We start from the raw sequence: 46,811 nt of genomic DNA, 5'->3' as shown, positions 1-46,811 counted from the left end.
TTATTTCGTTTCACTACATAAAAACACTCGAAGTGACGGCGATACATTTTTATTTCGTTTCACTACATAAAAACACTCGAAGTGACGGCGATACAGTTTTATTTCGTTTCACCACATAAAAACACTCGAAGTGACGGCGATAAATTTTTATTTCGTTTCATTACATAAAAACCCTTTAAGTGATGCATATTTTGACTCATCTGCGCTTGTTGGCATTCTAAATCCCACATTTAAAGATTCCACAATTGATTATCCTTCTTGTCATTACTTATCGTCCAGAAGAATCCAACAAAGAAAAAACGATCTGCGGTAGGAATAATTTCTTTTCTGTTATAGACGCCTGCATCATTTAACTTGTTCGCGTATTCATAACCAAATACATTTTGAGTTGCTAAAACATTGGAAATAGAGAAATACATAATCTTTTGCTGCGACAATAAATACGCCCAATTAAAACTTAAATTATTGAATGCTTTGGTTTTTCCATTCATAAACTGTGTTTCATTTGGATTATTATACGGTCTGCCTGTGCTAAACGAATGTGTGAAACCTACTTGTGATTTTAAATCGTTGATCCAATATTTAGTTACAATAGACAAAGTGTGATCAGCAACAAAATTTGGAGTTACTTGTGCTGGAAAGTTTCTGTAATCTCTTTCGGTATTTATGTAAGAATACGAAATCCAATATTCTAAATTCTTAATTGTATTTCCATCTCTCCAAAAAAAATCCAAACCTTTAGCGTATCCGGACCCATTATTGCTGTAATCCGAATTAAATACAGCTGTTTCTGTATCGAATTTTACTAGTTTCCGATAGCCCTTAAAGTACGTTTCCGCTCTAAAGATTTTTCCGTTTTTATTGTATTGATAATTCAAAATATAGTGAGAAGCTTTTTCGCTTTCAAATTGATGGTATTTTGAATATTTAACATAATCCGCATTTGGCGTTTGAGTAAAATCGCCATAAGCGAAAGAGAATTGACTGTTTTTGGCCATTTTATAGGCAAATGAAATTCGGGGTGAGATAGCAATTTCATTTAAAAAAGCATTATTTGCTACTCTCACTCCTACTTTTGCAGCCCAATTTTTAGAAAAGAAAATATCGGCTTCGCTGTAAACGGCCGCAATGTTAGCTTGATAACCATTCGTAAAAATCAAACCTGAAGTTGGACTAAAATCTTCATTAAATTTAGTAATAAAATAATCAGCACCGAAAGATAACTTTAACCGATCTGAAAAACTTTTTCGCAGTTTTAGTTTTAAATGAGCAGCATTTTCATCATTCGACACCGTATCTAAATTCAAGTTGATTTTGTTGTTGCTGTACCCGTAACTCAATCCAGAAGTAATTTGCCAATTGTTCCCGACAACACCCTTATAAGAGGAATTCATATAAAAATTATTATTGTTTAAATCGACTCTTACTTTATCAGGAGAATTAATGTTTTCTTGATTAATGTCAAATTTTGACGAATCAAAAGCAGCGTATACTTTCAAAATTCCATGATTAAAGTTATAGCGATATACCGTCTCTCCTGACAACGATTGAAACGGACTGTTCCAATCTACGTTTTGAGGGATTAAGGCTTGATAGGGCGCTAAATTGATATAATTTGCATTAACACTCAGTGAACTTTTTTTCCATTTTTGGGTATTTCCAATTCCTAAACCAACGGTCATCAAAGAGATTTCGGTTTTATTTTGGTCCGGCTCATCTTGAGTATTCAATAGCAAAACACTTGACAACGCTTCGCCATATTCGACTGAATAACCTCCTGTTGAAAAAGATATACCGCTAAAAAGGAAAGGAGAAAACCGACCACGAGCGGGAATGTTAAGCGTACTTGCGCCGTAGGGTTGTGCTACTCTTATTCCATCCACAAAGGTTTGTGTCTCATTGGCCTCGCCACCACGTACAAATAACCTTCCGTCCTCGCCTACGGTTTGTGTTCCTGGCAAGGTTTGCAAAGCGGCAATAATATTCCCCGCAGACCCAGCTGTAGTAACGATATCCAATGGTTTTAGAACAGAAACTCTGGCTTTGTCTCCCGCTTCTAATATTCCTGCTGTGATGACAACACTATCAAGTGAAATTATACTTTCACGCAGTTTGACAGTTAAATTTTTAGCATTTGCAACATCGATGACTATTTTTGAAGATTCGTAAATAAGTGAACTAACCACCAAGGTTTGATTACCTTTTGTATTAGTTTCAAAAGTAAATTCGCCAACTTCAGAACTCGAAGTTCCATCAAAAGTCCCTTCGATAAAAATATTAGCGCCTGCAACAGGCTTTCCTTTTTCGTCTATTATTTTACCTGCAATTGTTGTTTGAGAGAAAAGTATTGTCGTTAGTAAAAAAATGGAAATCGTAAAAATGGTTTTCATCGTATTTGGTTTTTGTTGAGGTAAATGTATTTTAGAAATAAGACAAGAAAAACTTTACTGTTCCGAACTGTTGAAATCAAGAGATGAATTGTAAAGAATTTATTTTTCTGTTATATTTACAAAAAGTCTAATGAAAACGGAAGCGATTTGCATGAGGGATAGTAGTGGAAATCCTTTATTTTCTCGTTGTCAAAACGAGAAAATAAAGATTGAAACGGATAGCCCGACCGCAGCTTTTGCGGAGGGCATGCCCAAAAAATAAAAAAATTACCAATGGAACCGATGACCGAAAAAGAGAAAATGATAGCAGGTGATTATTATTTGGCAGGAGATTCTGTTTTAGTCAAGGACAGACGAAAATCTAAAAATTTACTACATCGGTTAAATGTAACGGAGTATAGAATTACGAAAAAAGCACGGGAAATAATCAAAGAACTGATTCCAAATGCTGGAGCAAACTTATATATAGAGCCGCCCTTTTTTTGCGATTATGGATACAATATTATTTGCGGAGAAAACGTTTACTTTAATGTAAATTGTGTTGTTTTAGATTGTACCAAAGTGACTATTGGCTCTAATGTTTTTTTTGCGCCAGGAGTTCAATTATATACAGCAACACATCCACTTGATGCAGAATTACGTAAAACACTTGAAAATGCCTTGCCTATCACTATTGGTGATAACTGTTGGATAGGAGGAAATTCGGTAATTTGTCCGGGTGTGATCATTGGAAGTGGTTGTGTGATTGGCGCCGGGTCAGTAGTTACAAAAAATATTCCTGACAATTCATTAGCCGTTGGAAATCCTGCAAAGGTAATTAGAAAATTAAATCAAGAATTATAGTTATATTTAGCAGTATTATAAATCATTAAAAACAGCAAGATGAAACATCTAAAATTATTTACAGTGCTTGCACTAATTTTTGTGGCAAATAGCGTTTTGGCTCAATCGACTTTTGATAAATGGCCAGCAGTCAAAGAACTTCATGGGGTAATGTCAGAGACTTTTCATCCTGCTGAAGAGGGAAATCTAGCTCCTATCAAGGCACGTTCGGAGGAAATGATGGCTAAATCAGCGCAATTATTGAAATCAGACATTCCAACTGAATTTAGAACCAATGCGATTTTGGCTTCGGCGGAGAGATTACAATTGAAGAGTAAAGCATTAAATAAATTAGTAAAGGCTAATGCTGCAGATACGGATTTGGTAAAATCGATAACTGATTTGCACGACACTTTTCATGAAATTGTAGGACTTTGTTCCGAACCAAAAAAATAGATAAAGAGCCCAATCAATTGATTGGGCTTTTTTTGTAAAAAACTTATCAATAGCAACTAGTTTTATAAAAAATAGTTGCTAATTATTTTATTACACGCTAATAAAATACAATAATAATAAAATAGTGCAGCATCAGCATTTTTTGGATTCTATTGTGATATTGTTTTTTTAAATTTGTACTGTAGAATTATTTTATTTAATTGTACAATTTCCTGTTTTATAAAAACAAAATTTAGCAATTTGATATGATGAACACAAATACAGAAATTAAAAAAAATTACCGATTCATAAAGTTTAAAAAATTAGTAATAGTTTCAGTATTGATTGGATTTCTCTCCGCTTTTTTAGGTATAGTTTTAAAAAATGCAACTGAATATTACGAATCAATATTTTTTCACCGTGCGACTATCAATCCAATATTTTTTGTAGTTTTACCCGTTTTTGGATTATCAATTATCTTTTTTTTGAGACAATATTTGTTTAAGAAAAAGGAGAACAAAGGCATTAAAGAAATTTTTGAAAGCGTAGATTCTAAAACCAAGAATTTACCCAGTTATAAAATACCTTCTCATTTTATAAATGGTTTACTAACGGTCGTTTCTGGTGGATCTACGGGAATTGAAGTTTCTACAGTTGTCGCTACTGCCACTATAGGAGCTGTTGCACAACGAAAACACAATATGTTTAGACAATATAAAACCGAGTTGATTTGTGCCGGAATAGCTGCAGGAATTACTGTTTTATTTAGTAGTCCTATAGCAGGAATTTTATTTTCGCTTGAAGTAATTTCAAAAAAATTGACTAGAGCTTTTATTCTTACTACTGGTATAGCAGTTGTAATCGCTTCCACACTTAGTTTTCTTTTACATGAAGAACCATTATTCACTGTAAACATCACAACTTGGCATTTAAAAGCAACCCCATATTTTATTTTATTAGGAGTATTGGCTGCTCTTTATTCTGTGTATCTGACGCGTTGCGTTTTATTTTTTAAATCATACTTTTTAAAGATAAATGAACCTTATTACAAAATTATTTTAGGATCAATACTTTTAAGTACTTCATTTTTTATATTTCCTCAATTGTATGGAGAAGGCTACCATGCGATTAAAACTATGTTATTTGAATCAAATGATACAATTCTAACTGTTTCTTTAGCGCTAACTTTCTTTGGATTAACATTAGTAAAACCCATCGCTACATCTGCTACGCTAGCAGCAGGGGGTGACGGAGGTGTTTTTGCACCAAGTTTATTTATTGGAGCTTTTTTAGGATTATTGCTTGCGTTACTACTCAATCGATACACGAACGCCGATGTTATTCCTATCAATTTTATGATCATAGGTATGGCTGCAGTTTTAAGTGCAAGTATTCATGCTCCTTTTACCGCTTTGTTTTTAGTTTGTGGTTTAACTAATGATTACACCCTATTTTTCCCAATTTTAATCGTTTGTTTGATTTCTAAATATACCGCCAAGATGATCTATCCGTTTACTGTTTACACTTATTCTCCAAGTCTAGCAAAATAATTAGTATGTCATCAATTCATAAAATTAAAAGAAATTATCGAAAAACTAAATACATACTTTATAAGGAAACGCTCGTTGATTTTAAGGAACATTTTTGGGCATTCGTTGGAGGATTTCTTGGTATCGGCATAATTGCTTATTTGCAATCGCACACATTGCCACAATCTGATATGGTTTACTTAATTGGTTCTTTTGGTGCATCAAGTGTTCTGGTTTACGGCGTTATTCAAAGCCCATTGGCACAGCCTAGAAATTTAATAGGCGGTCATGTGATTTCGGCTATTATTGGTGTTACGGTTTATAAATTTGTGCCTGACATTCTTTGGCTAACCGCTCCACTTGCCGTTGCATCCTCTATCGTATTGATGCAAATTACAAAAACTTTACATCCGCCAGGTGGCGCTACTGCTTTGATTGCAATTGCTGGTTCTGAAAAAATTAAAAATTTAGGCTATTGGTATGTCCTTTCTCCAGTTCTTAGCGGAGCATTAATTTTATTGGCTGTAGCTTTGATTACTAATAATATGGCTCATAATAGATTATATCCCAATCATAAAAAGTACCATAAATTTAGAAAAAGAATTACCAGTTTGCTAAAAAGTAAAAGTAAGTTTTGATGTTAAGATATTATATTATTTAAAGTAGGTAATCGATAAAATGAAACAAGCAACATATACTAATCGTGATTTTTATTATAAATTTAAACTTTCAAAATTAGTAACTGCTACTCTAATATTTATTAACAAACGAAAAATCTGTTATAAATCTTGACGATAATATCTAAAATTATATTTTACCTTTGACCTTCAAAAAAAAAGCAACGATTATGGTTTATAAATTTAGAGTAATTCTAGACGCAGAAGAGGATATTTTTAGAGATATAGCAATTCTTGCTGATGATACATTGGAAGATTTACACAATGCTATATTCAATTCTTTTGGATTTGACGGTATGGACGTTGCCTCTTTTTACACATGTGATGAAACTTGGAATCAAGAAGAAGAGATTTCACTTTTTGATACCGGAGATGTTATTGGTGAACAAAAAATAATGAGTGATTATCCATTATCTGAAATATTAGATAAAGAAAATACTAAAATTATTTATGTTTATGACTTCATTAATATGTGGACTTTTCTAGTCGAACTAGCATCTATTGAAGAACCTGTTACTGGCAACAGCTATCCTGAAACCATATTTTCGCATGGTGAAATACCAGACGAAGCTATGGAAAAAAACTTCGAATCAGATGATGCAGATAGTTATAATGATGAATACGAAGATGGTTTAGATGAAGATGATCTAGACATGTTTGAGGGAGACGACAGTTTTGAAGATTATGGTAATGACGAAAGCTGGAATTAAACCTCTCCTTAACCTTCTCCACAGTAGAAGGCACTAAATCAAAAAATAAAAACATATTTCTATATTGATGAAAGAGTTTTTTGTTTGCACAAAATAATTTCCCGCAACACTTCTATTTATTAGTGTAAACAAAACAAATTTCAAAACATACCTTTAACACTTTCAGCACAATGATTAATTTATATAATACACATATCGAAAATTTATCAATTCATAGAGTTGGTAATAAAAGTAGAAATGAAGCAATCTTTTTATCAGAGCAACCTTTTAGTTTGAATGATGAAATAGTTCCTTTAATGAAAGAATTTTTCTTCAAACCCTTCAGAGAAAAAGAAGAAAACTATTATCAATTTGCACATGAAATCGATTTAGATTATAATGATATGTTCAAGTTTGCTACTGAAGTTTTTGATAATCCATCAATTGTTCACGAGGTTTCAAAAAAAATAACACAGCACTTATTTGAGCAGTCCAATCATCCACATATTAAAAATGGGGAAGTATACGTTACTTATTTATCTAACGTAAGCATCGATAATAATGTAGTAGATGCTATCGGAATATTTAAAAGTGAAATCCAAGCTGACTTTTTACAATTTGAAGAAAAATCTACACATCTTGAAATGATTTTGCAACAAGGTGTAAGTCTTAATAAACTTGATAAAGGGTGTTTAATTTTTAATTATAAAAAAGAAGAAGGATATAAAATACTCACTGTTGACAGTAACCGTTATGATGCGAGATACTGGCTAGAGCATTTCCTTTCTGTAGATGCATTTGAAGATGAAAATTTCATTACAAAAAAATATTTGAAATTTTGTCAAAATTTCGCAAAAGATGTTGTTTTCCCAGCTGAAGACAAAAAGGAAGAGGTAATGTTTATGAATCGCTCGGTGAATTATTTTGCCAAAAATGACGAGTTTGAAGAAACCGAATTTTTAAATGAAGTATTAGACAATCCTGATCTTATTCCTGAATTTAAAAATTACAAAATCGACAAAGGCGAAAAATACAGTATAGAAGATGTAACTTCTTTTCCCATAGCAAATGCGGCTGTTTCTGATGCTAGAAAATCAATTAAAAACGTGATTAATTTAGATACGCACATCCAAATAAAGATGGATTTTATCAATCCTGAAAGTGCTGAGAAGTATGTAGAAAAAGGTTGGGATGAGGAAAAACAAATGTACTATTACTTAGTTTATTTCAATAAAGAACAAAAATCTTAAATTTTAGAATTTAGAATTTAGAATTTATATTGATTTATAATGAATCCTCAATTGTGAAAGTAATTGAGGATTTTTTTTTATTTTTACAAAAATCAAAATTATGAAAATTAGCATCATTAATGGACCGAACTTAAATTTACTAGGAAAACGAGAACCAGAAGTTTATGGAAATCTAACCTTCGAGGAGTATTTTACAACTTTACAAATAAAATTTCCTGCAATTGAATTCTCTTATTTTCAAAGTAATATAGAAGGTCAATTAATTGATAAAATTCAAGAATTTGGTTTCTCATTTGATGGAATAATTTTAAATGCTGGTGCGTACACACATACTTCGATAGGTATAGGCGACGCAGTTAAAGCCATAACAACGCCAGTGATTGAAGTTCATATTTCAAATACGTTTTCTAGAGAAGAATTTAGACATCAGTCCTATATTTCTGGAAATGCAAAAGGAGTTGTTCTAGGATTTGGCTTGAAAAGTTATGAATTAGCAGTACATTCATTTTTATAGTTTTTCGCTTTTATTAAACTATGTTTTAAATGTTTAACATTTAATTAATATCCTCTTTTGAAACTTCTTTTATTTTTGTGAGAGAAAAAACTTTCATGAAAAAATTTTACTCTTTGTTAATGTTTTTAGCTTTTTTTACAATCCACGCGCAAATTAAAGGAACCATTACTGATGATAAAGGGAATCCCCTTCCTTTTGTTACTATTATTCAGCAAGATACTTATAACGGTACCACCTCGAACGAGCAAGGCTACTACGAATTCACTTTAAGAAGCAAAGATAAACCCAGTGTTGTATTTCAATTTTTAGGCTTTAAAACGCAAAAGGTTTCTATCGATCTTAATAAACTTCCGTATGCCTTAAATATAAAGATGGAAGAGGAGAGTTTCTCGCTGAATGAAGTAATTATTAATAAAAAGATCAATCCAGCCATTGCCATTATAAAAAATGCAATGGCAAGCAGAAAAGAAAATACCGAAAAGACCAATAAATTCAATGCCGACTTTTATTCTCGTGGTATTTTTAAATTAAAAAACGCCCCTAAGAAATTTCTAGGCCAAAAAATTAGTGATTTGAATGGCGCTTTAGACTCCACAGGTACGGGTATTATTTCATTATCAGAAACCTTTTCTAAAATATCATTTGAAAAACCTGATAATCTAAAAGAAGTTGTGACTGCCTCAAAAGTGAGCGGTAGAGACAACGGCTATAGTTACAATACAGCGCGTTCCTCATTTTATGATTTTTATGATAACACAGTCGATTTTGGCATCAAAATGATTTCGCCTATTGCTAGTAATGCATTCGCTTATTATGATTATAGGCTAGAAAGCACCTTTTTTGACGAAAATAAAAAAATGATTAATAAAATAAAAGTCAAGGCAAAGCGAGATAGCGAACCTGTATTTGAAGGTTATATCTATATTGTTGAGGATTCTTGGGCAATTTATGCAGTTGAATTAGATATTAAAGGTTATCGTATAAAAGAAGAGTTTTTAGAGGTAATGAGCCTAAAACAAAATTTTAGTTACAATAATAACAATAAAATTTGGGCAAAAAATACGCAAAGTTTGGAGATTGCAGCTGGTGCATTTGGAATTTCCTTTACAGGAAAGTATAATTATGTGTACAGCAATTATGACTTTATAAATTCTTTTGCTCCAAAAACATTTACAAATGAAATTACTAGAATTGAAATAAATTCAAATAAAAAAGATTCTCTTTTTTGGAATAGTAACAGACCGATTCCCCTGACAATAGAGGAATCTATTGATTATGTGAGAAAAGATAGTATCTATAAGGTTCGAAACTCGGAAAAATATCTTGATTCAATTGATGCAAAAGGGAATAAATTCAAAATAACAAAATTACTAACAGGATATAGTTTCAACAATAGCTTAGAAAAATACATTTTTAAATATGATGGTCTATTAAACATTGGATCTATTAGTTTTAATACTGTTCAAGGTTATAATTTTGATTCTGGATTTAGTTTTACAACTCGCAAAAAACAAGAGGCAAAAGGACAATATACATCAGTTAGTTCAAAATTTAATTATGGCTTTGCAGAAGATCGCATGCGGGTAACTGGTCAATTCATCCACCGATTTAACAATCAAAATTATGCAACTTTATATATGACTGGCGGAAGTTCAGTAAAGCAATTCAATTCCAGTGAACCTATTAGTAAAACAATAAATACAATAAGTTCATTAGCGTTTAAGAATAACTTTATGAAATTGTATAATTTAGAAGCAGTAGGAATTGGCTTTAGCCAAGATATTACTAATGGTGTTAACTTAAATAGTAGAATTGAATACCAGCAGCGCAAACCTTTATTTAACAATACCGATTACTCTTTTTTTAGCAAAAATGATTTTTATACTTCAAATAATCCACTGGCTCCAAATGATTTTATATATACACCTTTTACAGAACATCATTTAACAAAAATAAATGTGCTTGCTAGAATCAATTTTGGCAATAAATACTCTTCACGCCCTGATGGAAAATTTAATATTCGCAATGAAAAGTATCCAACACTTTATATAGCATACGAGAGAGCAATTGCTGCAAGCGAAAAGAAATACGAATTTGATCAAATAAGCACTCGATTAACCTACGATTTAACTTTAGGAAATAAAGGAATTGTTGGTATAAATCTTCGAGCTGGTAAATTTTTAAATGCTAATAACATTGCTTTTATAGATTACAAACATTTCAATGGAAATCAAACACATATTGGGCAAACAAATCGTTACTTAAATGTTTTCAACCTATTACCCTACTATTCAAATAGCACAAATAAAAGTTATTTTGAATGGCATAGTGAATATAATGATAAGGGATTTATTATGAATAAAATTCCGTTGTTGAACAAACTGAAATCGACATTAAACCTTGGATTTCATACTTTATCAACATCTAACAATAAACCTTATACCGAATTTACAGCCGGTTTAGACAATATAGGATTTGGTAAATTTAAGCTGCTGCGTATTGATTATATTCGATCTTATCAAAATGGTGTTCAAGGCGACGGAGTTATTTTTGGACTTAAGTTTTTAAATATTTTAGAGTAATAAAACTTGAAGTTGGTAATTGAAATCAAGAGATTAATTAAAAAAATGGCTTTTACTAAATTAACAAACCTTTTTCTTTGAGGTATTTAAAAATCAATTTATCAACAGCTGAGACTTTGTCTTTATCTGAATAAGTTAGCCACTTAAACTCTTCAATTTCTGAACATGCCTTTAGTTCTCCTAGGTACGTAGCAGAGTAACAACTCATTTTTACAATAACATCTTCTGAATGTCCGTGCGCTTGAGCCTCAAAAACACCAATATAATTCAATGAATTTTTGTCTAGAAATACATCTAGCTCTTCGTTAATTTCTCTAATTAAAGCTTGTTCATCAGTTTCATTATTTTCCCTTTTACCGCCTGGAATATAAAATTTATCCTTTCCAAAACTTTTTGTAGAAAGTATAGTTTTATCTTTTAATTCTATCCAAGCTAATTTATCAATTACTTTCATCAGAAGACACAATTAAAATTTTACTACCATTATATTTTAGCTATTCTTCATTTGGCTCAATGTGAATCAATACATTTCCAAGTGCAGGAATTTTCTCAAGCAAACGATCTTTTAGTTTATGAGCTAAGTCATGTCCTTCTTTTACAGTAATAGTAGAATTAACAGTTGCATGTAAATCAACATGAAATTGCATACCTACTTTTCTAATCAAGCATTTCTCAGTATTTAAAATTCCGTTTACTTGAACTGAAACTACTCTAATTTGAGCAATTAAATCGTCATATAAATGTTCATCCATTATTTCGCCTAAAGCGGGTCGGAAGATTTTATAACTATTATAAACGATAAAACCTGAGGCGAAAAGTGCAGCCCAATCATCAGCTGCTTCATAACCATTACCTAAAAATAAGGCTATCGAGATTCCAATAAAAGCAGCCACAGATGTTATTGCATCACTGCGATGGTGCCACGCATCGGCTTTTAAGGACGAACTATTCGTTTGAATACTTCTTTTCATTACAACTCTATATGAATATTCTTTCCAAATAATTATAGCTCCTAGAACAATTAACGTCCATGGTTTTGGTAATAAATGCGGGGTCAATATATTTAAAACACTATTATAAGCGATGACTATTGCCGACGTAATAAGAAAACCTACAACAAGAAAAGTTATCAGTGGCTCCGCCCTTCCATGTCCATAAGGGTGGTTTTCATCAGGTGGCCTATTGGAATATTTTATCCCAAATAACACTAAAAATGATGCAAAGATATCAGATGTCGATTCAATTGCATCTGCGATTAGCGCATAAGAATTTCCAAAAAATCCAGCTAGACCTTTTATGATAGCCAGAACTGTATTTCCAATGATACTAAAATAAGTAGCGTTAATTGCTGTTTTTTCGCTTGACATTTATTTTATTTATAGAGTATTAAAAATAAAAACGTTTAAATAAACCTGAAATGATTTTTAAACTAAATCAATTTTGGTTTATTTAAACGAAATTTTAAATGATTGCTGCTAATTATTCCCGCACAATATGAGCGCCAATAGCTCTTAAACGTTCATCTATCCGCTCATATCCACGATCAATTTGTTCGATATTTTGAATTGTACTTGTACCTTTTGCGGAAAGCGCTGCAATTAATAATGAGATACCCGCACGAATATCTGGCGATGACATAGTTGTAGCTTTTAACTGTGATTCGAAGTTATGTCCCATTACAACGGCTCGATGCGGATCACATAATAATATTTTGGCACCCATATCAATCAATTTATCTACAAAAAATAATCTGCTTTCAAACATTTTTTGATGAATGAGCACATCACCTTTAGCTTGTGATGCAACAACAAGAACGATACTTAATAAATCTGGCGTAAAGCCTGGCCATGGTGCATCAGCAATGGTAAGAATAGAACCATCAATATCAGTTTTTACTTGGTACCCGTCAACGTGAGCAGGAATATATATATCATCTCCTTTTCGTTCTAACGTAATTCCTAATTTTCTAAAGGTATTAGGGATCAAACCAAGATTATCCCAACTTACATTTTTAATAGTTATCTCTGATTTTGTCATAGCAGCTAGACCAATCCAGCTTCCTATTTCGATCATATCAGGAAGAATTCGGTGTACACATCCACCTAAATTTTGGACGCCTTCAATTGTCAATAAGTTTGAACCAACACCTAAAATTTTGGCGCCCATAGCATTTAGCATCTTACACAATTGTTGTAAATACGGTTCGCATGCTGCATTATAAACGGTAGTGATTCCTTTAGCCAATACTGCTGCCATAACAATATTAGCTGTTCCAGTAACTGATGCTTCGTCTAATAACATATTAGCGCCAGTTAATCCTTTAGGTGCTTCTACACCGTAAAAATGATCTTCTTTATTGTACCTGAATTTAGCACCTAGATTGATAAATCCTTCAAAGTGAGTATCTAATCTTCTACGACCTATTTTGTCGCCACCTGGTTTTGGAATATAACCTTTTCCAAAACGCGCTAGTAATGGACCAACAATCATTATTGAACCTCTTAAAGAACCACCTTCTTTCTTGAAAGCTTCGGTTTCTAAATAGTTCATATTTACTTCATCAGCTTGAAAAGTATAAGAACCATGACCCGTTTTTTCAATTTTAACGCCCAAATTTCCTAAAAGAGTAATCAATTTATTAACATCAATAATATCAGGAATATTAGTAATAATCACTTTTTTAGGCGTCAAAAGTACAGCACATACTATTTGTAAAGCTTCGTTTTTAGCTCCTTGAGGCGTGATTTCTCCTTTAAGGCTGATGCCTCCTTCTATTTTAAAAACTCCCATTCTGTTTTAAGTTATAGTTTACAGGGATAGAATTACAAAATAATTCCTTACCAATAACAATTTTATAAAGATTTTCTATTTTGATTTTTGTGAACTGGATTTGCTTTACCTGGCTTTATATTTTTATTACTTAAAATTTTAGGTTGACCAGCAGGTATTATTTTATTAGAAACTCGTTTATTGGTCCTTAATAAATCAGTGGTATTAAGTAACTCTTCCTCGCTTTGAATTAAATTTAATTTTCCATCTGATAATTCGTATAAATGTTCAAAAATCACATCGTCTTTTACAGTGTCTTTATTCCAACTCAAATAGGACTTTTTCATGTGATTTGCGATCACTTTTACTAAAGCGTTTTTCATCTCACCATCATCCCATTTATTGGCCACATCAATCATATATTTGATGTTGTTGCCATAAAATCGATATTTAGGAAAATTTTGTGGATATTGCAGTACATCTGGTTTAAGTTGCAAAACCTCGCGTGAAGGAATAGGATATGGAGAATCAGCAATTAATTTAAAATCAGACATAATAAAGAGTTGATCCCATAATTTATGTTGAAAATCAGGAACGTCTCTTAAATGAGGATTTAAACTTCCCATTACTTGAATGATATATTTTGCAGCCTTATTGCGTTCTATATCATCTTCAATTTGAGTAGCCTGGTCAATTAATTTCTGTAAATGACGACCATATTCTGGAATAATCAGATGTGAACGCTCGGCATTGTATTCTAAGTGATGAACAACATCATTTGAGTTTTCTTTTATGTATTTAGAATTCATATTGCAATATATGTTTTTAAAATTTTAATGATAAGAGTCTCAACATTAGTATTCAATCGAGAACATCATTAAAAATTATCTTTTATAGTTTAAAGGGAAATAATTCCTTCAATAGTAGAAACTTCTAAGTATTTATCCACTATTTCTTGTGAGCCTTTCATTGTAACATCCACGGATATACTAGTGTATTTTCCTGTTTTAGATTTTTTAGTATTGATAACTGCACCCATACAATCAAAAGCGTTTTCAATTTGTGCCACATTATTATTTACTGTAGGTACGATAAATTTAAATAAATAAATCGTTGGCCAAGTGTTACTCATGTCCAACTCTACTTTTAATCTCTCGTAGAATTCTTTCGTCTTTTGATCCATCGTTAATTTAAAATAAAGACAAAGATACAGTTTCAAAAGCAAAATATGAATTTTGATTTTTTTTTTTTGGCTGAACTGATTTAGAAGGATTGATTTTTCGGTTTACCAATAAATTAAAGTAAATTTGCGCCTTATTTTCCAAATAGTGCAAAAACAAATTATAGTTATCATTGGCGGTCCAGGAACAGGTAAAACCACAATCATAGATGGGCTAATCGAGAAAGGACATTGTTGTTACCCTGAAATATCGAGAGAAGTAACACTAGAAGCTAAGAAACAAGGGATTGAACAATTATTTCTTGAAAAACCATTATTGTTTAGTGAATTACTACTTGAAGGAAGGAAAAAGCAGTATCAAAATGCGACAGTTGAAGCACATGAAATAGTCTTTATTGACCGTGGAATTCCCGATGTTTTAGCCTATATGCACTACATTGGCGATAGTTATCCTTCCACTTTTGATAATGCTTGCCGAGAACACACCTATTCAAAAATTTTTATACTTCCTCCTTGGGAAGAAATTTATATTAGCGACGATGCGCGTTATGAAAATTTTGAACAAGCTAAATTAATCTATTCGCATCTTGTGGAAACGTATCAAAATTATGGCTATAATTTAATAGAAGTGCCAAAAGACACGATGGATAACAGAATTCTTTTTATCTTAGATGAAATTTCTAAATAAGTTGCTATTACTATTTTTAATTGAAACTCTTTTTATGGAATTGAAAACTGGAATCTATGCCACAAGCGTTAGCACTACTTCAAAAATATTGGAAACACAATAAATTTAGATCACTCCAAAGCGAAATAATTAGTTCGGTTTTAAGCGGTCAGGACACTTTTGCTTTGATGCCAACTGGAGGTGGAAAATCTGTTTGCTTCCAAATTCCTGCCTTAATCAATGATGGGATTTGCTTGGTGATTTCACCCTTAGTTGCATTGATGAAAGATCAAGTAGCTAATTTGCAACAGCGAAATATAAAAGCAATTGCACTTACTGGAGGAATTCGGTCCGAGGAAATTATTGATTTACTGGATAATTGCCAATTTGGAAATTATAAATTTCTTTATCTATCACCAGAACGGTTACAGTCTGATTGGATTTTGGATCGAATAAAATCGTTGCCCATCAACTTAATAACCATTGATGAAGCGCATTGCGTTTCGCAATGGGGACATGATTTTAGGCCTGCTTATTTAAAAATCTCCACACTTAAAGAACATTTTCCAAAAACCCCTTTTCTTGCTTTGACTGCCACAGCTACTGAAAGAGTAAAAATGGATATCATAAAAGAATTAGGATTACATCAACCTAAAATATTTGAGAAATCCTTTGCAAGAGAAAATATCGCTTATATGGTTTTTGAAATCGAAGATAAAATTTTTAGAATAGAACAAATTTTGAAGAAAAATCCTGAACCTTCTATTATTTATGTTCGTAACAGAAAGTCGTGCCTAGATCTTTCATCACAATTACAAGCATTAGGATTTAAAGCAACCTACTATCACGGCGGACTTTCGTCCAAAGAGAAAGATAAAAACATGCAATCCTGGATGAATGAAGAAGTTCAAGTTATTGTAGCTACTAATGCTTTTGGAATGGGAATTGACAAACCCAATGTTAGAACAGTAATTCATATTCAATTACCAGAAAACATGGAGAATTACTACCAAGAAGCTGGTAGAGCAGGTCGAAATGGTGAAAGAGCTTTTGCAATACTTTTAAGTAGTCCATCAGATATTATACAAGCTAAAAATCAGTTCATAACGGTTTTACCAGATAAAAAGTTTTTGAATTTGATGTATATAAAGCTCAATAATTATTTCCAGATCGCTTATGGTGAAGGAATTAATGAACAGTTTACTTTTAATTTACATCATTTTTGTTTGCGGTATGAATTTCCAACTCTAAAAACGTATCACGCTTTACAATTTTTAGATCGGCAAGGAATTATCACTTTATCTCAGGAGTTTTCAGAGAAAATAACGATCCAGTTTTTAATACCCTCAAAAGAAGTAATTAGATATATAAGTTTGAATCCAAATGATCAAGAAATCATACTTGCTATTTTACGTACTTATCCTGGAATTTACGAAATGCAAACTGCGTTTAATATACAGTTGATTTCAAAAAAATCACATCATAGGGAATCAGAAGTTGTAACTATATTAGAAAAATTAAAAGATAAAGGAATTATCGATTATCATTCAAAAAATAACGATGCAACAATAATTTTTAACGAAGTACGAGAAGATGAGCGAACTATTAACCGGGTTTCCAAACATTTAGAAAATCAAAATCAGCTAAAAAAAGATCATTTACAAGCCGTTGTAGCGTATGTGGATGAAAAGTCAATTTGCAAAAATAAATTAATTTTGAAATATTTTGGTGAAATAGTAACTACTGATTGCGGTATTTGTTCGTTTTGTATAACTAAAAAAATTAAGAAAAAAGATGTATCTCTACTTTCCAATGAAATCATCAAATTACTCGAAAATGAAGATTTAAACTCAAGAGATATTCAAAACAAGACCAAAAACAATCCAGAGGAAGTTATCTTTGTACTACAAGAACTGTTAGAAAATAATTTTATTTTGGTTAAACCAAATAATAAATACACCCTCAAGATATAATGGAAAAATTACGAATTGTTTTTATGGGAACCCCAGAATTTGCGGTAGGAATTATAGAAACTATAATTAAAAATAACTATCAAGTCGTTGGCGTCATTACTGCAGCAGACAAACCAGCTGGTCGTGGCCAAAAAATCAAGTTCTCCGCGGTAAAAGAATTTGCAATAGCAAATCAGTTAACTTTATTACAGCCAACAAATTTAAAAGACGAAAGTTTTTTAGAGGAATTAAAAGCGTTGAATGCTAATTTACAAATAGTAGTAGCTTTTAGAATGTTACCAAAAGTAGTGTGGGAGATGCCATCGTTAGGAACTTTTAACCTCCATGCATCGCTGCTTCCTAATTATCGCGGCGCAGCTCCTATTAATTGGGCGATTATCAATGGAGAAACAAAAACTGGTGTTACCACCTTTTTTATTGATGATAAAATCGACACTGGTGCAATGATTTTGAGTTCAGAATTAGCAATAGATCAGACTGAAAATGCAGGACATTTACACGACCGATTAATGAATTTAGGAAGTGAAACTGTTATTGAAACTTTAAAATTAATTGAAAAAGGTTCAGTTAATACCTCTATCCAACAGGATCACAGTAAAATTAAGACTGCTTATAAACTGAATAGAGAGAATTGCAAAATTGATTGGACAAAATCAGCTGTTGAAATCCACAACTTAATACGGGGACTGTCTCCATATCCAGCAGCATGGTGTTACTTTGAGGATAAAGACGAAAAATGGAATGTGAAAATATATGATTCTACAATAAATTTAGAAGAACATAATACAATGATTGGAAGTTTAATTTGCACCAAAAAAGAATTGAAAATTGCTGTGAGAGATGGATTTATTGCAATTCATCATTTGCAATTTCCAGGGAAAAAGAAAATGAATACTGCTGAATTATTAAATGGAATTAAATTTTCTGATCAGTCAATTGCATCTTAAAGTCAATAAAACCGTATCGATTATACTTAATTGTAAATTAATCTACGTTTTATCAACAAATAAAATAAGTTATTAACAAAATAAATTAAATTAACATAAAACATTTGCAAGGAACGTAATTCCTACTAAATTTGTGTAGGACAATATTGTATAACCAACAATTAATAACTATATATTATGAACAAATCAGAATTAATCGATGCTATGGCTGCTGATGCAGGTATAACCAAGGCTGCAGCAAAACTAGCTTTAGAGTCAGTTTTAGGAAACATAGGTGAGACTTTGAAAAAAGGTGGAAGAGTATCTTTAGTAGGTTTCGGATCTTGGTCTGTATCTGCTAGAGCGGCTAGAGATGGTAGAAATCCTCAAACAGGAGACACGATAAAAATTGCTGCTAAAAATGTAGTGAAATTTAAAGCAGGTGCAGATTTAGAGGGTACTGTGAATTAATACAAGTAGTACATCTAATATAATTAAAACCTTCCATTTGGAAGGTTTTTTTGTACGTTTTATCGATTATATTTGGTAATGCAATAATAAAAAACTTAAATTTATTAAAAATTAAAGTGATGATTAAAGATAAATTACAAAAAGGATACTTATTAATTTCAGAGCCTACAATAATAGGTGATATTTCTTTCAATAGGTCAGTTATACTACTTGCAGATTATAATGAAGAAGGGTCTGTGGGTTTTATAATTAATAAACCTTTAAAATATACTATTCATGACTTGATTCCTGAAATTGATGCTCGATTTAAAATTTACAATGGTGGACCCGTTGAGCAAGACAATCTTTATTTTATTCACAATATTCCCGAACTTATACCAAACAGCATTGAAATCTCTAATGGGATCTACTGGGGAGGCGATTTTGAATCAACTAAACAACTTATCAATAAAGGCGAAATAAATAATGATAATATTCGCTTTTTTTTAGGATATACAGGATGGCACGAGAAACAATTAGAAAGTGAAATGGATAGCCATTCTTGGATTATCAACTCCAATAGGCATAAAAATAAAATAATTGGTAAATCAGCGACTCACTTTTGGAAAGAGCAAATTAAAGAATTAGGTGGTGATTACCTTATTTGGCTAAATGCGCCAGAAAACCCTTACCTGAATTAGATGGCAGCAATTATATCATTTAATTTTGCTAATAATGCTACTGATGTTTTAGTTACAAAACTTTTTTTGCGATATTGTGTTATTGGTTGTATCCCTTTTATAACGTTAGTAATAAATAATTCGTCTGCTTTTTGAAGATCAAATGGAGAAATTATAGCTTCTACTACCTCTAAATTTTCATTTTTTTTTGCTAAAAGAATTATTTGCTTTCTCATTATTCCATTGAGACAACCTTCAGACACTGGTGGCGTTATTAATTTATTGTCCATTAGCATAAAAATATTTCCTTGCAATGCTTCTACTACATTTTTACTTTCATTTAATAAAAGACAATTGTCTAAACCATTTTCTGAAGCATAGATACTTGCAGTGATATTGATGATTTTGTTAGTCGTTTTGATTGATGATAGCAGCTGTTTTGTAATATAAAAATCTTTATACAGATCGACCTCATAACTATTATTTTCAATTAAATAGTCCTTGCTATCCAATCCAACTGCATTAATTAAAAAAGAGATCGAATTATTATGAGGTAGATAATAACCTCCACCGTTCCTATAAACAGTAATACGAGCACGAGCAGACTCGGAAATCTTATTTGCACTAACTAAAAGAAGAACTTGCTCTTCAAGAAATTCCATTGTGAAATTCATTGGGATTTCCATTCGCACTACTCGCATAGAGGACATTAATCTAAAATAATGGTCTTCTAGGAAAAGAATTTTATTATTTATTATTTTTAAAGTTTCAAAAACTCCATCACCGTATAAGAAAGCTCGGTTATTTGATAGTCCAGCAACGTCTTGAGACGTAATAATTCCATTATAATTAATCATATAAAAAGCCCTAAATAATATTTAGAGCAAATATAGGTATAATATCGAAATTTATTATACTGATCCTATTAGATGTTTTAAATCTGAAATTTGATTTTCCCATAATAGTGTAGCTTCTTCAATTTCATCTTGCTCGGCAAAATCTACAACCATCAAAGAAACATCTTTGGTTAATTCGTCTACTAAAATATGTAATTCAAAAAAATATTCGGTGTCCTTCCCTTTATCGTCAACCCATTTGAATTTCACCTTTTCGCCTGCCTTTTTTGAAGCTAACCTGGCCTTCTCTTCAGAATCATCCCAAATAAAGGTATAAAATTCACCACGTGAATTTACATTATCAGCAAACCATTCAGACAAGCCCGATGGAGTTGATATGTATTGATACAATAATTGAGGCGAAGAATTTATAGGAAACTCGATTTCGTAACGTACTTTCTGATCCATGAGCTGCGTTTAATTTTTCCGAAATATATAGAATATAACTACAAGAAAAAAGCATTTGTAAAAATATTTTTTTTTCTTTCAAATATGTTTGCACGCATTAATATAAGTTCTATATTTGCACCCGCATTCAGGGCCTTATTCCTGGAAGTTTGGCGAGGTAGCTCAGTCGGTTAGAGCGCAGGATTCATAACCCTGAGGTCACGGGTTCAACTCCCGTCTTCGCTACAAGATTTTTATCAATAGAACAGCGGTTTCGTGTACACGAAACCGCTTTTTTTATGCAATCAATTTCACTACTTTTACGTGCCGTACACGTTTCCGTACACGATTTGCCTATGAAACCTAACTATTCTGATCCAAAGATCTACACTGGAGGAATCCAAATTTCACAGTGGAATAAGCTCTCAAAAGTTGAGCAAAATCAAGCTCTTTCAAAAGAGTGGTACGTGTATTATTCGTTTAGAGATCCCAAAACAAATAAAAAGGTTCGACAGCCTAATATAAAAGGAGGAGCAAACTATCATAAATCTAAAAATGAAAGATTACTTTTCTTAGAATCCCTACAAAGAAACTTACTTAATTTATTAAAAAAAGGTTTTAATCCTTTTCAAGATAATACAGAACTTAAAAATGAACTTTTTGGAATTATTGAGAGTGATCAAGTAAAAAATATAAGTAAAGAAGCTGAAATATTTATAACACCTACTAAAATTATTGTTGAAACTCCTTTACTCGAAACAACTCCTGAGATGAGTATTCGAGAAGCCTTCGAGTTTGGATTAAAGATTAAAGCCAAAGTCATAAACAAAACTTCCTACAGTGGGTTGCAAGGAAGGGTCAACCGATTTTTGAAATGGCTAGATTTAAACAATAGCTCTACAAATGGAATTTCAACGCTAGACAAAAAAACTATTATCGAATATTTGAATTTAGTTTTAGAGAATACAAGTGCCCGAAATAGAAATAATACTCGTATCGATTTAAGCTCAGTGACACAAGTGTTAGTTGATAATGAAATCATTAAAGACAATATTGTAAAAACAATCAACACATTAAAATCTACTCCTGAAAGAAATAAAACCTATTCTAATACTCAAGAAGTTGACATAATAAATTATTTAGAAGCTAATGATAAAATATTGCTTCTATTTATCCAATTTATTTCATATAATTATTTACGACCAGTTGAAGTGTGTAGACTAAAAATTGGGGATTTAGATATAGTTGGAAAAAAGTTATTTGTAAAAGCAAAAAACAAAGCTGTCAAAGTAAAAATTATACCGCAAAAAATTATTGATTTATTGCCTGATTTATCAAAAATGAATACTGAACATTTCTTATTTACACCAAATCGAATTGGAGGTGAATGGGATGCGGAAGAAAACAACAGAAGAAATTATTTTTCAAAGCGCTTCAAAGAGGTGAAAACTCATTTTAAATTAGGGGAAGATTATGGACTTTATAGTTTTAGACATACTTCAATCACAAATCTCTATAAGGAATTAAACAAAACTTTGACTCCCTTTGAAACCAAAAGTACTTTAATGCAAATTACTGGCCATCAAACTATGGAGTCGCTTGAAAAATACCTACGAGATATTGATGCTGCTTTACCTGCAGATTATTCTCATTTGTTGAAATAATTCGAATTATAATACAATAAACCTTTATCTTAGCTACACAACGAAATAATACTAAATTATTATGACAACAATTAATATTGGCGCTGATGAATTGATTCTATGGCTACGTAAAAACAATAAGGCAGTTGGTAAAAACACTCCAGACTTGGGAGCAAAAATACTTGTTCTTATAGAAAGTTTAGGTGGCACAAAATTATCTGAAATCCAATGCAGATGGGAACGTTCTGCGTATGCAGATGGAGTTGATAAATTAGACCTTCCTAAAACTGCAACTCAGTACTCAATTAAAAGCAATCAAATTGGTCTACTTTATGAAACATTAAACAATTGGTAAAGTTGATTTTAACCAAACCCCTCCAACTTCTTTTTCCAACGCTCCCACAACGGGTTTTCTTTGGCCTGTAAATCAAAAAACTTTTGTGTATGGTTGTGGTGTACCAAATGGCAAAGTTCATGGATAATAACATACTCAATACAGCCTTTTGGTGTTTTGATTAATTCAGGGTTTAAGATAATCTTACCTTCTGGAGTACAACTTCCCCAACGGGTTTTCATTTCTTGAATATAGATTCCAGTTGGTTCTACATTGTATTTTTTGAACTTTTCGATAATCGGTTCTGCAATGAGTTGAAATTTTTCTTTGGCTTTGATGCGATACCAATCATTTAGCAACTCTTTGGCTTTGTTTTTATTTTTGGTATTGATCTGAATGTAGCGTCCTTTGTAATGCACTTCATTCTTTTTGTCTTCAATGATTTCAATTCGGTATTGCTTTCCTAGATAAAAATGAGATTCGCCTGTTGCATATTTTTTGTCGTTGGGTTTGGGATGAAAGGTCAAAAAGAAGTTAAGCTGCTTGATAATCCAAGGTGCTCGCTTTCTAACTTTAGCTTCTATTAACTCTAAAGTGGCTTCTTCGGGTGCTTTTACCACAATTTCCATATCGGGATTGACTGTAATACCTAACGTCTTACGTTTTGTATACAATATTGTATACGTTATTTCCTTAGAGCCAAAATTGATTGTATACCACATATTTATTTATAAATTGATCTAGCAATTTCAAGACATTTCTCAGCCATTTCATCAGCCTCCTCTATTGAAATATGTAATTCATCAATTAGATACTCCCCAATGTAGAAAGTCATTTTTCTAATAATATCAGGTTTTGTACTCCAATCTACTATCAAGTATTGTTTTATAATCTGATCTACCTCCATTGCAAACGGAATGGTATAATCATCTGAAATAAAATCATTCGTTTTTGCTAAACGATAAAACGGAATTACTTTTTCGTTTTGCAAAATAGCTTCTGGAATATCGTCTGATTTTTTACTGATCGCCTGTTCTCTTAACTCCTTCAATCTATTGATCGCTACAACATCTGAAATACGTAATGCACGCAAGTCAGAAATAGTTTCTCGAATTAATTCTGAAAGTTTTTTATAAAAAACGGGGTCTTCATCCATCCTTTCTGAAATATGCTTTGCGGTTCTACTGGCAATAGTTTCTGCTTTAGCACGTGTACCAACAACTTTTTCCAGCTCCTTTTCGAATGCTTTTGCATCCAAAATAGAAACTTGCTCCGTTAATCGAATTACCTCTTCGGTGGTTACATGTTGATCTAACAGTTTTTGTAATTGCTTTTCATATTTCTTAAAATCGATTTTATCCGAATAGGTATTTATAATCGAAATTCTCAACTGCGCATAAAACTTAAAATGAGTTTTATATAGCTCTTTTGTTTTATCAGGAGTATTGTTTTCAAAATCTATAGAAGAAAAAGCTAATTTTAAAATTTTAGCAAACTCTAAAAACTTCTGATAAAAATCTACTCGAATTGCTTCATCATTCAGCAAGGCAGCATAACTACTGATGTCCCATTTATTAGCCACTTGCTTAAAAATAGCGTTCAATTCTGCATGTAACTGTGGTAATTTTGCAATCTCTGTTTTAATATCGGTAAAAGTCCCTGCTAAATCATCATCATCAAACTCGTTGAAATCAGAATACGCATTCATAGCTTCATCTAACTCTCCAATGATTCCTTCATAATCTACAATAAAACCATATTCTTTTCCCTGTGCAACACGATTTACCCTCGCAATAGCCTGCAACAAGGTATGATCACGCAATTTTCGACAAACGTACATGACTACTACTCTCGGTTCATCAAAACCAGTTAATAGCTTATCGATTACTATTAATAATTCTGGATAATCAGTTTTTTTAAACTGACTGATTAAGGATTTATCAAAATCTTTTCCGTGTTTGACTTCCATTTGTCTCCAAAAAGCAACTACTTCATTGCTAGGTTCTCCATGAATATCGTCATTGCCTTCCCGGGTATCTGGAGCAGACATAATCACTTCACTGGTTACTTTGCCAATCAAGTCAAACGCTTTCTTGTATTTGACTGCAGTAGCTTTATCAGGTGTCACTACCATTCCTTTAAAACCACTACGCTCGCCTGTTTTATCTAATCCCCAATTCTGAGTATAGTGATCTGAAATATCTCTGGCAATTTCGTCAATGCGTTGTTCCGTCTTTGAAACCAAATTGGCTCTACTAAATTTCTTTTTCAAATCGACTTTTTCATAATCGCTCAACGGTTCAGAAACGCTATCAAAACCTCGGTCCAATGCTTTTTGATTGACATCTTGTATTGCATGACGGCCTTCATAAATAATGGGCACAATAGCACCATCTTCTACCGCTTCCAAAATAGTATACGCATCAATGATTCCTCCAAATTTTTGAGCGGTACTCTTTTCTTTTTTCATTAACGGTGTACCTGTAAAAGCCAAAAAACAGGCATTAGGCAACACCTTTTGCATCTTTACATTGAAGGTTCCGTATTGTGTTCTATGGCCTTCGTCTATCAATACAAAAATGTTTTCACTCTCTAATGGAGTTGAACCCAATTGATTTACGGCAGCTTCAAATTTATTTACTATAGTAGTTACCACGGCATCACTTTTACTTTGTAAGAGTTCGACCAATTGATTTCCTGTTTTAGCATTGTGTACAGGCACATCTACACTCCTAAAAGTATCTGTAATTTGAGTGTCTAAATCTACACGATCTGTCACTAATATTATTTTTGGATTCCTGATAGTTAAGTATATCTTTCTAGCCAACATTGCCATCGTAAGTGACTTTCCACTTCCTTGAGTGTGCCAAACCACTCCACCGTTTCTTTTTCCTCCCTCGGTAATCTGAATTCTTTTGATGATTTTATTAATAGCAAAAAACTGCTGGTATCGAGCAATTTTCTTGCGGTTACCGCCTTCAAATAAAACAAAATCTTGAATTAAAGCCATCATTCGTTCCGGACGACAAAGAAAATACAAATAGCGATCTTGTTCGCTTACGGCTATTGACTCTTTTTCTTTTAATTCAATAATACGTTGCTCCCACTCTTTTCTGTTTTGGAATAATTTTGTCTTTTGAACAGTACTTAACGGTTGGTTTACTAGATCAGAAATTACTTTTTCATTGGCATCACTTTTCTCCTTCCATGAAGCCCAAAACTCTTCTTTGGTATCGGTAGTTGCATATTTAGCTTGTAATGTTGAAATACTCAGTAACAACTGACTGTAAATATACAAGTGCCTGATCCCGTCTTCCTGTTGGTTGCGGGTATGTTGCGAAATGGCTTCGGTAATGGGTTCTTTTATATCGGGACGTTTGCACTCGATAATAGAAAGCGGAATTCCATTGATAAACAAAACTATATCTGGACGATAATGATCTTTGCTTCCAGTACGCATGACACTAAATTCCTCGGTCACATGAAATACATTGTTCTCCAAGTTTTTCCAGTCAATGTATTGCATGGTAAAACTCTTTTTGTCGCCATCAATACTTTGCTCCAAAGCTTTACCCAGCGTAATCATTTCGTAGATTTTCTTACTGGCAGCAATATAGCCTTCGTTCATCGGAATGTCTTTGAGTGCCTGAATACCGTTTTCGATATTGCCATCACTAAACAAAGCCATTTTAGTTGAACTTACCTGAATACTATTGATTTCATACAATTGTTTTCTTAAAATTGGCTCAAGTAGAACCTGACCTGTTTTATTGCCACGAAGCTCATCTGCTTCTTCGGGTGATAAATAAGTATAACCCAACTTTTGCAGTAACTGCAAGGCTGGTATTTGTGATACTTGGTCTTCTTTGAAGGATGGTGTCATAATTAGTGGCTAAATTTTTAATTTTTTTTCTTCAAAGTTTCAGGTAAAAATTTATCAATTTCCACGTCTGAAATTGTAAATTCCTCATTTTTCTGTAAAGCTATCGAAGCAACTTTATATGCTTTATTTATCGTTTTCGGAGCACCTCTATACGTGTTTACCAATCGTTCATTAATCTTATTTCTTTCTAACTGAAATTCATCCAAATTTTTATTACCAATTCTAATATCAACCAATAATGATAATAACTTCTCTCTAATTTCCAGTATATCTAAAGCTGCTTGTTTATGTCTTTCAGCAAGTGCCAATAAATTATTGTCTTTGAAATATAATGTTAAACATAGCAATAATGTTGAAAACAAAGCCGCAAGAACCTGAAAAACAAACCCTTCATCAAATATTACAACCAATATACTGGTTGTTGTAAATGCTGAAAGTAATATCTCTGTTATTTTTAAACAATCATTTCTCTCTTTTAAAACATCCGCACATTTTTCATGTGTTTTATGAGTATAAACTACTCTTCCGTAGATTTCTCTAATTTGAGATTCTAATAATATTTCTTTTTCACTCATATTTAAATTCTTAATTTATCCAGAAATGGGAACATCTATTGCATCTTTAGCAACTACTTCATTATTTTTTATTATGTAACACTCAACATAATGACCTCCTCTAAATCCAGTTGTTTCATTTTTCTCGCCTTTTCCTGCATCTTTAACAATTTGACCTCTTATACAGTTTCGTTTTATAGCTTCGTTTCCTCTATTAGTTATCTTCCATTTTACCTCGTATGGAAATGGAACATCTATATTTTTTATAAAAAACCTTAATGATTTATTTATCAATAAAGGAAACCTTTTTTGCAAAAACTCTCTTAAATACCCATCTCTGAACCCTTTTTGATTTATTTCACAGTCAATTTCTAAATCATATCTGATATTTACCAAATATGTATTTTCTATTAATTCTTCTGTATTTTCATAATTAAAATTAAGTGCTTTTGCTTCATTAATTTCATTAACATATTTTGGAAAATCGTTTCCATAAATATCTCTCAATTTGTTATGTTTTGTTTGGTCAGATGTAGATTCAATTGCTTCACATGCCAAATCATAAGCTTTTTTAGATTTTCGCCTAAATGATTTTTTTACTTTCACCCTTTGTTTGCTACCTAAAGCGCCATATTCTTTCTGTTCTTTGGGTTGATCATATAAATATTTAAAAAAATCTCTACTCATTTCATCATAGTAAGCAAAGCTTTTGCTGTCAAAATAAGTAGTAGAGTTTAGAAAATTATATGCTAATGTATCAATTAACAAACCTCCCAAACAAACACCATTTTTATTCTTCCATGATCTCGCCATTTTACAAAGTCTTCTAAGGTTTTTGTTTTCATTTGGCTCTGCTTCTAACATTGCATCCATTTCTTTTCTCGGCTTTGTAATTTTCCAAGAACCATTACCATAGGTATCGGGATATTTATAGTCTTGCTCTTCTACTTCAAAAACAGGCTGAACATCTATATGAGTTCCATCAGAAAAATTTACGGTTACAACACACCTATCTATTTTGATATTAGAATCTGAATATGTCTTTGCAATTGCTTTTTTAGTATCTTGTAGTAATTTGGTTTGTCCACCACTTTTATTATAATCATCCCATTTTGATTGAGGAATAAAATATAACATGTCTAAATCTGAAATCCCTTTAATACCACTATATCTGCCATAAGAACCAACCTGCAAACTGTTTGCTATTGTTGATGCTGTATCACGAAAATATTGATTTAAAGATTTGGTTATCCTTCCGTATCTATAAGTTATGGTGTTTGCTGTACTATCAGTAATTTTAATATTACCCAGAAAGTCTTGAAAGGTTTCAGATATTTTCATGTTTTATTTTTGGTTAGCTAATTTAATGTTTCAACCTCTTTTTCCCAGTCAACAAAACCTGCATTAACCCTTTTTTCTGGTCTTTTAGTTGTTGCAATTTATTTTTTAATAATTGTATTTCTTGATCTGCACATTGTAAAATATTAGCGATGGCGGTTTGTTCTTCATATTCTGGAACATCTAGTTTTAAACCAAAAAAATCGCTTGGAGTAACATTCAATAAACCATGTGCTCTTCCTCCTTCATGTGCTATTTTAGTCAAACCTTTATCTAATGAATTTTCTTCGAAAAAATGTTCGAAAAACTCACCTGAGTCAGCAGCTACATCCTTAAGTCTAAAACATATGTAAAGTGTTGTCACAACAGCCTTTTCAAAATCCTTTAATCTTTTCGTAGCTCCCCAAGGATAACCATTTGAATAACTTTTGTTATAACAGAAATCTCCTTTTTTTACTAAAAAATAATTATCTAAAACATCACTAGCCACAATTTTATTAAAATAATCTCCTTGTTTTATAAACCCTCTTTGGGCAGAAATTGTAACAACATTAGTGTTTACTTCAACGTTTTTGGTGACAACTCTATCGAATATATCTTTCAACCTCACTTCCTTCCATTCCCCACTAAACCCTTTTAATCTTTTTTTACCCGAAAGCAATTGTTGCATCAGGGCTTTTTTACGCAATTCTTTTTGGGCAATGATTTGGGTTTGGGTTGCAATGGCTTTGTCCCAAGTAGAAAGACAATTAGCTATGGCGGTTTGTTCTGGGAGTAGTGGTAAAGCAATTGAAATTGAATTTATTATATTTAAATTTAAACCTCCTCTTCCTCCATCACCAGTTGAAAGTTGTCGCAATTCTAAATATCTAAAGTCTAAATTATAATATAGATAATCTTCATAAAACTCTTTTGAAGGCAATATAGCAGCAACAGATTGATTTGTACACAATTCAACCATATTCATTGCTACTGTTCCTCTGGTTTTTCCTTGTCCTGCTAAACCAATTAATATACATTTCTCTGGAATTATCTTTGTACTCGAGTTTTTTAATCCAATATCGGTAATTCTTCCTTCGACATCGTAAATCCTTTTTAAATTTAAATCTCCCGAACTCATCCATTTTATATTACCATTCCAATATTCTAATTTGTGAGTTGACGGAGTTCCTCCAGCAGTTGTTTTGGTGATTTTTCCTATTTTCTTCACTTCCCAATCCTCAGGAATCAAACCTAAAGGAGAGTTTTTGAAGTTGGTTTTATGTTGTGTTGTGTTCATTTGCTTTTATTAATTTAATATGTACAGAAAACTGTTGTTTTCTATACACGTTTTTTTAATAGGTACATAAAAGAGTCTTTTAACGCACACGTTTTTAATTACATGCACACAAAAACGTATTTTTATCTACATATTTATTCTTCTTTCTTTTTGGGAGTTGCAATTTTCTTTTTTTCGCTATTCTCAATTTTCTTAATACTGCCTTCAACTGGCAAATTTTCGGGCATAGTACCTCCTAATTCTTGAATGGTTTTTCGAACTTTTTTACCCACTTCAAAATGGGTTTTATTGGCAGTGGTTTTCTCCTTAACTTTATCACGTAGTAACTTCTCTTCTGTCTGCGTAGCTCGAAAGAGATTGGCTGCCAGTTCTGTACTACCCATGTGATCCAGAATTTGTTGACTTTTCTTCAAGCCTTTTTTGGCATGAATTTCTTTGGCTCCTAATCCACCGTACAATCCCATATAGCCATGATTCTGAAAAATGGCATAATCAAGAGGTTTAATTACTCCTGCATTTTTAGCAGCTTCGGCTAATTGTAAATTGTGCTTTTTTAATTCATCACGCAAAAACAAACGTTTTTCATCTTCGGTAGAGAGACGATTGTAATCGTCCATTTGCTTGATTTCCTGCAAACGAGTTTGAATAGCAAAATAGGTTTGACCTTGTGCAACTACTTCTTTAGATGGATCGGCATTTTGAACAATGAGGTAACAGGCAAAACGGGAAAGTTTTACACTTTTCATTTTTCTCTCTGCACCAGAACCAATAGCAACCATCTCGAGGTAATCCTCGAAATGGTCTACTATATTATATTGACTATTTTTACAAGCTTCTTTAGCACGGTCAATTACAGGAATAAAATGTCTAAACTCAGAGTATTCAAGGATTTTAGATAATTTCCTTGCTCCCCAAAACTCATTTCCATTTTCATCAATTTCTTTTATTTGCTCAAAAATGGTGTCATTTGTGTTTTTTAGCTCTTTTTTCATAATAAACTATACTTTAATCGATTAACACTTTCAAATAATCTTGCATCTGTAATTGCACCTCTTTCAACTCTTCTTCTAGTCTCCCTATTTCAATTTGTACAGCATGAATATCAATCGCTTCCTCTTCTTCAAACGTATCTACATAACGAGGAATATTCAAGTTATAATCATTTTCTATAATAGCATCTACTGTGGCTACAAAACTGTATTTGTCTTCTGCAATTCCGCTTTTTAATTTTCCGTTATGAAAATCATCGTAGGTCGCTACGATTTTGGCTATATCGCTATCTCGTAGTTTGTTTTGGTTTTTACCACTTTCAAAATGTTTACTGGCATCTACAAACAGCACATCAGTATTTTTTCCTTTGTCTTTATTGAAAACCAAAATCGCCGCTGGAATCCCTGTTCCAAAAAACAAATTGGCAGGCAAACCAATGACGGCTTCCAACAAATTATCTTCAATAGTTTTTTGACGAATTTTACCTTCGCTACTTCCTCTAAACAAAACACCGTGAGGAACAACCACACCTGCTTTTCCTGTTTCGTTCAAGGTTTCGATCATGTGACTGATAAAAGCCCAATCACCTTTGCTTTTAGAAGGCACACCACGCCAAAAACGGTTATAGACATCGCTCACCGCCATATCTGCTCCCCATTTATCTAATGAGAAAGGAGGATTAGCGACTACGGTATCAAATTTCATTAACGCATCACCTTCTTTCAATTTTGGGTTTCTAATGGTATCGCCCCAACGAATGGTTGCATTATCAAAACCATGCAGAAACATGTTCATTACCGCCAAAGCCCAAGTACTTCCGTTGGCTTCTTGACCATAAAGTGAAAAATTATTACTTCCAACTTCTCTTCCTGCTTTAATCAATAACGAACCCGATCCACAAGTTGGATCGCAAATTCTCGCACCTGCTTTAGATTTGGTTAACTTCGCTAATAAAGTAGAAACTTCACTTGGCGTGAAAAATTCACCCGCTTTTTTACCTGCATCACCAGCAAAATTAGCAATCAAATATTCATAAGCGTTTCCAATCACATCTTCACGCTCCAAATGGGACGGACTTAAATCGAGTTCGGCAAAATCACCCAATAAATGTTTCAATCGGGTATTTTTATCTTTTACATCACCCAGATTACTACTATTGAAATCAATATTTCTAAATATTCCACTACCATCCTCGCTGCTTAGTTTCTCTCTATTGGCTTCTTCAAGGTCAGCCAATGCAATATTTATTAATTCGCCCACATTCGCTTCACTTCTATGTTCGTACAAATAATCAAAGCTACAATGTTCAGGCACTTGAAAACGCTCCATTTTTAAAGCCCTATCTGTACGTGACTCATCGCCATTATACTTTTGCAAATAATCTGCACGTTTCTCTTTGTTTACATCACTAATGTATTTCAAAAACAACATGGTTAAAATGTAATCTTTGTATTGTGACGGATCAATAATACCTCTAAAGGTATCACAGGCTTTCCAAACGGTTTGGTTAATCTCTTTTTGATTTATTTTGGCACTCATTGTTGTATTGATTTGTATGTTAGTTCGTTTAAATACTCTTGTTTCAGTTTCATTATTTGCAGTTGCAATTGCTTTTCCTTCTCCTGTAAATTTGAGAAGTCTAAAATAGAATTTTGTTTTGACAATGATGGTATTGATATTTCTATTTGTTCCAAAGTGACTTTATTGATAGAAGTAATGGCAGTTCCTGTTGCCAAACTCCAAAGCAGCTTTTGAGTCGTTGAATGATTGAGATACCAAGCTATATATTCTGGAAGTACATTCCGCTCTTGAACCTGCAAAACCAAGAAGGTTGATGAAGCTACAGCTGGTGAATAATAACCATCATAAACCACTGCAAAAAATTCTCGCCCTTTAGCAGCAAAAAGAATATCGCCTTTAGTTAGATAATGTCGCATTAATTTTGGCGACTTACTCAATATAGGATTAAGGTTTTCTACCCATTCTTTGTCAGCATCAAAATCGGTTGACTGGATATAATAGAGGTCTGGATTCGTATCGCCTTTCGCAAATAAACCTGATTTCATCCTTACTATATCGATTAGTTTGTATTTCATAAATTGTTTTAGTACATCTTGTACTTAATTATTTTTTTGTAAATTTAATGAAATTTAATTAAGTTTGACAAAGAAACTAGAGTAAGTTTCGTACTATGCTATTAAAAATAAAGAATTATGAAATATTTTGGAATTTTGGACAGGGAAGAGTTAAAACTAGGATTAAAAATTCTTGAAATTGAGTCTAGCAAAGAAAGTTGTAAAGATTTTGAATTAGAGTTTTCACAGGAGATAATTGACATGTGCCGACAAGTAGATATAGAGCACTTACTAGTAGAGAAAGAAATTTTCAAATATACTTTCTTGAGTGATAAAATGATTGATTATGAGAATGATCCAACAAATTTTGAGGGAGAGTTCACTTTTGAAGATTTTGATGCTTTCTTAGATATCCCTATACTTATTTCATACAAGGTCTATGACCTTATCTATGAACTATACATTTTTAAAGTAGAGAAACTAAAACTAGATTTTTTTGACCTCTTTGAAGAGAACATATATGGGATGACCTATCAAGAAGCACGAAAAATGGCTCTAATTCATTTTAAAGAATTATACAACACGATCACATTATCTAATCCAGAACAATCTTTTACAATGAGAAATTCAATATATGAAAAAATCATTCATACACCTAGTTTACTTTATAAATTAGATCGAGAAAAAAAGCACATAATTAATAATATAAATATATATACTTATTTACCTTATCTGTATGGAGATATAAGTCTGTTCAATGTATCGCCATATTATAACGAGGATTTAATACACGAAATCACCTCTTTTCAAATAAAAGTTGATATTTTACTTGAATTAAACAATAGATTTAATTTTGAAACTGACATTTACTTTAATAATATTTTCTACTATCAAATAGAATCTATCGTATATCTTGACAGTTTTTTAAATTCAGGTGCTTACGCATTTACAATGTATACCATCAGTAACCTTGATAACATCAAAAGGTCTACGCTAGAGAGTTTATTACAATTTTTAAAAGTTAGCAAACTATTTAATAGTACAGCTGAAAAATTTATGGAAATAGTCAATTTGAAATTTGATGAAAACATAAAAACTTTAAAAAAACATCCTGAAATGAGAGGAGAAACAACTCATAAAATCAGAATGAATAACTTTCAAAAAGAATGGGAATTTTTCAAGGCAAAATACTTTCCAGAAGACTGATTAAGACCAAAACAATTTTTAGACATACATTTTCATTTTTAAGACATACATTTCAATCCCTCAGACATAAATTTAATTTGCTGATATTACACATGTTAAGTTAATTGCAATCAATTAATCTTAACAAAAGTAACATGAACACACAGCAATTTTTTCGATCCTTTGACAACCTTCAAGAAGAGGTAAAAGAACTCAAAGCACTTCAAAAAAGAGTTCTACTATTATTAGAAAACTTTAGACTTATCTCCGCAGATAAATCCTCACTACAAGAGGACTGGATTTCTGTAAAGGAAACTTGCACTCTATTAAGTTGTAGCGAAGTCACCTTGTGGAAGATTAGAAAGGATGGCACAATACCTTTTACAAGAATTAAACGAACCATTCGATTTAAGAGAATTGATGTAGTTAATTATTTAAACCAAAAAGGATAATTATGAAATCAACAATCTTAACCGTTCGAGTTACCGGAGAACTTTACGAAAAACTTTCCAATGACTCTTTTGAATTAGGAATAACTAATTCAGAAAACGTACGCTCAATAATCAAAAAACATTTTTCTGGAGAACATATAGGAAATGAAATTTACAATTCAAGTGATTTTATTTTTCTAATCGCATGGCTATTTGAGAAAAAAGCAAATCGTTATAACAATTGCAATAAGCAAGAGCTTATAAATCTTACTAAAATTCTACAAAAAGTTATCAGTTCTAATTGTATGCCATCACATTTACTTGAAGAGCTCGATAATGTTCTCAATGATATCAATAGGTTCATTAAAGAATTTGACGCAGAGAATAACCACTTTAGATTTTGTGTCCCATATCAAGATGACACCTTCGACTATACTGGAATTATGGAGTATATCGTATATAAAGCATCTGAAAACAAAATTCAACTTTAAAATTTAATTGTATACAGACCGTATTACATAGAGTCTTACAAAATGTAATACGGTCTTTCATACACTTCTAGAAATATAAATAACTATAAAAAATATGGCCGAAAACACGAAAAACGGCGCAAATGCTGTAAAAAATCTAAAGAACGCACTTGAATCTGACATACAGAAAGATTTTGAGTACAATACAACTATTGAAAGTCCTAGCTGTTTTAATATTAAAACTATTAACGATTGGATTGAGGAAGCTAAAAATAGGCCAATTCCAAATATGTTATTTAGTGAATTATGGTATGAAAACGAAACCTGTATTTTATTTGCTGACACCAATCTTGGCAAATCGATTTTAGCATTACAAATTTCAAATTCAATTAGCAAAGGGATTTCTATCGAAGGTTTTAAAAATGAAGTTGAACCGCAAAAGGTCATGTATTTCGATTTCGAATTATCAGACAAGCAAATTGAGAATAGATATTCTAATGATTATAATGATCACTATATATTCAATAAAAATTTATTACGAGTAGAAATCAATCCAGACCAGGAGATTTCATCAAAATTTAGAGATTTTGAAGAGTATTTATGCTTCTCAGTAGAACAAGCGATAATTAAGCACCATACTAAAATAATTGTCATTGATAATCTTACTTATTTAAAAAATGATACCGAAAAAGCAAAAGAAGCTTTACCCCTGATGAAATTTCTAAATAGTATGAAGAAAAAATACGGATTATCAATATTAGTGCTGGCTCATACTCCAAAACGAGATTCATCTAAACCACTTACTAAAAATGATTTATCTGGAAGTAAAATGCTTATGAACTTTTGCGATAGTTGTTTTGCTATTGGAGAAAGTGCTCAAGAAAAAGGGCTTCGCTATATCAAACAAATTAAACAACGAAATACTGAACTAATTTATGATATCGAGAATGTAATTGTTTGCAAAATTGAAAAAAAAACAAACTTCTTGGAGTTTATTTTTGAAAAATTTGGCAACGAATTAGAACATTTAAAACCAAGAAACAACGATGAGCGGCTCACAGAGATTCTCTCTCTAAAAAAATTAGGCATTAGCAATACTGAAATTGCAGCAAGATTAGGAAAATCAGAAGGAACAGTAAGAAAAGATTTAAAAAAAGCAGATAATTATTAATGACCGCACAACTAACCTATCAAATAATACAGACTCTCCCCGAAACGGAGAGAACACTGCTATTTGATATGTTAGAATCGGATAAAAAGCCATTTTCGATTGATGATTTATTAAACCCTAAAGAAGTGGTTATACCAAGTGACAATGAAATGATTTGTTACTTAATTGAGAACTGTTTCAGTAAAATTAAAGACTCGTAATATTCGTAACAATCGTTAGGGTTACGAATGTTACGAATGTTACGAATTCAAATTAAACCTATGTATCATTACTCACTTGACAAATCCTGTAAAAAATTTATTTGCCCCCGCTGCCATAAAAAAAGCTTTGTGAAGTATTTCGACAATGTAAACAGCGGGTATTTGGAAGATCACTTAGGTAGATGTGATCGAGAAACCAACTGCAAGTATCATTTAGCACCAAAGCAAAATCAAACTATCACAACCATAGCAAATCTTCCAGTACAACTAAAAGTATCTACATTAGATCCTGAATTACTAAATCGATGCAAAAAGAATTTCAAAAAAAATAACTTAATTCACTTCCTCAGAACTTACTTCTCAGACGAAGAAATAGAGGTGGTAATTGAAAAGTATTTCATTGGAACATCTGCGCACTGGAATGGAGCTACTGTATTTTGGCAAGTTACTGACCAAAATGAAGTTAGGACCGGTAAGGTCATGTTATATGATACTAATTCAGGATCACGAATAAAAAAACCATTTACTCATATTACATGGGTACATAAAATTCTAAAAATAGAACCATACAACTTGCAACAATGTTTGTTTGGATTACACTTGAAGAACTTTAGCAAAACTATAGCGATTTTAGAATCTGAAAAATCAGCAATTATGATGAGTCTTCTGCTTCCAGATTACACATGGATGGCTACAGGAAGTAAAGGAAACTTAAAAAAGGAAATACTTTTACCAATTAGAGAATTTAATATAGTAGTCTATCCTGATAAATCAGAATTTGAAGACTGGAACAAAATAATTCTTATTTTACAAAAGGACGGATTCAAAATTAGATGTAGTCAATTCATAGAAATGTTAAATGTTCCAACAGGAACTGATTTAGCAGACATCTATCTTGAAACAAGGAAAAATAACTTTATAATTCCAATTCCAACAAAATTATCCAAAACCGAAATTGAAGTGCAAAGATTAGCTAATATTAATCCCGAGATTCTGACTTTAATTTCTGTTTTTGATTTGCTTGATGAAAATCATAATTCTATTATTTATATTAAATAAATTTGATTAATTTAGCATTATAATTTAATATTAATCAGTACACGATTCCGTATACGTTTTTGATAAAATCAAGTAATTAAAGGACATATTCGATGAAATTTAAGAAATTTAATCGAATTCATAACCCTGAGGTCACGGGTTCAACTCCCGTCTTCGCTACAAGAACAAACCCTTAAACATCAACTGTTTAAGGGTTTTTTGTTGTGTAAAATTTCCTTAAAAAGTCAGACTCGTTTCACAGGAGTGACGTGGAGGAGTGACGTATTTCATTTTAGAGACCTGATTTTTTAGTAATATTAATTCAATTGCAGACAGATTTTTTGCAGTTAATCAAAACTTTTTGAGGATTTTTTTGGTTGAATACAAACAGACAATTCCTATCTAGATTATAAAAAACATCGAATTACTCCATATTCTGTACTTACATTATTTTCAGCATTACTTTTAAGCATAATGTAAACCCAATAAAATTCAATTTCTTTTCTGTTAAATCATTTCAGAAGATAAAAAAAGAACAAACTAAATTATTGAACTCATCAGTATTTCCCTAACATTAAGCGGCATTAAGAAAACACTTGATTCTTGTAAAAGTTTCATACAAAGGCTTATATCCAACTCATTTTTGTATATTAATTATATATCAAAAAAAGTTAGCTGCGCTGAGCTACTCTATTAAAATTCTAATGATATATCAAGTTTTGTAGACAAGATTTACTTTTTTCGACATCATTAAAAATCCTTTTGATGGAGATTGTTATTTGCTAAATATATTAATCAAAAATAAAAACTTTACAAGGAGAGGATAAAAAGCCTAATATCAATTACCCTCTTTTGTGCCAACTTCTTCCGTTTGTTGTCGAATAATAAAGTCCTTTAGATGTATTTGCTAAAAGTTCTTTTCCTGTATCGGTTAAATCGTGAAATTCTCCATAAGAAGATCCTGAATAGCGAGTATGCCACGATCTTCCTGAAGTTGTCGAATATTCAATTTTGTTATTTTCTTTGGGACAAATTCTAATTAATTCATCTCCTTTGGTAATCATTTGTGACATAGTAGTTGTTTTTTTTAAGGTTAAACATCAAATATATTGCTAGGCTCTGCCTAAATAAGCCCGTTAAAATCCAATTTTAGTAGTAATCGCACTTTTCTCCCATTTCTCGGAATCACAAAAAGTGATGATTTTTTCAAAAGTCAATTTATTACCCAAAACCACTTCTTCCATAATACATTTACGGGCAATGTTCCCCATTTCGCCACCTGAAAATTTATAGGAATTGGCTAGAAACGATGCTTCTTTAGGAGTTATTGTTGGTAATTTATTTTTCCAAATTTTAGCAGCGTTTTCTAAAGATGGTGTATCGAATTTTATTTTGAATAGAAATCTTCTCTCAAAAGCAGGATCCAAATTAGCTACCAAATTTGAAGTAGCAAACAGAATTCCATCAAAATTTTCCAGTTCCTCTAAGAGAATGTTCTGAATAGCATTTTCAGTATCGGAAACACTCGAAGAACCAGCACTTTTTCGTTTTCCAATTACGGCATCGGCTTCATTAAAAAGCAGTAACGGACATACTTTCTCTTGTTTCTTGAATTCATAATAATCCGTAAATATCTTTTTAACCAGTTTTTGACTTTCACCAAACCACATCGATTTGGTTTCCGATATTTCAACTTTAAATATTGGTCTTTTGTATTTCTTGGCAATTTGATATACCGTTTCTGTTTTGCCTGTTCCTGGCGCACCATAAAAAAGTACAGGCACCCCTACTGGAAGATGATTGTCTTTTAATCGTTTTTGTAAATTTGTAAATGACGAATGCGACATACTATTTACAATAGGCTCCAGCAACTGTTTTTCTAAAGGATTGTAAAACAAATTTGTTTTTTGAATTTTATCAGGATAAATGAGTTTGTCGTTGTTACTGTCTTTTTGAAGAAATGCAATGCCTTCTAAATCGTGAAGCATTTTTATTGTCTTTGCTGACAACTTTAGGTGGTGTCTGTTGGCAAATTCATTTTTGTCTTTTTCTACCAAATTCAACTTGTTCAACTTGGTTTTTCCCAAAAGAAAAGTAGAAACATACTTAAATGTATCACTCTTACTGTTGGTAAAATCATCAACCGTTTTTTGAAAAGCAGTATTAAAATTGTTATCCCCTATGGCGATCGCATCAATTATAGTATCAAAAAATATGAAAGAATCGATAGGCTCTAAATGCTCACAGGCATAATTGACCAATGGAAACTTCTTATTGTCCTGCAACAATTTTTTAAATTTATATAAGAAGCTGTTATAACGAATTTCTTTCTCATCTTTAGCATTACTTAATTTATCTATATCTTTCAAAAAGGCATAAAAATTATCTTCTCTGGGTTGAATCGAAATCAATTCAGAAGGGATCTTTGTGTTAGAAACTAGAAAATCTAATAGATCTTTCTTCACACAATAATCAGTACGAAGTATATTTCCATGCCTGTCTTTCGCTAAAATATTTTTGTTAACTAAATATTCAATATCATTTAAGTAACTTAGTAAACCTACTTTTTCTACACCGAAATAAATAATCAACTCGTTCAATTCAATTTCGTCAAAACAAGATAAACTAATAAAACTAGCAACTAAAATACTTTGAATATCGCTAATTTGAAAATAAGCTGAAATATGACCTATTTCGGGTAGCACATCAATATATCTATCAAAATCTAACTTCCCATGTTTTGAAACTTGATGAACTTTTTCTACGGCTTTTAAAATAGTGATTTCTTTGACTTTCATAATTTTGCGTTTTAGTATACTGCAAAACTAAAACGACACACTGCCAGATTGTGTCGTAGTGAAAATTTATTAAAACACTAAACCCCGATAAGTTAGCGACAATTGAAGATAAAATTAATCTGCTACTTGTAATCAAAAATGAGAGCTTTAAACTAAAAAAAAATGCAATCTTGTTTATTTTTTCATACTAATTTACATTCATTCTCAAAAGCGATTGCCTATAATGAGGAAAACCGTAAATAGTAGTTAATAAAAAGATTTATTTTTGGTATTAAAAAATAAGTAACTGACAAAATTTATCGATAAATACTCGATTATTTAAACTAATCACATAAAGATTTCAATAGGATTTTTCTATATAAAAGTATAGATTTACAAGTTGTCATTTCAGGCTGTTATTAGCTTAAAACGACTTTATTTTAAAACAATTAGCATAACAATACAATATTAAATTTCAATGAACCAATCCGTACATAATAAATTAGTTTCTTTCATTTGGTCAATTGCAGACGACTGTCTTCGTGATGTTTACGTTCGCGGAAAATACCGTGATGTCATTTTACCGATGGTCGTTTTACGCCGATTAGATGCATTGTTAGAACCAACGAAAGATGCTGTCATGGAAGAATTAACCTTTCAAAGAGACGAAGCACAATTCACTGAATGGGACGAAAACGGATTGCGTGCCGCTTCTGGTTACGTGTTTTACAATACTAGCGAGTGGACTTTGCAAAGACTTCATGACACGGCAACCAATAGTCAACAATTACTACAAGCCAATTTTGAAGATTATTTAAATGGTTTCAGTCACAATGTGAAAGAGATTATTGAGAAGTTCAAATTACGCAGTCAAATTCGACACATGGCTACCAAAGATGTGCTGTTGGACGTTTTAGAAAAATTCACTTCACCAGACATCAATGTTACACCTTTCGAAAAAAATGACAGTAACGGTAGAAAACTTCCAGCTTTGTCTAATCTCGGAATGGGATATGTATTTGAAGAATTAATTAGAAAATTTAATGAAGAAAATAATGAAGAAGCGGGAGAGCACTTTACGCCACGTGAAGTAATTGACCTTATGACACACATTATTTTCGATCCAATCAAAAACAATCTACCTCCCGTAATGACCATTTACGATCCAGCCTGTGGTAGTGGAGGAATGTTGACAGAATCTCAGAATTTTATCAAAGATGAAGAAGGTGAAATTCGTGCAAAAGGTGATGTGTATTTATATGGAAAGGAAATAAATGATGAAACCTACGCCATTTGCAAATCGGATATGATGATAAAAGGAAATGATCCCGAGAATATTCGTTTGGGTTCTACCTTATCTACAGATGAATTTGCAGGAAAGACTTTTGACTTTATGTTGTCCAATCCTCCTTACGGAAAATCTTGGGCAAGTGAGCAGAAATATATTAAAGACGGTAAAGAAGTTATAGATCCTCGTTTTCAAATTCGACTCAATGATTATTGGGGTATCGAAGAAGATGCCGATGCTACGCCAAGATCTTCGGATGGGCAACTATTATTTTTGATGGAAATGGTTAGTAAAATGAAATCACTTTCGCAAAGTGCTGCTGGAACAAGAATCGCTTCGGTTCATAACGGAAGTAGTTTGTTTACTGGTGATGCAGGTGGAGGAGAAAGTAATATCCGAAGGTATTTAATCGAAAATGATTGGCTCGAAGCAATTGTGCAACTGCCGAACAATCTTTTTTACAATACTGGAATCACAACTTATATTTGGATTTTAAGCAATAATAAAACTGACAACCGAAGAGGAAAAGTGCAGTTAATAGATGGTGGGCAACTTTTTAGAAAATTGCGTAAAAACTTAGGAAATAAGAATTGCGAATTGGCGCCTGAGCATATTTCAAAAATCGTCAAGACCTATACAAATTTAGATGCGATTGAAAGAAATGGCGACAATACAATTGCCTCAAAAGTATTTGACAACGCTGATTTTGGTTATTATAAAGTAACGATCGAACGTCCAAAACGACTGAAAGCACAATTTACTGCCGAACGTATTGCGGATTTGCGATATGACAAAAGCATCAAAGAAGCAATGGTTTATGCTTTCGAAACTTTGGGAGAAGAAGTTTATAAATCAATCAGTACTCATAAAAAATCTTTGGAAGATTGGTGTGAAAAACAAGAATTGAATCTCAACAGCAAACAACTAAAAAGTTTGACTACTGATACAATTTGGAACAAACAGTTGAATTTGATGAATATGGCTCAAAGCCTAATGAAATCAGTAGGAACTGAGGAATATAATGATTTCAATTTATTTAAAGAGAAAGTAAACGCTGTTGTAAAAGCCGAAAAACTTAAAGTAAGTGCTTCTGAATTAAATGCGATTTACAATGCCATTTCTTGGTACGATGCTGATGCAGAAAAAGTCGTGAAAAGCACAGTGAAATTAGCTGGCGATAAGTTAGAGCAACTTTTAGAAAAACTGGATTGTACTGTTAAAGAACTTCCAGATCACGGGTATTATGCTACAGCAAAAAAAGGTGAGTATAGTACTTACGAAACTGAAAGTGATTTACGGGATACCGAAAACATTCCGCTCAAAGAAGATATTTACACCTACTTTTTACGAGAGGTAAAACCGCACGTCGATGAAGCGTGGATTAATCTTGACGCGACAAAAATTGGTTATGAAATCAGTTTTAATAAATATTTTTACCAGCATAAACCGCTGCGATCTATTGAAGAAGTAACCAAAGATATTTTGGATTTAGAGAAATTAAGTGACGGATTGATTGCAGAAATATTGGCTTTGTAAATTAATTTCAGGATGCAAATACTAGATACCGAATATAAAGAATGGTTTTTTGAATTAAAATCAAAGATCCGTTCGTCTCAAATAAAAGCTGCAGTAGCGGTAAATGCCGCCTTAATTAATTTCTATTGGGGTTTAGGGAAAATGATTGCCGAAAAGCAAGAAACAGCCGCTTGGGGGAATAAATTGATAGAGCAACTATCCTTAGATTTAAAAGAAGAATTCCCAACAATGACGGGTTTTTCGAGTCGAAACCTCAAATATTGCCGTAGTTTCTATAATTTTTATAAAGATACAATTGTGCAACAAGCTGTTGCCCAATTACAAAACATATCAATTGTAAAAAGTCAACAAGCTGTTAACCAATTGGAATTGCAATTATTAACTCAAATTCCTTGGGGACATCACATTTATATTTTTACAAAATCAGAAAATGTAGTACAAGCTCAATTTTACATTCAGCAAACTATAGAAAATGCCTGGAGTCGTGACACTTTAGCTTTGCAGATCAAATCGCAATTGTTTGCACGACAAGGAAAATCTATTACAAATTTCAAAAATACGCTACCAGAACCGCTTTCGGATTTGGCACAGCAAACATTAAAAGATCCTTATATTTTTGATTTCGTGACGATGTCTTCAAAAATGAAAGAGCGAGATTTAGAAAAACAATTGGTGGCACAAATCTCCAAATTCTTATTAGAACTCGGTAAAGGTTTTGCTTTTGTAGGACAACAGTATGCACTGGAAATCGCCGATAAAGAATACTTTTTAGATTTGCTATTTTACCACATTAAACTCAAATGTTACGTAGTGGTCGAATTAAAAAACACCGCATTTATGCCTGAATATACAGGAAAGATGAATTTTTACCTTTCGACAGTTGATACGCTGTTGAAACAGGATGACGACAGACCGACCATAGGGATACTATTGTGCAGAGACAAAAATAATATCGAAACCGAGTTTGCCTTGCGTGACATAAACAAACCCATCGGAATTAGTGAGTTTTCGTTTTGCGAAATATTACCAGAAGAACTAAAAAGTAGTTTGCCGACCATTGAAGAAATTGAAAATGAATTACAAAACCGAATTGACACCACCAATGAATAGTACCACTATAAAATTACAAGTTTACACATCTTACAAACCTTCGGGAGTTGAATGGTTGGGAGATATTCCTGAGCATTGGGAAGTTTTACCTGGACTCAATTTTATATTTGAAAATATGGATAGAAATAAGGGAATGAAACGAAATACGATTCTCTCTTTAAGTTATGGAAAAATTAGGGTTAAAAATGATAATGAATTAACGGGATTAGTGCCCGAATCTTTCGAAACGTATCAATTTGTAAATAAAGGTGATTTAATATTCAGACCAACTGACTTGCAAAATGATACAGTAAGTTTGAGAAGTTCTATTTCCGAGTTTGATGGAATTATTACCAATGCTTATTTAAATTTAAGATTTAAGAAAAAAGCAGATTCTAAATTCTATCATTACTTTTTTAGATCCATCGATAATAATAAAATTATTTATGGTTTAGGATCTGGCTTGCGTCAAAATATTAGCTATCTAGATTTTAGAAGGTTTCAATTTCCTTTTCCTCCACTCCAAGAACAAACCGCTATTGCTAAATTTCTAGACGATAAAACCGCCAAGATTGACCAAGCTATTGTTATCAAGCAACAGCAAATAGACTTACTCAAACAACGCCGACAAATTCTTATCCACAAAGCTGTTACGCAAGGGATAAATCCTAATGTTAAACTAAAAGACAGCGGTGTGGAGTGGATTGGGATGATTGCTGAGCATTGGGAGGTTACTAAACTAAAAAACACTGGAAAACTTATAAATGGTGCAACACCATCCTCTACAATTTTGAATTTTTGGGATGGAGATATCACTTGGGTTACTCCAAGTGATATTAATAATGTATTTATTATTGATAATTCAGAGCGTTTAATCTCAAAAGCTGGATATAAAAGCTGCGGGACAACTATGGTTCCCAAAGGTTCTTTAATATTAACCACCAGAGCTCCAATTGGAAAAATTGTAATTGCTGGTAAAGAATTATGTACTAATCAAGGTTGTAAATCATTAGTACTAAATAAAGATTTCATCAGCGATTATTTATATTATCAAATATCTATTTGCTCAGATATTTTAAATAGTTTAGGAACAGGAACAACATTTATGGAATTAAGTAATAAAGCATTAAAAAACTTTTTATTAGTTATTCCAACGAAAAAAGAACAAATAGAAATTTCAAATTATATAGAAAATGCTACTGATAAAATCGCCAAAGTTATTTCCTTAAAAGAGCAGGAGATTGAGAAGTTGAAGCAATATAAGAGTAGTTTGATTGATGGGGTTGTAACGGGGAAAGTAAAAATTAATTAACATGGGAATTAAAGTAGTAAGTTGTACACTTCAAGAATTATTGAATTCTAATGTAGCTACAATACCAAATACAGATATAAAAGGGCAATTGTATATTCCCGAATACCAACGACCGTATATATGGAAAGAAAAACAAATCAATCAATTATTGGATGGTATTTTAGAACATAATACATCTACGATTGAAGAAAAACCAATGTACTATTTAGGAAGTATCATTTTGCACCAAGATGAGAATCAGTTAAAAATTATTGACGGTCAACAACGAATAACTACTTCATTGCTTTTGCAAAAAATAAAATACCCAGACTCAAAAACAGGTATAACCTATTCCTCAGGAATTAGTATTGAAAATATCAATTATAATTTATCTTATTTAAAAAGTATAAAAGAAAAAGACATATTTGACTACCGAGAATTTGATGTTTTTGATTTTGTAGATTTTAATGCTATTAACGTTACACTTATTGTAACACCTACAGAAGACCTAGCCTATACTTTTTTTGAAACACAAAATACGGGGGGAGTTCGATTAGATGGAAGTGATATATTAAAAGCACACCATTTAAGAGCAATTACTTGTAAAAAAACAATTAATTACCAAGCACGACGGTGGGAGTCAATTGAAAGTAACAAAGTAGAATATGTGGTTCAGCTCTTAACTAAAATGAGATTTTGGGACAATAGAAAATGGAAACAATTTCCATTTTACAGAGACAGTAAAACAATAAAAAATGCTATTGTAGATGAGTACACACTAAAAACGAATAATCATGATGATATTTCATACTATTATAGTGCAGTTAAATGTGAAGAAGGCAGATTGCTTCAAATGCATGAGAGCTCCTATAAGCAACTGAAGCAACCATTAGCAAATGGCAACAATACACTCGATTATATAAATGATTATATTCATTTGCAAGAACTATTGTTTGGAAAAATAAATGACCACAGAATCGATGATGCTTTTTATGAATTTAGGAATAAAGTAGTCCACGGTTATGATGGGACCTTGTTTCTAAAGGAACTTTTTGAAATGGCCACAATAGCATATGTAAGTAGATTTGGTTTCCATAGGTTATTTGAAGCCTCCTTATGGCTGTATAGAATGATATATTCATTGCGAGTTTCGCACGCCAGAAATGTAAGAGAAGATAGTGTATTTAAGTTTGTATATGACAATCAATTTATTGATAATATTTTAGAAGTATTTACGCCCAATGAATTGTTTTTATACCTAAAAAAGTTTACATACACATTAAATAATGAAAATTTGCAGGATACAACTTCGAAGGGCAAACATATAAAAACATTAAAACGATATTTTACAGATTTTGAAGATACTACTTACTTTAAGAGTGCACCAAAAGATTTTGATAAGATATTAATGGAAGCAATAGCA

At 32.0% G+C, this 46,811-nt stretch carries 43 protein-coding genes and 1 tRNA gene (1 of these 44 only partly in view); 26 read left to right on the top strand and 18 right to left on the bottom strand.

Going from position 1 to position 46,811, the window contains the following annotated elements:
• Positions 1 to 230: 230 nt before the first annotated feature.
• On the bottom strand, positions 231 to 2,390 hold the full coding sequence (locus RCH18_RS08435) for a TonB-dependent receptor (RefSeq protein ID WP_326936313.1): 2,160 nt from the start codon (positions 2,388 to 2,390) through the stop codon (positions 231 to 233).
• Positions 2,391 to 2,663: 273 nt separating this feature from the next.
• On the opposite strand from RCH18_RS08435, the gene RCH18_RS08430 reads away from it, so the two are divergent.
• The 8 genes from RCH18_RS08430 (at position 2,664) to RCH18_RS08395 (ending at position 10,888) form a co-directional block, all read left to right on the top strand.
• Positions 2,664 to 3,233 carry a sugar O-acetyltransferase gene (locus RCH18_RS08430; protein ID WP_326936312.1) on the top strand — a complete coding sequence of 190 codons (570 nt, stop codon included), beginning with the start codon at positions 2,664 to 2,666 and terminating at the stop codon, positions 3,231 to 3,233.
• Positions 3,234 to 3,272: 39 nt separating this feature from the next.
• The gene (locus tag RCH18_RS08425; protein WP_326936311.1) at positions 3,273 to 3,668 is read left to right on the top strand and encodes a hypothetical protein; all 396 of its coding nucleotides are present in this window, start codon (positions 3,273 to 3,275) and stop codon (positions 3,666 to 3,668) included.
• 248 nt (positions 3,669 to 3,916) lie between these two features.
• Positions 3,917 to 5,197 (top strand): chloride channel protein, encoded by a 1,281-nt coding sequence (locus tag RCH18_RS08420; RefSeq protein ID WP_326936310.1) that lies wholly within the window; start codon positions 3,917 to 3,919, stop codon positions 5,195 to 5,197.
• A 5-nt stretch (positions 5,198 to 5,202) separates the two neighbouring features.
• On the top strand, positions 5,203 to 5,814 hold the full coding sequence (locus tag RCH18_RS08415) for an HPP family protein (RefSeq protein WP_326936309.1): 612 nt from the start codon (positions 5,203 to 5,205) through the stop codon (positions 5,812 to 5,814).
• Between the two features lie 209 nt (positions 5,815 to 6,023).
• Entirely contained in the window at positions 6,024 to 6,563 is a 540-nt protein-coding gene (locus RCH18_RS08410) for an IS1096 element passenger TnpR family protein (RefSeq protein WP_326936308.1), read from the top strand.
• Positions 6,564 to 6,733: 170 nt separating this feature from the next.
• Positions 6,734 to 7,792, top strand: a complete 1,059-nt coding sequence (locus RCH18_RS08405) for a nucleoid-associated protein (RefSeq protein WP_326936307.1) — start codon at positions 6,734 to 6,736, stop codon at positions 7,790 to 7,792.
• Positions 7,793 to 7,892: 100 nt separating this feature from the next.
• A complete protein-coding gene (aroQ, locus tag RCH18_RS08400) occupies positions 7,893 to 8,306 on the top strand; it encodes a type II 3-dehydroquinate dehydratase (protein WP_326936306.1) in 414 nt (137 codons plus the stop codon).
• A 95-nt stretch (positions 8,307 to 8,401) separates the two neighbouring features.
• Positions 8,402 to 10,888: a DUF5686 and carboxypeptidase regulatory-like domain-containing protein gene (locus RCH18_RS08395; protein ID WP_326936305.1), complete on the top strand. Its 2,487-nt coding sequence runs from the start codon at positions 8,402 to 8,404 to the stop codon at positions 10,886 to 10,888.
• 55 nt (positions 10,889 to 10,943) lie between these two features.
• Here RCH18_RS08395 and RCH18_RS08390 read toward each other — a convergent pair whose 3' ends face one another.
• From RCH18_RS08390 to RCH18_RS08370, 5 genes are all read right to left on the bottom strand, one after another.
• Complete coding sequence (locus RCH18_RS08390; RefSeq protein ID WP_326936304.1) at positions 10,944 to 11,342, bottom strand: NUDIX hydrolase; 399 nt, start codon at positions 11,340 to 11,342, stop codon at positions 10,944 to 10,946.
• A gap of 40 nt (positions 11,343 to 11,382) precedes the next feature.
• On the bottom strand, positions 11,383 to 12,255 hold the full coding sequence (locus RCH18_RS08385) for a cation diffusion facilitator family transporter (RefSeq protein WP_326936303.1): 873 nt from the start codon (positions 12,253 to 12,255) through the stop codon (positions 11,383 to 11,385).
• Positions 12,256 to 12,367: 112 nt separating this feature from the next.
• The gene (murA, locus tag RCH18_RS08380; protein ID WP_326936302.1) at positions 12,368 to 13,678 is read right to left on the bottom strand and encodes a UDP-N-acetylglucosamine 1-carboxyvinyltransferase; all 1,311 of its coding nucleotides are present in this window, start codon (positions 13,676 to 13,678) and stop codon (positions 12,368 to 12,370) included.
• 62 nt (positions 13,679 to 13,740) lie between these two features.
• The gene (locus tag RCH18_RS08375; RefSeq protein ID WP_326936301.1) at positions 13,741 to 14,466 is read right to left on the bottom strand and encodes a DUF4290 domain-containing protein; all 726 of its coding nucleotides are present in this window, start codon (positions 14,464 to 14,466) and stop codon (positions 13,741 to 13,743) included.
• 89 nt (positions 14,467 to 14,555) lie between these two features.
• The gene (locus tag RCH18_RS08370; protein ID WP_326936300.1) at positions 14,556 to 14,840 is read right to left on the bottom strand and encodes a DUF493 family protein; all 285 of its coding nucleotides are present in this window, start codon (positions 14,838 to 14,840) and stop codon (positions 14,556 to 14,558) included.
• A gap of 145 nt (positions 14,841 to 14,985) precedes the next feature.
• On the opposite strand from RCH18_RS08370, the gene RCH18_RS08365 reads away from it, so the two are divergent.
• The 5 genes from RCH18_RS08365 (at position 14,986) to RCH18_RS08345 (ending at position 19,554) form a co-directional block, all read left to right on the top strand.
• Entirely contained in the window at positions 14,986 to 15,525 is a 540-nt protein-coding gene (locus RCH18_RS08365) for an ATP-binding protein (protein ID WP_326936299.1), read from the top strand.
• 56 nt (positions 15,526 to 15,581) lie between these two features.
• Positions 15,582 to 17,477: a RecQ family ATP-dependent DNA helicase gene (locus tag RCH18_RS08360; protein ID WP_326936298.1), complete on the top strand. Its 1,896-nt coding sequence runs from the start codon at positions 15,582 to 15,584 to the stop codon at positions 17,475 to 17,477.
• The gene (gene fmt, locus RCH18_RS08355; RefSeq protein ID WP_326936297.1) at positions 17,477 to 18,424 is read left to right on the top strand and encodes a methionyl-tRNA formyltransferase; all 948 of its coding nucleotides are present in this window, start codon (positions 17,477 to 17,479) and stop codon (positions 18,422 to 18,424) included. Before RCH18_RS08360 ends, fmt begins: the two co-directional genes overlap by 1 nt.
• Positions 18,425 to 18,601: 177 nt before the next feature.
• Positions 18,602 to 18,874: an HU family DNA-binding protein gene (locus tag RCH18_RS08350; protein ID WP_326936296.1), complete on the top strand. Its 273-nt coding sequence runs from the start codon at positions 18,602 to 18,604 to the stop codon at positions 18,872 to 18,874.
• Between the two features lie 119 nt (positions 18,875 to 18,993).
• Positions 18,994 to 19,554 carry a YqgE/AlgH family protein gene (locus RCH18_RS08345; protein ID WP_326936295.1) on the top strand — a complete coding sequence of 187 codons (561 nt, stop codon included), beginning with the start codon at positions 18,994 to 18,996 and terminating at the stop codon, positions 19,552 to 19,554.
• On the opposite strand, the gene RCH18_RS08340 is transcribed toward RCH18_RS08345, so the two are convergent.
• Both RCH18_RS08340 and RCH18_RS08335 read right to left on the bottom strand, forming a co-directional pair.
• Positions 19,551 to 20,390, bottom strand: coding sequence for an aminotransferase class IV (locus RCH18_RS08340; RefSeq protein WP_326936294.1), 840 nt, complete (start codon positions 20,388 to 20,390; stop codon positions 19,551 to 19,553). The two genes, RCH18_RS08345 and RCH18_RS08340, sit on opposite strands and share 4 nt — an antisense overlap.
• 54 nt (positions 20,391 to 20,444) lie before the next feature.
• Positions 20,445 to 20,837 (bottom strand): START-like domain-containing protein, encoded by a 393-nt coding sequence (locus RCH18_RS08335; RefSeq protein ID WP_326936293.1) that lies wholly within the window; start codon positions 20,835 to 20,837, stop codon positions 20,445 to 20,447.
• Between the two features lie 151 nt (positions 20,838 to 20,988).
• Between RCH18_RS08335 and RCH18_RS08330 the strand changes: the two genes are divergently transcribed.
• The 3 genes from RCH18_RS08330 (at position 20,989) to RCH18_RS08320 (ending at position 22,814) form a co-directional block, all read left to right on the top strand.
• Positions 20,989 to 21,062, top strand: a tRNA-Met gene (locus RCH18_RS08330).
• A 53-nt stretch (positions 21,063 to 21,115) separates the two neighbouring features.
• Complete coding sequence (locus RCH18_RS08325) at positions 21,116 to 22,480, top strand: tyrosine-type recombinase/integrase (RefSeq protein WP_326936292.1); 1,365 nt, start codon at positions 21,116 to 21,118, stop codon at positions 22,478 to 22,480.
• Positions 22,481 to 22,541: 61 nt separating this feature from the next.
• On the top strand, positions 22,542 to 22,814 hold the full coding sequence (locus RCH18_RS08320) for a hypothetical protein (RefSeq protein WP_326936291.1): 273 nt from the start codon (positions 22,542 to 22,544) through the stop codon (positions 22,812 to 22,814).
• 8 nt (positions 22,815 to 22,822) lie between these two features.
• Here RCH18_RS08320 and RCH18_RS08315 read toward each other — a convergent pair whose 3' ends face one another.
• The 8 genes from RCH18_RS08315 to RCH18_RS08280 all read right to left on the bottom strand — a co-directional run bounded on the left by RCH18_RS08315 (position 22,823) and on the right by RCH18_RS08280 (position 32,933).
• On the bottom strand, positions 22,823 to 23,515 hold the full coding sequence (locus RCH18_RS08315) for a M48 family metallopeptidase (RefSeq protein WP_326936290.1): 693 nt from the start codon (positions 23,513 to 23,515) through the stop codon (positions 22,823 to 22,825).
• A gap of 2 nt (positions 23,516 to 23,517) precedes the next feature.
• On the bottom strand, positions 23,518 to 26,676 hold the full coding sequence (locus RCH18_RS08310; RefSeq protein WP_326936289.1) for a type I restriction endonuclease subunit R: 3,159 nt from the start codon (positions 26,674 to 26,676) through the stop codon (positions 23,518 to 23,520).
• 17 nt (positions 26,677 to 26,693) lie between these two features.
• The gene (locus RCH18_RS08305; protein WP_326936288.1) at positions 26,694 to 27,251 is read right to left on the bottom strand and encodes an SLATT domain-containing protein; all 558 of its coding nucleotides are present in this window, start codon (positions 27,249 to 27,251) and stop codon (positions 26,694 to 26,696) included.
• Between the two features lie 15 nt (positions 27,252 to 27,266).
• Complete coding sequence (locus RCH18_RS08300; RefSeq protein WP_326936287.1) at positions 27,267 to 28,571, bottom strand: nucleotide-binding domain-containing protein; 1,305 nt, start codon at positions 28,569 to 28,571, stop codon at positions 27,267 to 27,269.
• Between the two features lie 22 nt (positions 28,572 to 28,593).
• Positions 28,594 to 29,847, bottom strand: coding sequence for a restriction endonuclease subunit S (locus RCH18_RS08295; RefSeq protein WP_326936286.1), 1,254 nt, complete (start codon positions 29,845 to 29,847; stop codon positions 28,594 to 28,596).
• 134 nt (positions 29,848 to 29,981) lie between these two features.
• Positions 29,982 to 30,839 (bottom strand): DNA damage-inducible protein D, encoded by an 858-nt coding sequence (gene dinD, locus RCH18_RS08290; protein WP_326936285.1) that lies wholly within the window; start codon positions 30,837 to 30,839, stop codon positions 29,982 to 29,984.
• Between the two features lie 13 nt (positions 30,840 to 30,852).
• Complete coding sequence (locus tag RCH18_RS08285) at positions 30,853 to 32,376, bottom strand: type I restriction-modification system subunit M (RefSeq protein ID WP_326936284.1); 1,524 nt, start codon at positions 32,374 to 32,376, stop codon at positions 30,853 to 30,855.
• A complete protein-coding gene (locus tag RCH18_RS08280) occupies positions 32,373 to 32,933 on the bottom strand; it encodes a restriction endonuclease subunit S (protein ID WP_326936283.1) in 561 nt (186 codons plus the stop codon). The genes RCH18_RS08285 and RCH18_RS08280 overlap by 4 nt, the downstream gene beginning before the upstream one ends.
• 117 nt (positions 32,934 to 33,050) lie before the next feature.
• On the opposite strand from RCH18_RS08280, the gene RCH18_RS08275 reads away from it, so the two are divergent.
• The 6 genes from RCH18_RS08275 to RCH18_RS08250 all read left to right on the top strand — a co-directional run bounded on the left by RCH18_RS08275 (position 33,051) and on the right by RCH18_RS08250 (position 37,428).
• Entirely contained in the window at positions 33,051 to 34,118 is a 1,068-nt protein-coding gene (locus tag RCH18_RS08275) for a hypothetical protein (protein WP_326936282.1), read from the top strand.
• Between the two features lie 134 nt (positions 34,119 to 34,252).
• Entirely contained in the window at positions 34,253 to 34,549 is a 297-nt protein-coding gene (locus tag RCH18_RS08270; RefSeq protein WP_326936281.1) for a helix-turn-helix domain-containing protein, read from the top strand.
• 2 nt (positions 34,550 to 34,551) lie between these two features.
• Positions 34,552 to 35,019: a hypothetical protein gene (locus RCH18_RS08265; RefSeq protein WP_326936280.1), complete on the top strand. Its 468-nt coding sequence runs from the start codon at positions 34,552 to 34,554 to the stop codon at positions 35,017 to 35,019.
• A 94-nt stretch (positions 35,020 to 35,113) separates the two neighbouring features.
• Positions 35,114 to 36,169 carry an AAA family ATPase gene (locus tag RCH18_RS08260; RefSeq protein WP_326936279.1) on the top strand — a complete coding sequence of 352 codons (1,056 nt, stop codon included), beginning with the start codon at positions 35,114 to 35,116 and terminating at the stop codon, positions 36,167 to 36,169.
• Positions 36,169 to 36,369: a hypothetical protein gene (locus RCH18_RS08255; protein WP_326936278.1), complete on the top strand. Its 201-nt coding sequence runs from the start codon at positions 36,169 to 36,171 to the stop codon at positions 36,367 to 36,369. Before RCH18_RS08260 ends, RCH18_RS08255 begins: the two co-directional genes overlap by 1 nt.
• A 27-nt stretch (positions 36,370 to 36,396) precedes the next feature.
• Positions 36,397 to 37,428 (top strand): DUF6371 domain-containing protein, encoded by a 1,032-nt coding sequence (locus RCH18_RS08250; protein ID WP_326936277.1) that lies wholly within the window; start codon positions 36,397 to 36,399, stop codon positions 37,426 to 37,428.
• Between the two features lie 821 nt (positions 37,429 to 38,249).
• Here RCH18_RS08250 and RCH18_RS08245 read toward each other — a convergent pair.
• Positions 38,250 to 38,480: a hypothetical protein gene (locus RCH18_RS08245; protein ID WP_326936276.1), complete on the bottom strand. Its 231-nt coding sequence runs from the start codon at positions 38,478 to 38,480 to the stop codon at positions 38,250 to 38,252.
• A gap of 63 nt (positions 38,481 to 38,543) precedes the next feature.
• The gene (locus RCH18_RS08240) at positions 38,544 to 40,205 is read right to left on the bottom strand and encodes an ATP-binding protein (protein WP_326936275.1); all 1,662 of its coding nucleotides are present in this window, start codon (positions 40,203 to 40,205) and stop codon (positions 38,544 to 38,546) included.
• A 457-nt stretch (positions 40,206 to 40,662) separates the two neighbouring features.
• Between RCH18_RS08240 and RCH18_RS08235 the strand changes: the two genes are divergently transcribed.
• The 4 genes in view from RCH18_RS08235 to RCH18_RS08220 are tightly spaced (at most 12 nt apart) and all read left to right on the top strand, a layout consistent with a single transcriptional unit that may run on beyond the window.
• Positions 40,663 to 43,008 (top strand): type I restriction-modification system subunit M, encoded by a 2,346-nt coding sequence (locus RCH18_RS08235; protein WP_326936274.1) that lies wholly within the window; start codon positions 40,663 to 40,665, stop codon positions 43,006 to 43,008.
• A 12-nt stretch (positions 43,009 to 43,020) separates the two neighbouring features.
• Positions 43,021 to 44,118 (top strand): PDDEXK nuclease domain-containing protein, encoded by a 1,098-nt coding sequence (locus tag RCH18_RS08230; protein ID WP_326936273.1) that lies wholly within the window; start codon positions 43,021 to 43,023, stop codon positions 44,116 to 44,118.
• Positions 44,081 to 45,409 (top strand): restriction endonuclease subunit S, encoded by a 1,329-nt coding sequence (locus RCH18_RS08225; RefSeq protein ID WP_326936272.1) that lies wholly within the window; start codon positions 44,081 to 44,083, stop codon positions 45,407 to 45,409. The genes RCH18_RS08230 and RCH18_RS08225 overlap by 38 nt, the downstream gene beginning before the upstream one ends.
• A gap of 1 nt (position 45,410) precedes the next feature.
• A protein-coding gene (locus RCH18_RS08220; protein WP_326936271.1) for a DUF262 domain-containing protein crosses the window boundary here: on the top strand, positions 45,411 to 46,811 show its 5' portion. It continues 21 nt past the right edge of the window; only the first 1,401 of its 1,422 coding nucleotides appear in the window; it begins with the start codon at positions 45,411 to 45,413; its stop codon lies beyond the right edge, outside the window.

This window comes from Flavobacterium sp. PL11 (assembly GCF_035985025.1).
Lineage (GTDB): Bacteria > Bacteroidota > Bacteroidia > Flavobacteriales > Flavobacteriaceae > Flavobacterium.
The sequence above is the reverse complement of the archived record's forward strand: the minus strand, read 5'-3'. Positions and strand labels throughout refer to the sequence as shown.

Coding starts and splice junctions, on each gene's coding strand:
- RCH18_RS08435 (WP_326936313.1), bottom strand. CDS start 2,390: ATGAAAACCATTTTTACGATTTCCATTTTTTTACTAACGACAATACTT.
- RCH18_RS08430 (WP_326936312.1), top strand. CDS start 2,664: ATGGAACCGATGACCGAAAAAGAGAAAATGATAGCAGGTGATTATTAT.
- RCH18_RS08425 (WP_326936311.1), top strand. CDS start 3,273: ATGAAACATCTAAAATTATTTACAGTGCTTGCACTAATTTTTGTGGCA.
- RCH18_RS08420 (WP_326936310.1), top strand. CDS start 3,917: ATGAACACAAATACAGAAATTAAAAAAAATTACCGATTCATAAAGTTT.
- RCH18_RS08415 (WP_326936309.1), top strand. CDS start 5,203: ATGTCATCAATTCATAAAATTAAAAGAAATTATCGAAAAACTAAATAC.
- RCH18_RS08410 (WP_326936308.1), top strand. CDS start 6,024: ATGGTTTATAAATTTAGAGTAATTCTAGACGCAGAAGAGGATATTTTT.
- RCH18_RS08405 (WP_326936307.1), top strand. CDS start 6,734: ATGATTAATTTATATAATACACATATCGAAAATTTATCAATTCATAGA.
- aroQ (WP_326936306.1), top strand. CDS start 7,893: ATGAAAATTAGCATCATTAATGGACCGAACTTAAATTTACTAGGAAAA.
- RCH18_RS08395 (WP_326936305.1), top strand. CDS start 8,402: ATGAAAAAATTTTACTCTTTGTTAATGTTTTTAGCTTTTTTTACAATC.
- RCH18_RS08390 (WP_326936304.1), bottom strand. CDS start 11,342: ATGAAAGTAATTGATAAATTAGCTTGGATAGAATTAAAAGATAAAACT.
- RCH18_RS08385 (WP_326936303.1), bottom strand. CDS start 12,255: ATGTCAAGCGAAAAAACAGCAATTAACGCTACTTATTTTAGTATCATT.
- murA (WP_326936302.1), bottom strand. CDS start 13,678: ATGGGAGTTTTTAAAATAGAAGGAGGCATCAGCCTTAAAGGAGAAATC.
- RCH18_RS08375 (WP_326936301.1), bottom strand. CDS start 14,466: ATGAATTCTAAATACATAAAAGAAAACTCAAATGATGTTGTTCATCAC.
- RCH18_RS08370 (WP_326936300.1), bottom strand. CDS start 14,840: ATGGATCAAAAGACGAAAGAATTCTACGAGAGATTAAAAGTAGAGTTG.
- RCH18_RS08360 (WP_326936298.1), top strand. CDS start 15,582: ATGCCACAAGCGTTAGCACTACTTCAAAAATATTGGAAACACAATAAA.
- fmt (WP_326936297.1), top strand. CDS start 17,477: ATGGAAAAATTACGAATTGTTTTTATGGGAACCCCAGAATTTGCGGTA.
- RCH18_RS08350 (WP_326936296.1), top strand. CDS start 18,602: ATGAACAAATCAGAATTAATCGATGCTATGGCTGCTGATGCAGGTATA.
- RCH18_RS08345 (WP_326936295.1), top strand. CDS start 18,994: ATGATTAAAGATAAATTACAAAAAGGATACTTATTAATTTCAGAGCCT.
- RCH18_RS08340 (WP_326936294.1), bottom strand. CDS start 20,390: ATGATTAATTATAATGGAATTATTACGTCTCAAGACGTTGCTGGACTA.
- RCH18_RS08335 (WP_326936293.1), bottom strand. CDS start 20,837: ATGGATCAGAAAGTACGTTACGAAATCGAGTTTCCTATAAATTCTTCG.
- RCH18_RS08325 (WP_326936292.1), top strand. CDS start 21,116: ATGCAATCAATTTCACTACTTTTACGTGCCGTACACGTTTCCGTACAC.
- RCH18_RS08320 (WP_326936291.1), top strand. CDS start 22,542: ATGACAACAATTAATATTGGCGCTGATGAATTGATTCTATGGCTACGT.
- RCH18_RS08315 (WP_326936290.1), bottom strand. CDS start 23,515: ATGTGGTATACAATCAATTTTGGCTCTAAGGAAATAACGTATACAATA.
- RCH18_RS08310 (WP_326936289.1), bottom strand. CDS start 26,676: ATGACACCATCCTTCAAAGAAGACCAAGTATCACAAATACCAGCCTTG.
- RCH18_RS08305 (WP_326936288.1), bottom strand. CDS start 27,251: ATGAGTGAAAAAGAAATATTATTAGAATCTCAAATTAGAGAAATCTAC.
- RCH18_RS08300 (WP_326936287.1), bottom strand. CDS start 28,571: ATGAAAATATCTGAAACCTTTCAAGACTTTCTGGGTAATATTAAAATT.
- RCH18_RS08295 (WP_326936286.1), bottom strand. CDS start 29,847: ATGAACACAACACAACATAAAACCAACTTCAAAAACTCTCCTTTAGGT.
- dinD (WP_326936285.1), bottom strand. CDS start 30,839: ATGAAAAAAGAGCTAAAAAACACAAATGACACCATTTTTGAGCAAATA.
- RCH18_RS08285 (WP_326936284.1), bottom strand. CDS start 32,376: ATGAGTGCCAAAATAAATCAAAAAGAGATTAACCAAACCGTTTGGAAA.
- RCH18_RS08280 (WP_326936283.1), bottom strand. CDS start 32,933: ATGAAATACAAACTAATCGATATAGTAAGGATGAAATCAGGTTTATTT.
- RCH18_RS08275 (WP_326936282.1), top strand. CDS start 33,051: ATGAAATATTTTGGAATTTTGGACAGGGAAGAGTTAAAACTAGGATTA.
- RCH18_RS08270 (WP_326936281.1), top strand. CDS start 34,253: ATGAACACACAGCAATTTTTTCGATCCTTTGACAACCTTCAAGAAGAG.
- RCH18_RS08265 (WP_326936280.1), top strand. CDS start 34,552: ATGAAATCAACAATCTTAACCGTTCGAGTTACCGGAGAACTTTACGAA.
- RCH18_RS08260 (WP_326936279.1), top strand. CDS start 35,114: ATGGCCGAAAACACGAAAAACGGCGCAAATGCTGTAAAAAATCTAAAG.
- RCH18_RS08255 (WP_326936278.1), top strand. CDS start 36,169: ATGACCGCACAACTAACCTATCAAATAATACAGACTCTCCCCGAAACG.
- RCH18_RS08250 (WP_326936277.1), top strand. CDS start 36,397: ATGTTACGAATGTTACGAATTCAAATTAAACCTATGTATCATTACTCA.
- RCH18_RS08245 (WP_326936276.1), bottom strand. CDS start 38,480: ATGTCACAAATGATTACCAAAGGAGATGAATTAATTAGAATTTGTCCC.
- RCH18_RS08240 (WP_326936275.1), bottom strand. CDS start 40,205: ATGAAAGTCAAAGAAATCACTATTTTAAAAGCCGTAGAAAAAGTTCAT.
- RCH18_RS08235 (WP_326936274.1), top strand. CDS start 40,663: ATGAACCAATCCGTACATAATAAATTAGTTTCTTTCATTTGGTCAATT.
- RCH18_RS08230 (WP_326936273.1), top strand. CDS start 43,021: ATGCAAATACTAGATACCGAATATAAAGAATGGTTTTTTGAATTAAAA.
- RCH18_RS08225 (WP_326936272.1), top strand. CDS start 44,081: ATGAATTACAAAACCGAATTGACACCACCAATGAATAGTACCACTATA.